Here is a 53,552-nt window from a genome sequence, read left to right on the forward strand (position 1 = left end):
CCCGGCTCGAATGGGTGCTGCGCAAATGCGGCATCGAGAAGCTCTACGTCGCCGGCATCGTCACCAATGGCGGCGTGGCCTCGACGGTACGCGATGCGCATATCCGCGATTTCGAGACGGTCGTGCTCGAAGACGGCTGCGCCGCCTTCACCGCGGAGACGCATGCCACCGCGATCGCGGCGTTGAAGCCGGTATGCCGTGTGACGTCGATCGCGGAGGCGATGACGGAGCTGGCGGCGTCATGAGTTCGGTCGAGACGATCGATCGTACGCCCGAGTTCGCGGTCGATTGCCTGATCATCGGCGCGGGTGCCGCGGGGCTCGTCGCCGCGCTCTCTGCGGTCGAGAATGGCGAGAGCGTGTTGGTATTGGAGCGCGATACCGTGCCGCAGGGTTCGACGGCGCTGTCGGCCGGTTTGATCCCAGCCGCTGGCACCCGCTGGCAGACGGCGCTCGGCATTGACGACACTCCGTCGCGCTTCGCCGACGACATCATGCACAAGGCGCACGATGAACCGGATGTTGCGCTGGTGAAGCTGGTCACGACGACGATCGGTCCAACGCTCGAATGGCTCGCCGACCGGCATCAACTGCCGTTCTCGCTGATCGACAATTTCACCTATCCCGGCCATTCGCGCTATCGCATGCACGGTTTGCCGAGCCGCGCCGGACGCGAACTGATCGACCGGCTGCGCACAGCCGCAGAGGCGGCGAGCATCGATATCCTCTGCGACGCGCATGCGACGACCTTGCTGGTTGATGATGCGCAACGGATCAGTGGCGTGCGCTTCACGAGGCCTGATGGCAGCGCCGACGAGATCGGGTGCAAGAGGCTGATCCTCGCCTGTAGCGGCTATGGCGGCAACCCAGTGCTGGTTGCGCGACATATCCCTGACATGGCCAGCGCCACCTATTTCGGCCACGTCGGCAACCAGGGCGATGCGCTTGTTTGGGGCGAGCAGCTCGGCGCGGCGACGCGCCATCTCGGCGGCCATCAGGGCCACGGCTCGGTCGCACATCCCGCGGGCATTCTCATCAGTTGGGCCACCATCACCGAGGGCGGTTTCCAGGTGAACGCCAACGGCGAGCGCTTCTCCAATGAGGCGTCGGGCTATTCCGAGCAGGCGGCCAACGTGCTGGTACAGCCGGACGGCATCGCCTGGACCATCTTCGATGCGCGCATCGCCGGCATCGCCGCGCAGTTCGAGGATTTCCGCAACGCCGTCGCGCATGGCGCAGTGCTCGAAGCTGAGGACATCGCGAGCCTGGCGGTAGGCATGCGCGTGCCGGCCGACACGCTCGCAGCCACCTTCGCGGAGGTCGCGGCCGCGAAGTCGGAGCAGCGCACCGACCGCTTCGGTCGCAGCTTCGCCGACGTGCCGCAACTCGCGTCGCCCTATCGCGCCGTGAAGGTCACCGGCGCGCTGTTCCACACCCAAGGCGGCCTCGTCATCGACGACCTCGCGCGCGTGCTGCGCGAGGACGGCACCGCGATCGACAATCTGTTCGCGGCCGGCGGCGCCGCCTGCGGCGTTTCAGGGGCCGATGCCTCCGGCTATCTCTCGGGCAACGGCCTGCTCACGGCCGTCGCGCTCGGCCGCGTGGCGGGGCTGGCGCGCTGAGCTAGCGCCGCGCGGCCTGCCAGCGCAACAGCCGGCTCTCGGCGGCGCCCATTGCGAGCGCGGTGACATAGCCGATCACGCCGAGCAGCATCACGCCGGCGAACAGATCGGCGGAGCGGAACGCGCGTGCCGACAGCAGCACCCATTGGCCGAGACCGTCGAGGCCGGCGAGCATCTCGCAGACCACGGCGAGGATCAGCGCCACCGTCAGGCTCAGCCGCATGCCGGCGAGAATGTCGGGGGCCGCCGAAGGCAGCGCGATCTTGAAGATGACCGCGAGCCGCGACATGTGCAGCACCTGCGCCACCTCGTAGAGCCGCGGCTCGACTGCGCCGAATCCGTGGATGGTGCCGAGCAGCAGCGGCCACAGCGATCCGAACGCGATGACGAACAGCGCCATCCCCTGCGACAGGCCGAGCGCCGCGATCGCGACCGGGATGATCGCCGACACCGGCAGCGGCCGCAGCAGCTCCAGCGTTGGCGCAACGTAGAGACGCATCGCCTTGGACGAGCCGATCATCGCGCCGAGCGCGATGCCGGCGATCGAGGCGAGCAGCCAGCCATAGGCCATGTGCGCCAGCGTGCCCACGAGCTTGGCCAGCAGATCTCCGCTCGTGAAGCCGCGCATCAGCGAGGCCCAGGCGCGATTCGGGCCGGGCAGGAAGACGGGCGACACCCAGCGCTGATCGGCCGCGAGTTGCCACAGCGCGATGACACAAGCCGCAACGCCGAAGCTGGCGAGGCGCCAGCCGAGGACCGACCATCTCATGCGCCGTCTCCGATCAGGGCCGCGCGGCCGAACAGCGTCCTTTGCGCCGTCATCAGCGCGGTGTTGAGCACGAAGCCGGTGACGCCGATCCACACCAGATAGGCCAGCATCAGGTCGGGCCGCAGCGCCTGCTGCGCGGTCATGATGCCGGCGCCGAGGCCGAGCGGGTTGATCGCGATCTCCACCGTGACGGCCACGATCAGCGCGATGCCGGCGGCCAGACGGAAGGCGAGGAAGATGCGGGGCAGGGCGGCGGGAATGACGATCTTCCTGATGCGGTCGAGCTGCGTCAGCCGCAGCACGCGCGCGACCTCGATCAGCCGCGGCTCGATGCCGCCGACCGCGGCGCGTGTCATGATCAGCACCGGCCAGACGCAGGCGAAGGCGACGATCGCGATCTCCATGCGGTAGCCGAAGCCGAGCGCGATCAGCGCGATCGGCAGAAGCGCCACCGACGGGATCGGCCTGATGGCCTCGATCGTCACCTCCATCAGCCGGTTGAGGATCTGCGACAGGCCGAGCGCGATGCCGAGCACCAGCCCGATGGCACCGCCGATGAAGAGGCCGGCGAACGCAGACGCGAGCGTGTCACGCGTCGCGATCAGCAGCGAGCCGTCGGTCAGCGCGCCGAGCAGAGCGAGCGCGATCGCGCTCGGCGGCGCCAGCGAGTCGCTCTGCACGGCCGCAAGCCGCATCCCCGTTTCGAAGGCGAGCAATGAAGCGAGCGGCAGCAGCAGCGGCTTGAGACGCTCCGGCATGCTCATTCGCTCGCCTTGATGAAGTCGAACAGCGCGCGGCGCAGCCGCAGGAATTCCGGCTGCTCGCGCGTCGCCAACTGGTCGCGCGGCCGCGGCAGGCCGACCGTCAGTTCCAGCCCGACACGGCCGGGATGCGGCAGCAGGCCGATCACGCGGTCGCCGAGATAGATCGCCTCCTCGAGATCATGCGTGACGAACACGACGGTGGCGCCGGTGGAGGCGACCAGCGCCAGCATCTCGTCCTGCAGGCCCTGACGCGTCATCGCGTCGAGTGCGCCGAACGGCTCGTCCATCAGCAACACCTTCGGATCCTGCGCGAGGCAGCGCGCAATCTGCAGCCGCTGCTGCATGCCGCCCGACATCTCCGTCGGATATTTGGCGGCATGGCCCGCGAGCCCGACCTTGGCCAGCAGCTCGGTGATGCGCGCCTCGCGCTGGTGCGCGGGCAAGCCGATGGTCTCCAGCGCCAGCGAGATGTTGCCGGCCGCGGTGCGCCACGGCAGCAGCGCCTTGCCATAGTCCTGGAACACGACCGCGATCTCGCGCCGGGGCGCGCGCATCGGCTCGCCCTCGAAGCGCACGCTGCCGCCGGTCGGCTGATACAGCCCGGCCGCGAGCCGCAGCGCCGTGGTCTTGCCGCAGCCGGAGGCGCCGACCACGCACAGGATCTCGCCGGCTGAGACCTCCAGGCTGATCGTGTCGATGATCGCCTTGCCGCCGAGGGTCAGCGCGACATTGTCGAACGCGATCTGCGCGCGCGCAGGCGAAGGAGACGATTGCACCAAAGCGAGGGCGGGCTCTGCCATCTCAGGCTCCCTTCGATTGCGGATAGACGATGCTGATCGTCGAGCGCAGATGCGCTTCCAGCCGCGCCTGCGCGGCGGCGGCATCGCGCGCGAGCACGAGATCGGCCAGCGCCTCGTGCTCCCGGATGAAGCCGCTGCCGTCGTCGAAGCTGCGCATCATCACGCGGCGATAGCGATAGGCCTGGTCGTAGAGATCGGAATGCGCAGCGAGCAGCCGGCGCGAACCGCAGCCAGCCAGCAGCGCGGTGTGAAACGCCTTGTGCAACTGGTCGAACTCCGGCGCGCCCTCGCGGAACTCGCTTTGCATGCGCTGAATGTAGCGGCGCATCTGATGCAGCGCGGCGATGATCCCGGCCTCCCATGAATCGCCGCCGCTCTGCATCGCCAGAAGTAGCGCCTCCTTCTCCACCACCGTGCGCATCCGCGTGATGTCGATCAGATCATCGCGGCTGACCTCGGCGACGCGAAAGCCGCGCTGGCCGATACTGACGATCAGCCCGCGCGACACCAGCCGCGACAGCCCCTCGCGCACCGGCGTCGGCCCGATCTCGTAACGCTTGGCGAGTTCGACGATCCCGAGCCGCGATCCGGGCGCGAGCACGCCCGCGACGATGTCGCGCTCGATCAGCGCTGCGGCGCGCTCGCTGAGCGTATCGCCGCTCGCCGGCTCGGTCTGCGGAAGCGGGGGCGCGGCCGTCATCAGTTGAGGATCAGCGTCTTGAGGTCGAGCTTGCTCTGCAGCATCTTCTGCGCCGACATCACGTCGATCCACCATGCGAGCTGCTCGGGCTTCAGTACCGGTTCGGCGTAGTTCGGCGCGGTCAGCCTGACGAGGTCGAGCGGCTGCTTGGTGAACTTGGAGATGGCCGCCGAGGCCTTCTCACGATCGTTGTTGACGATCGGCGCCGCCTCGGCGATGGCCGCGCGGAATTTTTTCACCGTCTCCGGATTCTTCTCCGCCCATTCGCGCGAGGCTGCATAGAAGATGATTGGCTCGGTGCGCCCGAGCTCGGCCGCGTAGCGCGCGCCGACGGTGCCCAGATTGGCATTGGTGATGCGCATCACGAACGGCTCGGCGGTCAGCACGGCGTCGACGCCGCCCGACTTGATGGTGTCGGCCATGGTCGGAAACGTGACCTCGACGAAATTGACGCTCTTCGGGTCGACGCCCTTGTCGACCAGCCATTTCACGAACAGCACTTGCAGGAAGGCGCCGATGCCGGGCGCGCCGACCTTCTTGCCCTTGAAGTCCTGCGGGCCGGTGATGGTGACGCCGTTACGGACGACGGCGGCGACGGCGTCGTTCGAGGTCTTGTTCATGATCGAGGCGCCGGCAACCGCGACGAGGTCGAGCCCGCCATCGGCCGCCTGCAGGAAGACCGTCGAAGTCGTCCCGCCGATCTGGACCGAGTTGGAGAGGAGGGCGGCGGGGATGTTCGAGTTGATCCCGATCAGCACCATCTCGGCGTCCAGACCGTGCTTCTTGAACAGGCCCTCGTCGACCGCGACCATTGCCGAGGCGCAGTCCGAGGTCGCGGTGCAGCCGATCTGGATCTTCTCGGCGCGTGCTGCCGTTGCCAGTGCGAGCGTCGCCAGCACCGAGCCGGTGACAGCGCCCATGAGCCGATGACGCATTGGTGACTCCTCCCCCTGGAGGCCCCGTTTGGACCCCTCTTGTTTATCGATATTTTGTATGTTTGTATATTTTCTGACAGAACACAAGGGGAGGCCGGCGTGAAACTTGCGACATTTCGAACCGAGGGCAGGGAGCGGATCGGCGTGGTCCACGCCGGGGATTCCAGGATTTTTGACCTGGCAGCGGCGGCCCACCGCGCTGGTCAAGCCAATCCCGCCTTCGCCTCGATGCTGTCGCTGATCGACGCCGGCGATGCCGCGCTCGACGCAGCGCGCGCGCTGGTCGAGCGCTATGGCAGCGATCTGGATCTCTCGCGTGATGTTGCGGGTACCGAGCTGCTGGCGCCGGTGCCCGAGCCGCGCCAGATGCGCGACGGCATGTCGTTTCCGCTGCACATCCTGCAGGCGCCGCGCGGCCAGCGGAAGCTCGCGGCGCGCCAGCGCGGCGACACCGAGGAGCTCGCGCGCATCGATGCCGAGCCGCTCGGCGAGTTGCCGGAGGTGTATCGCCAAGTCCCGATCTTCTACATCACCAACCGCTTCAGCGTGCGCGGCCCCAACACAACCGTGAAATGGCCGCGCTACAGCAAGGTGATGGACTACGAACTCGAATTCGGAATCATCACCAAGGGCCGGGGGAAGGACATCCCAGCCGCCAAGGCACGCGACCACATCTTCGGTTTCACCATCTTCAACGACTTCTCGGCGCGCGACACCCAGCGCATCGAGATGGACGGCCGCCTCGGCCCGTCCAAGGGCAAGAGCTTCGACGGCGGCAACGTCATGGGTCCGTGGATCGTGACGCCCGACGAGATCGGCGATCCCTATCGCCTGAAGATGGAGGCGCGCGTCAACGGCGAGGTGCGCTCGCGCAGCGTCAGCGAGGGCATGCTGTTCTCGTTCGAGGAGCTGATCGCCTATATCAGCAAGGACGAGACCCTGATGCCCGGCGAGTTCATCGGCTCCGGCACTGTCGGCAATGGCTGCGGACTCGAGCTCGGCTGGTATCTCGAGCATGGCGACGTCATCGAGCTCGAGGTCGAGAAGATCGGCGTGCTGAAGAACAAGGTCGAGCGGCAGGACGTCTGATTCTGCGGCCGACGATAACAACCAAGAAAGATGCAAGAGAGAGGACCCGCCCATGGCCCGCAAGCTGATCGACATCTCCGTGCCGCTGCAGAACGACGTGCCGGCCGATCCGCCGGGAGCGCACCCGACGATCCAATATATCGACCACCAGCAGGGGCTGCCGCGCATGCTGCAGTTCTTCGACGGGCTGAAGGCCGAGGACCTGCCGGACGGGCAGGGCTGGGCGGTCGAGCAGGTCAATCTCTCGACCCATAACGGCACGCATCTCGACGCGCCCTGGCACTTCCACCCGACGATGAACCGCGGCGAGCGCGCCTGGACCATCGACGAGGTGCCGCTGGAGTGGTGCATGCAGCCCGGTGTGAAGCTCGACTTCCGGCATTTCCCGGACGGCTATGTCGCGACTGCCGCGGATGTCGAGGCCGAATTGAAGCGCATCGGCCACACGCTGTCGCCGCTCGAAATCGTCGTGGTCAATACCGCGGCCGGCGCCCGCTATGGCCAGGCGGACTACGTCAACACGGGCTGCGGCATGGGCTACGAGGCCACCATGTATCTGCTCGAGCGCGGCGTGCGGCTGACCGGCACCGATGCCTGGAGCTGGGATGCGCCGTTCGTGTTCACGGCAAAGAAATACGCCGAGACTCATGATGCCAGCCTGATCTGGGAAGGCCACAAGGCGGGCCGCCACATCGGCTATTGCCATATCGAGAAGCTGCACAATCTGGAGCAGCTGCCGTCCACAGGCTTCACCGTGTCGTGCTTCCCGGTGAAGATCGAGCGGGCGTCCGCGGGATGGACGCGCGCGGTGGCGATCATCGAGGGGTGAGCCATCCCGGCTCAGCCCGGACGCTGCAACCTCTCCCCGCCCTGCGCGGGGAGAGGTCGGATGGCGCAGCCATCCGGGTGAGGGGCATGGCACGTGCGAGGCCCCGCTTCCAGGTCCATCGGACGGGTATGCTCGCTCCAAGACGGATGCAAGATTTCCGGACCGAAAAAGCAACACCACCCGCGCCGCTGCCCCTCACCCCAGCCCTCTCCCCGCGAAGGACGGGGAGAGGGAGCGGACTGGTGCTGGGAAGAGAGTATTCCTAACAACTACACGCCAGCATGATCTCATTCCGCCGCAGCATCGGCAGGGTCCAGGGCGGGTTGTAGAAGGCGAGCAGCGGCGCCCCTGAGACGATGATCCCCTGGCGCTGCGCGTAGTCGCGCAACTCGCGGGTCTTGTCGGCCAGAATGCCGTCGGAATACGAGCCCGAGAACGTCAGCGCGATCATGCGCTGGGCCGGCAGCGGCGTCAGCTTGATCCTCGCATCGGCCGGCGGCGGCAGGGTGTCCAGCGACCAGTTCGACGGCATCACGAAGCTGACGCTCCAGCGGTCGCTGCCGACGCCCTCCGCGGGCGCTGTGGCGGCCTGCTGTTGCACCGGCGCGGTCATCGCGATCTTGGCCTTGGCCTGGTTGGCGCCGAAGATGTAGCCGGCGATGATGCGAAACCCTTCCTCGATCGCAGGCCTGCGCGCGCCCTGCACCTCGGCCTGCGCGATGATCATCGGCGCATAGGCGCGGATCTCGACATCGCCGTCGCGCTTGACCACGTCGTATCTCGGATGTTCGACTCGGCTCATGATCGGCCCCGCTGCAATGGCTGCGCCGGCGAGAACGAGTGCGGTGGCGCCTGCGATCCAGATCAGCATGCGGCGTTTCCTCGGTGGTGTCGGCTCGGTCATGCGGGTGCGCCGTCGGTTGTTATCAACGAGGGAACGCGGCGAGAGGTCCCGCGGATCAGAAGAACCGGTCACTGTACCCTCTCCATGAACACGCCCGTCGACGTGTTTATGATCAATGTGCAGCGCCGACCTCGGTGCCAGACCCTCATGGTGAGGAGCGCCGCGCCAATCAAGCCAATTGCGAATCAAGGTCGTCGTTCGCGGCGCGTCTCGAACCATGAGGCTCGACCGAGGCCTCGCCCTTCCAGACGCCCGCCGCAGGGCGGGCTCCTCAGGGTGAGGGTTTGGGGGGGCGTGCAGGACGACAGGGATCGGACCGAAGCGAACATGTCTGCCCTGGGTACGACAAAAATTCTTGCTAAATTTCCGAAATCATGCTCTACTCCTGCCATCCCGTCCTCATGCTGAGGGGCGTACGCGTCGTCACGATACGTTGAGGCGGGGAGCGGTGGCCGCGGGCCTGTCAGGCGCTGATGCGCTGGACGATTGGCAAGTTCGCGGACGGTCAAGCCGTGTGGTCCTGGCGCCCCGATGCTGGCGCCAAGCCTGGATGACATGAACCCTGACAGGACGTGTCGTCGAGGTGACGGGGGCAAACAAGCCGGTCCCCGGGGAGAGCTCGGAGCAGCCGTGAAGCCCATCGCGCAGGGAGGGCCGGGTCTGTCCGGCTGAACCTGTGGTACCTGCCGCCTGCATTTTTTTCCGCAGGCGGGCCACGGGCCTCAGTCGAGGTCCGGTCCTCCTTGCGCCCTCGCGTTGCCGAGCGAGGGTCTCGAGCATCGCTTCGGGCGCGTGTTGCGCCGCGAGAACGATGGCGCGTGCGCGCGAGGTGGCGCTGGCATAATGGATATGCTTATCAGTTGGGGAGCGCCGCGTCGGCGCGTCAGAACCAACAATCAGCCGGTCGTAACGGCTGCTCCCTGGAGGAACCCATGGCAGACACCTCACGCCGCGATCTTCTCGTCGCCGGCAGCGCCGCCGCGGCGGCCGCGATCATCGCCGACACCCGGCCCGCGACGGCGCAAGCCGGTCCGCAGCCGATCTTCTCAGTGCCTTCCACGACCATTCCGATCGCAGGCGAGCAGGGCGTCTTCCCGGTGCGCCGCATCTACTGCATCGGCCGCAACTACGCGGCGCATGCGATCGAGCGCGGCTCCGATCCGAACCGCGAGCCGCCGTTCTTCTTCCAGAAGCCGACCGACGCCATCCAGAACGTCGCCGTCGGCGAAGTCGCCGAGCATCCCTATCCGTCGCTTACCAAGAACTATCACCACGAGGTCGAACTGGTGGCGGCGCTGAAATCGGGAGGCACTAACATCCCGGTCGATAAGGCGCTCGATCACGTCTACGGCTACGCGCTCGGCCTGGACATGACCCGGCGTGACCTGCAGAACGGCATGGCCGCCGAGAAGAAGCCGTGGGAGATCGGCAAGAGTTTCGATCATGCCGCCGTCATCGGCCCGATCCATCCGGTTTCGAAGGTCGGCCACTTCACCAAGGGCGCGATCTCGCTCGCGGTCAACGGGACGGTCCGGCAGAATTCCGATCTCACCAAGATGATCTGGAGCGTGGCGGAGCAGATCGCAAAACTCTCCGAGGCGTTCGAGCTCAAGGCCGGCGATATCATCTATTCCGGCACGCCGGAAAATGTCGGCCCGGTGGTGAAGGGCGACGTGCTGTTGTGCAAGCTCGAGGGCCTGCCGGACATGTCGATCAAGATCGTTTGAGACGAGGAGGATACGAGGTCAATCTGCCAAGCGTCTCTCCTGTCAAATCAGATGAAGCTGGTCGCCGCGACGATGGTGCGCTCCCTCTCCCCGTCCTTCACGGGGAGAGGGTTGGGGTGAGGGGCAGCCACACCCACCGACCGTGCGGAGAGCCCCCCTCACCCGGATTGCATCTGGCGATGCAATCAACCTCTCCCCGCACGCGGGGAGAGGTTGGGAGCGAGCGTCGCCGCGTGGGCTGTTATCCCAAAGGGCGACAGTCGCAATCATCCCTCCGGATGCCGCACCTGCCGCCATGGCACTCGCGGTGCCGCGCCCGTCATCACCCGCCGACGGCCCGCCATCGTTGTTCCCGCGCAAACAACCACTGCCACCCGTTCGCAAGTTTGTGGGCCGACAAAGAGCCAGCTCGCGCCGCCGCCTATCGTCGCCCGCAACAGGCAAGCGAACGAGGGCAGACGTGGCCATCATCATCGAGATCGATCACGCCAGGACGCGCCGCATGGCGCAGGGGCAGGGCCCAAGCCCATCTCCGGCTCAAGCCAAGGCGCCCGCGCGCAAGCCGGCCCGATCGCCGCGCCAACTCGGCGGGCCTGTGGTTCCCCAAGGGGTCAAGGGCCCGATCCGCCGGCTCAAATGGCTGATCCTGATGCTCACCCTGTCGGTCTACTACGTCACCCCCTTCATCCGCTGGAATCGCGGCGCCAACGCCCCGGACCAGGCGGTGCTGCTCGATTTCGCCCATGGCAAACTCTATCTCGGCCCGGCCGAGATCTGGCCGCAGGACCTCTATCTGATCACCGCGGCGATGCTGCTGGCGACGTTCATCCTCGTCCTGGTCAACGCGCTGGCCGGCCGTCTCTGGTGCGGCTTCGCCTGTCCGCAGACGGTGTGGACCGATCTGTTCCTGCTGGTCGAGCGCCTCGTCGAAGGCGACCGCCGGCAGCGGCTCAAGAACATCGGCGCGCCGTTGACGGCAAAGCGCGTCGCACAGATCGCGACCAAGCATGCGCTGTGGATGATGATCGCGCTTCTCACCGGCGGCACGCTGATCTTCTACTTCACCGATGCGCCGGAGCTGCTGCGCGATCTCGTCCATGGCGAGATGTCGGCGACCGCATTGACCTGGACGCTGGTGTTTGCCGGCACGACCTATGGCCTCGCCGGCTTCGCCCGCGAGCAGGTCTGCACCTTCATGTGCCCGTGGCCGCGCCTGCAAGGCGCGATCTGGGATCCCCAAGCCTTCACCGTGAACTACCGCGACTATCGCGGCGAGATCCGGATGTCGGCGAAGAAGGCGGCCGAGGCGCGTGCGCTGGGCGAGCCGGCCGGCGACTGCGTCGATTGCGGCGCCTGCGTTGCGGTGTGCCCGATCGGCATCGACATCCGCCAAGGGCCGAACTTCGCCTGCATCAATTGCGGCCTCTGCGTCGATGCCTGCGACGGCGTGATGGCCAAGCTCGATCGTCCGCGCGGGCTGATCGACTACGAGAGCTGGGAGAACATCGAGCGTGGCCGTGTGGGCGAGCCGCGCGTGTCGCGGCTGCTGCGGCCGAAGACGATCGGGCTCGCGCTCGCCTGCGTGGCGCTGGCCGGGGTGATCGCGGTGTCATTCGTGACCAAGACCACCGCCGTGCTGTCGGTGCAGCACGATCGCGATCCGATGTCGGTGCGGCTGTCGGACGGCTCGGTGCGCAATGCCTATACGGTGAAGCTGCTCAACAAGTCCTCGGCCGTGCAGACGTTCAAGCTCGCGATCAGCGGCGCCGATGCGGCGCTCGCGATCGTCGGCCATGCCACGGCGGATGCAATCGAGGTCGAGCCGGATGGCTCCGAGACGCTGCGCGTGACGCTGACCATGCCCGAGCCGGAGGATGCGGACATCACCTTCCAGGCGGTCGATGCCGGTAGCCAGGTGGTCCTGACCGCGCACGACCGCTTCGTCAACCGGTAGAGGAGGGACTACAGATAAGCCTTCGGCAGCAGCATGTGGATGCCCTTGTTGCCGTCCACCATCTGGGTGACGCGCAGATTGCCGGCCAGCGAGCACAGCATGTAGGCCTGGTTGCGCGACAGGTTGGTGCGGGCGCAGACATGCTTGACCATCTCGCGGGTCGCCTGCTTGGCGGCGTCGTCGAGATCCTCGTCGAGGCCGATCGACATCAGGTGCGTGGCGTTCTCGGCGAACGGCCAGGTGATGTCCATGTCCTTGCGCACGGTCAGGCGGAAGGTGCCGCTGACGCCGGTCTCCAGCGCGGTGATGCAGACCTCGCCGTCGCCCTGCACGCCATGGCCGTCCCCGGCGAAGAACAGCGCGCCCTCGTTGAACACGGGCAGATACAGCGTGGTGCCGGGCCGCAGCTCCTTGTTGTCCATGTTGCCGCCGAAACTGCGCGGCACCGGCGAGCCGCACCGTCCCCATGCCGGCGGCGGCGCGGTCGCGATGATGCCGAAGAACGGATCGAGCGCGATCTCGGTGCCCCACGGCATGATGCAGACCTGGCGCTCGTGATCGACCTTCGGGTGGATCGTCTCGTAGTCGGTGAACTCCTCGGGCAGGGTGCCGAGCAAAGGCAGGATCGAGACAAAACCCCAGTCCTGGCTGACCTTGCAACTGAGGATGTCGACCTGGAGTGTATCGCCCGGCTGCGCGCCCTTCACATAAACGGGGCCGGTGATGAAATGCGGTCCCGGACCCTGGACCATGGTGTCCAGCGCGGTGAGATAGGCGGGCGGAACGATGCTGCGGTCCTCCGGCAGGGTCTCCTTGCCGCCGGCCGGGAACGAGTGCAGCGTGACCGTGTCGCCGGAGGCGACTTCGAGTACCGGCGGTGTCGTGCTGTCGAGATAGCCCCACACCATGCTCTCATGCGTCGCGGGAATTTCGTGGCGTTTGGACATGGGCTGTCTCCGTCGGGCTCGGGTCTCGGCACTGATAACAAGGCAGGATGCGACAGGCGGCAATGCCAAAAACTGGTCAGCCTTGCTCAGGGTCCCGGCAGATCGGCGCGGCGTCCTCCGCTGATGTCAATTTTGCCAATCGGCGACGGGAGGCCGGCGAGCCCGGACGATCCAGCATCGTCGCGATCGAGCAACGCCGCAGTGCGCATCTGCGGCGCGCGGTCACGAGGGCCATGCGCAGGGGTACTACCAAGCCCATGGAATTCATGCGAGAATAGACCTGTTGGCCGCGTAGGGGTCTGTGATCATGCGACGTTCCCTGCACACCGAGCACGAGATTTTGGTTTTGCTTTGCGAGGCGGAGTCGGGTGTTCCGATTGCCGAAATTTGCAGCACGGCCGGTGTGTCGCTGCGCACGTTTTATCGCTGGCGCCAGCGCTATGGCGGCCTCACCAGTCCTGCCCTGCGTCATCTGAAGGAGCTGGAGATCGAGAACCAGCGGCTGCGCTCGCTGGTGACCAAGCTCGTCGAAGGTCAGCCGACCACCACCCCCAAAGCCGCTCCGGCGCCGCTGCGCCAGGATTGCGGCAGCACGCCCCACGGCGTGGCCGGTGCGCCGGGACAGGCACGTGGCGCCGTAATCGGCCGCTATGCCTCGGTGCGCTACGGGCGCTAGCTCATCATGACTCTGCTGAAACGATCATCGGCCGGATCGCTCCGGCCAATGACGTCGTCGGATGGCCGCGCTCAGATCGCGAGCTGATTGCCGATCGGCAACGCGCGCAGGCGCTTTCCGGTGGCGGCAAAGATCGCGTTGGCGAGCGCCGGCGCGAACGGCGGCACGCCCGGCTCGCCGACGCCGCTCGGCGGCGTGTCGGCATCGACGGGCACGATGTGCACGTTGGTCACCAGCGGCGCCTCGTCGATCCGAACCACCTGGTGGTCGTCGAAGTTGTGCTGCTGCACCCGGCCGTTCTTGAAGCTGACCTCGCCATATTTGGCGAGGCTCAGACCCATGATCGCGGCCCCTTCGAGCTGCGACTGGATGCGCTCGGGGTTGACGAACACGCCGCAGTCGATGGCGCTGTCGACCTGGTGCACCGTCAGCTTGCCCTTGTCGTCGACCGACACCTCCACGATGGTTGCGATGTAGCTGACGAAGCTGCGATGCGCGGCGATGCCGAGGCCGTGGCCCTTGGGAACGCTGCGGCCCCAATTGCCCTTCTCGGCGACGAACTCGACGACGCGGCGCAGCCGCCCGGTGTCGATCGGGTAGCTCTCATAGGGCTCGCCGTAGTTCCAGAGATCCTTCACCGAGGCGAGCTTGACGACGCGCGGACTGCCGATCAGCTCGAGCAGCATCTCCTTCTGGTCGCGGCCGGTGGCGGCGGCGATCTCGCCGACCATCGACTGCACGGCGAAGGCGCGCGGAATGTTCGAGACCGAGCGGAACCAGCCGATGCGGGTCATCGCCTTGGCGGCGGGGTTCTCGCACTGGATGTTGGCGATCTCGAACGGCATGTCGACGAGGCCCATGCCGAGCTCGAACGGCGCCGCATGATCGGCGCCGGCCGCGAAGGTGGAGAGGATGGTCGGCGCGACGCTGCGGTGACGCCAGGCGACCACCTTGCCGCTCTTGTCGAGGCCGGCCTCGATGCGCTCAACCGAGACGGTGTGCAGGAAGTCGTGCTGGATGTCGTCGTCACGCGTCCACTGCACCTTCACCGGCGCGCCCAGGTCCTTGGAGAGCAGGGCGGCTTCGAGCGCGAAGTCGCACTTCGATTTGCGGCCAAAACCGCCGCCGAGCAGCGTGACGTTGACGGTCACGTTCTCGATCGGGATCTGCAAGGTCTTGGCGACATCCTCGCGGGTGCCGCCGGGGCTCTGCACCGGCGCCCAGATCTCCGCCTTGTCGCCCTTGACGTCGGCCACCGCGACCGGCGGCTCCATGCTGGCGTGGGCGAAATGCGGCAAATAGTACTCGCCGGTGATCACCTTGTCGGCCGACTTCAGCGCCGCTTCGGCATCACCTTCCTGGCGCACGACGAGGCCGGGCTGGCGTGCGGCGGCTTCGAGCTCGGCGCGATAGGCGACGGAGTCGTAAGCCGCATTGGGGCCATCGTCCCATTCGACCTTCAGGGCATCACGGCCCTTGATCGCGGCACCCGTGTTGCGCGCGATCACGGCGACGCCGCCGAGCGGCTGGAACTTCGACGGCCACGGCCAGCCCTTGACTTCGAGCACCTTCTCGACGCCGGACACCTTCAGCGCCTCAGCGGGATCGAACGACTTCACCTTGCCGCCCGTCACGGGTGGGCGCGCGATGACGGCATACTTCATGCCGGGCAGGCGGACATCGGCGCCGTAATGCGCCTTGCCGATGGTGATGTCATGCAGGTCGACGATGCTGACCTGGCCCTTGCCGAGATAGCGGAAATCCTTCGGCGACTTCAGCTCGATGGTGTCGACCGCGGGCACCGGCTGATTGGCGGCGTCGGCCGCGAGCTCGCCGAAGCCGAGGCGCTTGCCGCTGGCGCTGTGCACGACCTCGTGGTTGACCGCTTTCACTTCGCCGGCGGGCACCCCGAGCTTTTTGGCGGCAGCAGCTTCCAGCATCGCGCGCGCCATCGCGCCGATCTGGCGCATGGGCAGCAGATAGTGCCGCGTGCTGCGCGAGCCGTCGGTGTCCTGGTTGCCGAACTTCACCTCGTCGCCGGGCGCCTGCACGACGCGGACCTTCGACCAGTCGGCTTCCATCTCTTCCGCCACGATCAGCGGGAGGCTGGTGCGGACGCCGGTGCCCATCTCGGAGCGATGCGCGAGGACGGAGACGATGCCGTCAGGCGCGATCGATACGAAGATCTTGGGATCGACCACCGTGCCATGCGGCATCTTGCCGGCACCAGTTTCATACGCGGCGAAAGCGGGACGCGACAGCAGCGGCGCTGCGAGGACGAAGCCGCCGGCGAGGCCCAGCGTCTGCAGGATGGCGCGCCGCGAGACGTTCTCGACCTTGAGATGCTGCTCGAAGCCGCGGCGCGAGGTGGTCGCCGTCTTGGGATTTGCGATGATGTTCATGATCACACCCCTGTCGAGGCTAGATGGACCGCATTCTCGATGCGCTGATAGCAGCCGCAGCGGCAGATGTTGCCGGACATCGCGTCCCGGATCTGGTCGTGCGAGGGCTTCGGATTCTGGTTGAGCAGCGCCGCCGCCTGCATGATCTGTCCGGCCTGGCAGAAGCCGCATTGCGGCACATTGACCTGCCGCCACGCCTTCTGCACCGGGTGGTCGCCGGTCGGATGCAGGCCCTCGATGGTGGTGACCTCGCGGCCTGCGACATCGGAAATGGCTGTGATGCAGGAACGCGCGGCCTCCTTGTCGACCATCACGGTGCAGGCGCCGCACAGCGCCTGGCCACAGCCATATTTCGAGCCGGTGAGCCCCAGCTCATCGCGCAGATACCACAACAGAGACAGGCTCGGATCGCCATCCCAGCTCTGCTCCTGCCCGTTGATTTTCACCTTGATCATGTTCGCCCTCGCTTTGTCGGACCAATGGTCGCTGGTTCTGATCGTTGGTGGACGCGCGCGGAACCATATGTCCCTGGTGCACGCGCCGGATCGATTGAGAGTTGTCGGAAAGCGACTCATGATAGCAGACCGCGAACAGCATCGGTCTACACAGGCGCGTGTGTTGTCAGGACGCGCGTGCGCTGCGTGCGCAGCCCGCTGCGATGCGAACGCGGAACATCGCACGATGCGCGGATGATCGTGGTCGCGAGGCGGATGCCGCGGCCAAAAAGAATGCCTCGCCAGCGTGGGGCAGGCGAGGCACCAAGTCTTCAGGAAGGAACGCTTCAGTTGTTACGCTTGGTACTGCGCGGCCGTCAGGCCGCCTTTGCTTTCGCCACGTGGGTGGCAATCGCATCCATCAGCGCCGGCGACAGGCAGTCATAAGGCTCGAGCCCCAGTTCCTTCAGCCGCGCCCTGATCTCGCCCATCTGCTCCGGCTTCACGCCCGACTCGATCACCGAGGAGACGAAGGCAGCAAATCCCGGAGCCGCCGAGCCCTGTTCCTGGAACAGCTCGGGATGGATGAAGTCGAGGCCGTAGAACGGATGGCCCGTATTCTCGATCCGACCGTACATGTGCGTTCCGCAGCCGGTGCAGGCGTAGCGCTGGATGACCGCCGAGGGATCGACGATCTTCAGCTTGTCGCCATTCTCCAGCACGGTCACGTTCTGCCGCGGCACCACCGCCACGACCGAGAAGGTTGCGCCCGACGGCTTCCAGCACTTGGTGCAGCCGCACGCGTGGTTGTGCGCGACATCGCCCTGAATGCCGACCTTCACCGGCCGGTCGTGGCACTTGCAGACCAGGGTGCCGCCCGCGAAATGGCCGCTTCCCTGTTTGACGCCGTTATCAACGGACGGGTGAATGTGGACAGTCATGGCGCAATCCTCCTCAGTTTTGCGTGGCTCGGGTCAGAACACGACGACGGAACGGATCGATTTGCCCTCATGCATCAGGTCGAAGCCCTTGTTGATCTCTTCGAGCGTCAGCGTGTGGGTGATCATCGGGTCGATTTCGATCTTCCCGTTCATGTACCAGTCGACGATCTTGGGGACGTCGGTGCGCCCGCGCGCGCCGCCGAACGCGGTGCCCTTCCAGACGCGCCCGGTGACGAGCTGGAACGGACGGGTCGCGATCTCCTTGCCGGCCTCGGCGACGCCGATGATGATCGATTCGCCCCAGCCGCGATGGCAGGCTTCGAGCGCCTGGCGCATCACCGTGGTGTTGCCGGTGCAGTCGAAGGTGTAGTCGGCGCCGCCGTCGGTGAGCGCGACGAGATGCTGGACGATGTCGCCGGTGACCTTCTTCGGGTTGACGAAATGGGTCATGCCGAAGCGGCGGCCCCATTCCTCCTTGCTGTCGTTGATGTCGACGCCGATGATCTTGTCGGCACCGGCCATCTTCGCGCCCTGGATGACGTTCAGGCCGATGCCGCCGAGGCCGAAGATGACGACATTCGCGCCGGGCTCGACCTTCGCCGTGTTGACAACGGCGCCGACGCCGGTGGTGACGCCGCAGCCGATGTAGCAGCTCTTGTCGAAGGGGGCGTCCTCGCGGATCTTGGCGACCGCGATCTCGGGCAACACGGTGTGGTTGGAGAACGTCGAGCAGCCCATATAGTGGTAGATGGTCTGGCCCTTGTAGCTGAAGCGCGAGGTGCCGTCGGGCATCAGGCCCTTGCCTTGCGTGGCTCTGATCGCGGTGCAGAGATTGGTCTTGCGGCTGAGGCAGCTCTTGCACTGGCGGCATTCCGGTGTGTACAGCGGAATGACGTGGTCGCCGGGCTTGACCGAGGTGACGCCAGGCCCGACCTCACGCACGATGCCGGCGCCCTCATGGCCGAGGATCGAAGGGAAGATGCCTTCGCTGTCGAAGCCGTCGAGCGTATAGGCATCGGTGTGGCAGATGCCGGTGGCCTTGATCTCGACCAGCACCTCGCCGGCCTTCGGCCCTTCGAGGTCGACCTCGACGATCTCCAGCGGTTTCTTGGCTTCGAAAGCGACCGCGGCGCGCGTCTTCATGTCTCAAACTCCTGTTTCATTCTCTCGAGGCCGCGGTCCTGCCCAGGGCGCGGCCTTCGTCAGTCATTTCTTGCCCATGCAGGAGTTCTCCGCTTCCGTATAGGCTGGCGGCTTACCCTCATGCTTGGCCGGGCGAACGCGCCCCACGGCATCGGTCGAGCGGGCGCGGAGATAGATATACAGATCGTCCATGTAGCAGGCCACATTCGGATTGTCGCCGAAGGCCGGCATGACGTTCTCCTGCGCCGTGCTGATGTTCTTGCGGCCGCTGGCGACGACGCCGAGGAAGTCGCCATAGCTCATGTTCTTGACCGAGTCCTTCAACGCGGGCGCATAGGTCGACCCCATGCCGTCCGGGCCATGGCAGACATGGCATTCGGAGTGATAGCGGCGGTAGCCGGAATAGGTGTACCAGTCGACCGTGCCGTCGGCGCCCACCTTGTAGGTTGGGTTGCCTTCCTTATCGAGATACTTCCCGTCTTCGGACTTGACGGCCGTCGGATCTCCAGGGCCTTCAGCCCAGGCGTTTTCGGCAACAGTCATCCCGCCGGCTGCCAGGCCTACGGCCGTGACCACCGCAAAGCAGATCTTACGCAAGGGCGTTTTCCCTTAATTTTCTGGGGCAGGCGAACCGGCGCATGGAGAGATCCATGCGCCGGAGGCAGAGGGGCTAGCTCACTGCTGCGGCAGCGAGAACACGGTGAGCGTGCCGCCGAGCGCGGTGTAGTTGCTCAGGGCCGCATAGCCGCCGACGGCGCCGAGACCGGCGGTCGGATCGGTCAGGCCGGCCGCGAGGCCGATGCCGGCCCAGCCACCGACACCCGAGAGCACTGCGACATACTGCTTGCCGCCGTTCTCGTAGGTCGTGACGTTGCCGATGATGCCGGATGGGGTCTTGAACTTGTACAGCTCCTTGCCCGTCTTGGCATCGACAGCCTTGAGGTAGCCTTCGAGCGTGCCGTAGAACACCACGCCACCAGCGGTCGCGAGCGCACCCGACCACACCGAGAACGGCTCCTTGTTCGACCAGGCGATCTTGCCGGTCTTGCCGTCCCAGGCGATGAAGTTGCCCATATGGGTCTCACCCGCCGGCGGATACATCGACAGCGTCGCGCCGACATAGGGCTGACCTGCGGTGTAGCTCACCTTGAAGGGCTCGTAGTCCATGCAGACGTGGTTGGTCGGCACGTAGAACAGCTGCGTGTCCGGCGAGTAGGCGGCCGGCTGTTCGTCCTTGGTGCCGAGCGCGGCCGGGCAGATGCCCTTGGTATTGACGTCCTCGCCCTGCTTGTCGGTCGAGTACTGGTCGACAACCTTCGGACGGCCATAGGTCGCCGAGTTCTTGTCCATGTCGACGCCGGTGGTCCAATTCACCTTCGGATCGAACTTCTCGGCGACGAGCAGCTCTCCATTGGCGCGATCGAGCGTATAGGCGAGGCCGTTACGATCGAAATGCGTCAGCAACTTGCGCGGCTGGCCGTTGATCGCCTGGTCCGACAGGATCATCTCGTTGACGCCGTCATAGTCCCACTCGTCGTGAGGCGTCATCTGATAGACCCACTTCGCGACGCCGGTGTCGGCAGCGCGCGCGAAGATCGTCATCGACCACTTGTTGTCGCCGGGACGCTGCTTCGGATTCCAGGTCGAGGGGTTGCCCGAGCCGTAATAGACCATGTCGAGCTGCGGATCGTAGGAGATCCAGCCCCAGGTGCAGCCGCCGCCGGTCTTCCACTGGTCGCCCTGCCAGGTCTTCAGGCTCGAATCCTTGCCGACCGGCTTGCCGAGCGCGGTGGTGTTGGCGTCGAACAGGATCTGATCGTCCGGCCCTTCCGAATAGGCCTTCCAGACCTGCTTGCCGCTCTTGATGTCGTAGGCGGTCATGCTGCACTGGACGCCGAACTCGCCGCCCGATGTGCCGACCAGGACCTTGTCCTTCACGACCAGCGGAGCGGAGGTGCCGGTCTGGCCCTTGCTCGGATCTCCGTTGACGGCGGTCCAGACCTGCTGGCCGGACTTGGCGTCGATCGCCACCAGCTTGTCGTCGGCCTGGTGCAGGAAGATCTTGCCGTCGCCATAGGCGACACCGCGATTGACCGTGTCGCAGCACATCACCGGAATGACGTTCGGATCCTGCTTGGGTTCGTATTTCCAGACGATCTTGTTGTCGTCGGCCAGATTGATCGCGTACACCTTGTTCGGGAACGGCGTATGCACATACATCATGTTGCCGACGATCAGCGGCCCGCCTTCGTGGCCGCGCAGCACGCCGGTGGAGAAGGTCCACGCGACCTGCAGTTTGCCGACGTTCTGGGCGTTGATCTGGTTGAGCTTGGAGTAGCGCGTGTTGGCGTAGTCGCCGGCCGGCATCACCCAGTCCTTCGGGTTGGCCGACATCTTGACCAGCTCTTCGCTGGCAAATGCGCCACCCGCGGCAAGTGCCGCGACTGACGTCAGACATGTTGCGAGCAGAACTCTTCGCATCGTCTTTCCTCCCGGGTTCAACTGAGGTTCCGCAGCACGCGGCCCAGTATTCGTTTTCGGCATCATTGATTATCCACTTCCCAAACGGGAAACTTGCCCAAAAGAGAAAAGCGCTTGCTCAAGAGTGAAGCGATGAGAAGTTTTTGGAGGAGATTTTGCTTTGCTGGTCCGCAACATGAGACGCGTTCTTGCTGCGCAGCATCAATTTGCAGCGTGCCGGTTCCACCGAAGGTTGATGTTTCCCTTGACGTGATAGGGGCGAAGGCGGAGGATCAAACGGGGAAGAATGTGGAACTCGTGCGCCGCGACGACTCTGGGCGGCCTTAAAATGGGAGCATTTTGGCTGAACTCTCGTCCGCCGTCCTGCGGCGGACCCGTTGCGCTTCGATCATGAATCGGTGGATGAAGATGTCCGATACGATCCGTTCGCTTAGTACGTCAGGGTTCTCGCCGAAGAGCCAGATCCAACGTTGGTCAGATGCACTGACTGATCTCTGCGGACGTTTCGATGTCGACCCGCTGGAGGGCGCGTCTTTCGAGGGGCGGATCAATTTCACGACCGTGTCTCGCCTGAAGCTCTGCCAGATCGAGGCGAGCCAGCATCGCATCGCCCACACCTATGCGCGGGCGCAGAAGGTGGCGCATCCCTATATCAAGATCCTGTTCCAGACCTACGGAACGTCCTATTTCGAGCAGGATGGACGGCAGATCGAGATCGGCCCGGGGGATTGCCTGGCCTATGACGTGTCATCGCCGCACACCATCATCAGCCCAGCGCTCACGCGCCATGACGTGGTGATCGTGCCGAAGGAATTGTTGCAGGAACGCGGCTTCCGCGCCGAGAAGATGCCGGCCTACAAGCTCTCGGCACGGAGTGGAACCGGGCGGATCGCGCACGATGTGACGCATGCGGCATTCGACGAGGCGACGCGGCTGTCGGCGAACTCGGCAGCAAGCGTTGCCGAGTCGCTGATCGATCTGTTGCTGTTGCCATTGCGGGAAGCCGACAGGATGCTCGATCGTGCCGGACCCGAGGCGGTCTATATCCGCGCGCAGGCTTTCATCCGGGAGCACTTGCGCGATCCCGATCTCTGCATCGATCAGATATCGGCAGCCTTAGGTTGTACGAAGCGTTACCTTCACATGGTGTTCAGCGATCGCGGCATGACCGTCAGCGACTACATCTGGCGCGCACGGTTGCAGCATTGCCGTCAGGAGTTGGAGACGCAGAGCGGCAAGACGATTACTGACGTCGCGTTCTCGTGGGGCTTTTCGAGCTCGTCGCACTTCAGCCGCGTGTTCCGGAAGTATTTCGGCGTCGTGCCGTCGTCGGTTCACAAGACGGCAGCCCGCGCTGACTAAATGGAAGCGGCGCTAGCGCGCGCCGCTCCGGATGATCTTCTGGAATGCATCGCCGAGGATGATCGGCTCGCGCGGCGGCAGATAGGTCAGGCCGGCTGTCGCGGCGAACCTGGCGAGATCGCCGGACGACTCGAGCTCCGCGAGGATCTTGTTGACCGAAGCGAGCAGCTCTGTCGCGCTGGACAAAGCGACATAGCCCCGGTTGGCGCCGATCGGATAGCTGTAGCCGGAGGCCACGAGCTTGCTGTCCGGATGGGCTGCCCGATAGGCATCGAAGCGTCTGCCGTCGAGCAGTGTCGCCTCGAACTTGCCCTGCTCGAGCGCGCCCAGGAGATCATCCCGCGTCGGGATCAAGTGCGTGATGTCGTCGATCAGGCGGCCCTTGTCGAACGTCATCAGGATCGCGTCGGCCAGCGTGCCGCTCTCGATCGCGAGCTTCAGTCCGGCGAGATCGCCGATGTCCGTGATCCGGCGCTGTTTTGCGGAAGGGCCGATAACGACCGTCAGAGTCGAGAACAGATAGGGCTTGCTCGGCGTCAGCATGCCGAGCGCAATGCGCCGCCGCCGGTCGTCGCGCGTCGCGCCGTCATAGTCGGGCAGTTTGGCGGTCTTGACGCCGGGTGCGACCAGCCCGTCCTGGGTGAAGGCGTAGCTCCCGAGCAGCGAGCAGCGGCCATCGGACAGCAGCGCGTTCGCCTCCAATGCCGGCGAGGAATCCTCGTCCAGCTTGCTCTCATACCATTGGATCTCGAGTTTCCTGCCGAGCCGGTCCGCGATCGCCTGACCCAGCAGCACGTCAAACCCGCTCCCGGGCTTGCCACGATGATGGACCGACAGCGGCGGGAGGTTCTCGTCGAGGCAGATGCGCAGCACATCGTCAGCGGCCTGAACCGCTGATGATGCCGACAACATCAGGAATGCCGCTGCGTAATGAATCAGACGGCGCATCATTGCGTTCTCCGGCTCGAGACATAGGCCCAGAGCGCCGTGATCTCGTCATCGCTGAGAATGTCGCCCCAGGGCGGCATGCGGCCATTCTTGCCCTGTTTCACCGTGGTGACGAAGCGCGGTTGATCGTCGGGAAAACGGCGCAGGTCCGGCGTGACCGTGCCGGAATTCACCATGTTCGGGCCATGGCAGTGCGAGCACTTCTGGGCGAAGGTGGTCTTGCCGAGGTCGATCGCGCTGTGGGCCGCGGTGCCGTCTTGTTGTTGCGCGAAGGCGGCCGCCGAAAGCGCGGCCGAGATCGCGACGACGGCGGCGATGGTCGCCGCCGTTTTCAGGAACATCTGCTTCACGGGCAATCCGAACTCAGTTCTTGACCGCGAAGACCCAGAGCGAGCCGCCCGCCGGAACGTTGGCCAGGCGCTCGTCGCCGGAGAACAGCGAGTAGACGCCGCCATAGCCGGAGGTGACGGCGACGTATTGCACGCCATCCTGCTGCCAAGTCACGGGCTGGCCCTCGATGCCGGAGCCGGTCTGGAACTGCCACAGCTTCTTGCCGCTGTCGGCGTCGAAGGCCTCGAACTCGCCGGTCAGCTTGCCCGAGAACACCACGCCGCCGGCGGTCGACAACACGCCCGAGAAGCGCGGAATGTCGCTCGGCTGCTCCCACTTGGTCTTGCCGGTCATCGGATCGATGGCCTTCAGCTGACCGCGCGGACCTTCCGGCCAATCCCAGAGATCCGTCAGGTCCATGCCGAGGTACCACTCGCCGGCCTTGTAGGTCGCGGGCTCGGTCTTGTAGTGGCCGCCGAACACGAGCGTGTTGGCGTAAGCAAGACCGGTCTGCGGATTGAACGACATCGGCTGCCAGTTCTTGCCGCCGAGGATCGACGGATAGACGGTGACTTTCTTGCCCTCGCGCGCGTCACGCGTGACATCAGTCTCGACCGGCTTGCCGGTCTTCAGGTCGATGCTGGAGGCCCAGTTGACCTTCACATAGGGATTGGCCGCCAGCAGCTTGCCGTTGGTGCGATCGAGCACGTAGAAGAAGCCGTTGCGGTTGGCGTTCATCAACACCTTGGTCGGCTTGCCCTCGACATTCATGTCGGCGAGCACCATCTCGGCGACCGCGTCATAGTCGAACGGGTTGTTCGGCGAGAACTGGAAGTGCCACTTCATCTTGCCGGTCTTCGGATCGAGCGCGAGCACCGAGCAGGTGTAGAGATTGTCACCCGGGCGCACCGCCGCGTTGAACGGGCCGGGATTGCCGACGCCCCAGAACACGGTGTTCTGCTCGGGGTCATACGAGCCGGTGATCCAGGTCGAGCCGCCGCCGAGCTTCCAGGTATCGCCCTTCCAGGTATCGCCGCCGGGTTCATCCGGGGTCGGCACCGTGTGGGTGCGCCACAGATGCTTGCCGGTCGCGGGATCCCAACCGTCGATGAAGCCGCGGGTGCCGAACTCCGCGCCCGAGATGCCGGTCAGCACGACGCCGTCCGCCACCAGCGGCGCGACGGTCATCGAGTAGCCTTCCTTGATGTCGGCGGCCTTCTGGCGCCACAGCTCCTTGCCGGTCTTGGCGTCGAGAGCGATCACGTTGGCGTCGAGCGTGGTGCGGAAAACCTTGCCGTCGTACAGCGCGGCGCCGCGGTTGATGATGCCGCAGCAGACGACGCGCGGGGTCTCGGCCGGATACTCGATCTTGCTCTTCCAGATCTGCTTGCCGGTCTTGGCATCGACGGCCATCGTCGCATTGTGCGTCGTGACGTAGAGCACGCCCTGATAGATCAATGGCTGCGACTCCTCGCTGCGATCATCAGCGAAGCTGTAATTCCAGACCGGAACGAGGTTCTTGGCGTTGTCCTTGTTGATCTGCGTGAGCGAGCTGAACCGCTGCAGATTGTAGCCCATGCCGTAGTTGAGGACGTTTGCCGTATCAGTTGCACCCTTGACCAACTGATCGGCGCTCTGCGCGCTCGCACCATGTGATGCAAGAATGGCGAGGCCTGCGGCCAGCGCGATCCGCTTCATTCATTTCCTCCAAGATTTTTATGCGCGCCTATCCTGACGCTGCGGGAACAACACTCCGCTCGATTCCGGGAAGCGTCAATACGAAAAGCTGGGCAGGTATCCTCGCCAAGTTGGGACGTTTTCCCGCGCGGCGGCAGGCGTCGAGCCAAGCCTTTGTCATCGCGTCATATTTGCAGGCGGCATGATCGCACCGTTTTCGTGTTGCTCTGCGGCATGAACATTGCTTCGCTGCAACATGCCGGGATCAACAGAGGAGTAGACGGGATGAGGCGAAGCATCCTTTGGCTCGGCATGCTGTGTTGCCTTTGGGTGAGTGCAAGTGCGCGTGATCTCGGCCAATGGGAGGCAGTCGATCCTGCATTGCGCCGGTGGTACGAGGCGCTGATGCAGCCGGACGTGCCGACGGCGTCATGCTGCGGTGAGGCCGATGCCTACTTCGCCGATGAAGTCCACGTCCGCGACGGCAAGACCTACGTCATCATCACCGATGATCGTCCCGACGAGCCGCGTGGCCGGCCGCATATCGATGTCGGTACGGAGATCGAAGTTCCCGATCACAAGCTGAAGTGGGACAAAGGCAATCCCACGGGGCACGGCGTGATCTTCCTGAGCCGGAATCGCTACGTGTTCTGCTACGTACAGCCGGGCGGGGCCTGAGCAGACCCAGATCCGGCGACGATTGAGGCGGAACGTTGTCGGTCGAGAGACGGCGGTGCAGGAGATCTGCAGCAAAAGCTGCCGTCGTCTGTCTTGCGTTCGCTCGGACGCAGTCCTAGCTTCGCCGGTGGCGCGAGCAACGCGTCAATCAACGAACGTTAGAACTTGGGAGCTCGAAATGGCCTGGAAGACACCGAAGATCGTCGAAGTGCCCGTGGGCATGGAAATCAACATGTACGCCTGCGCGGCCCGCAAGTAATCACCTGCGATCCGCCAAGCCGGCGAGCGTATCAAGCTTGCGATCGGCTTGGCGGATCTGGGGTCCAGCCATCCTCTTGCGATCGACATTTTGGTCAACCGCAAGAAGTTTTCGACAGCCTTCGGTCAGACGTCCTGCGTATCGAAGATGTAGAGGTCGACGCCGCCATCGGCGAAGTTGGGCAGATCTCCCGCCGCGGCTTTGCCCTCGGCCGAGCCCATGCCGGCCTGCAGGGCCTGCATTGAATCGAATACGAGAGTGGCGACCAGGTGGATGTTGCTGGGACCGGCCGGTCCGTTCACGGGACCGCGGCTGATATCGTAGCTCTTCAGGCCCGGAATTTTCTTCGCGAGCGGCACGTGGACGTTCATGTAGTGCTTGTCGAACGCTTCGGCGCTCTTCGGGGTCTTGTAGAGTACGAGAACCTTGGGCATCTGCTTCCTCCGCTGTCGTCTTTTTGAGGTCGATCGACCGGTACCCATTGCAGCCGATCTGGTGGCCCGGATCAAGCGTTGACGCCGCCCGACTCGCGCTCGGTTCCGCTCATAAAGTCGGCGCCGGGGAGAAACCGATGCAGCAGGACGCCGTAGATTGAGGTACTCTGCTTCAGGCCTCGTTGAGGATATCGAGCCATGAGCCCCATCGATCTCGTCATTACGGTTTGCGCCGTGCTGTCCCCGACCAATTGCGAGGAGCAGCACCTCGTGTTCGCCGACGGCGGCGCGTCGTTGCAGCAATGTGCGATGAAGGCGCCGCCTTACATCGCCCAATGGATCGGCGAGCACCCGAAATGGACCGCGGTGCGCTGGCGCTGCGAGTATCCGCACAGCAACGACAAGGCCTGAGGCGGCTCGGCCGCTGCAGGCCTGAGCTACTTCGTGCAGTCTTGCAGATCCTTGTCGGCCACCGAGACGACGGCATCGGCCTTGATGTCGAGACCGCGCACGATGCATTGCCGGTCGCCGGAATAACTGACCTTGGCGTCGTAGTGTCCCGGCTCGACGCCGCTGAGCTTCAGCCGCTCGTCGTGATCGAGCTCCTTGTCCTTGTCGCTCAGTGTCTGATTCGGACCCCAGTTGTTCTGGCCGGCGGGCGAGAGCTGGAAGCCGGTCATGGTCGCAGTGGTCAGATTCCACAACCGGATGCCCTTGCCCTGCGCGAGCGCCGCGGTCGACAGGCCCGCGGCGAGGACGGCCGTGGCGGCGAGTGCTGGTCTCATGGCGTTTCCTCAAGAGCTGATGTCCAGGATTTGCCACGACTATGACACGGAAAAATCCGGCCCCGCCAGCTCGGCCTTGATCGCCGCGACCGTCGCATCGGTGCGCTGTGCCCGGGGAACAGCGATGGGCATGGTGTGCAGCAGTCGCGCCGGACGCGGCGACAGCAGGAAGATGCGGTCGCCGAGCCGCACGGCATCGTCCATGCTGTGCGTGACGAGCAGCGTGATCATCGGCCTGGACGCCACCAGCGTCGCGATCTCCTCGCGCAGCCTGGCGGCTAGCGCATCGTCGAGCGAGGCGAGCGGCTCATCGAGGATCAGGAAGTCCGGCTCGACGGCAAAGGCGCGCGCCAGCGCGACGCGACGGGCGAGGCCGAGCGACAGCTCGCCCGGGAAGTGGCTGCGATGGCCTTCGAGCTCGAGCACGCCGAAGATGGCGGCGAGCCGGTCGTCGGCGACGTCGGGCGCAGCCAACCGGACATTCTCCTCGACGGAGCGCCACGGCAGCAGCCGGGGCTCCTGGAACACCATGGCGAGTCGGGCGCCGTCCGGTCGGGTGACCTGACCCTGATAGTCGCTATCTAGGCCGGCGAGGATCCGCATCATCGTGCTCTTGCCGCAACCGGAGGGGCCGACGACGACGCCGACCTCGCCGCGCTGCAGCGTGAACGCAATGCCTGAAATCACCTCCTGGCGCTTGCCATTGGCGCTGGTGTAGCTCTTCGATCGAATGTCGACCTCAAGCCGCACGGAGCCGCCACCTTGATGCGCGCTGCTCGAACGGCTGCACGAGGACGGCCTCGATCACCAGCACCACGGCGGCGAAGCTGAGCGAATAGGCGAGGAGCAGCGGGATGTCGAACAGCTGAAAGGCGACGCCGATCTCGAAGCCGATGCCGTTGGGACGCCCGAGCAGCTCGGCGACCAGCACGATCTTCCAGACCAGCGACAGGCCTGAGCGTGCGGCGGCCGCAATATAAGGCGCAAGCTGCGGCAGCAGGACGTGGCGGACGATGCGGCCGCGCGGGAAGGCGAACACTTTCGCCATCTCGTCCAGCGACGGATCGAGCGCGCGGGCGCCTTCGCGCAAGGTCACGACGGCCGTCGGCAGCTTGTTGATCGCGATCGCCGCAATCGCCGCGACCTCGGTAAGGCCGGCCCAGATATAGGCCAGCACGATCACCACCAGCGCCGGCAGATTGAGCAGCAGGATCAGCCAGGGGTCGCCGAGGCGATTGGCGAGGCGGTTGCGGCCCATCCAGTAGCCGAGTGCCGATCCGATCGCCATCGACAGGGTGAAGGCGAGGGCGACGCGGGCGAGCGTCGCGCCGAGATGCAGGAACAGCGCGCCGGATTTTGCTTCCGCAACAGCGACGGCCAGCACAGCCGACGGCGGCGGCAGCTTGGCGCTGCCAGCGACAGTCGCAGCCACCCACCAGGTGGCCAGCAGAAGCGCGAAGGACAACAGCCGCAGCACTAATCCCTCGCATCCGCCCTGTAGTAGGTGCCGGGGCTGATCTCGGCGGCGGGGCCGACCAGATCGCGGCCGCCGATCGAGGCGAGCACGCCATAGAGAATGCGGGCGTCGGTCTCCTCCTCGGACACAGAGCGGCGCGGAATGCCCTCGCGGTAGCGGTCGCGATAGGCGCGCAACGTCGCCTCGTCCGGCGCGCCGGTCAACGGCGCGATCGTCTGCCACTCGGCGTCCGACGTGCCCAGGATTTCCTTGGCCTTCGCCGTGACGGACAGGAAGCGGCTGACGAGATCACGATGCTTGCTGGCCCACTCCTCGTCGAACACGTAGCCGATCATCGCGGTGCGGCCCTTGGCGCCGAAGGCTGGCAGGATGTCCTCGATGCCGGCGAGGCGACGGAAGCCTTTGGCCTCGAGCGCGGCGCAGAAGTTCCAGTAGTTCAAGCCGGCATCCATCTCGCCGTCGGCCAGCTTGGCGGCCAGCAGCGGCGGCGCGCCATAGGTGATGGTCGCCTGCGACTTCAGCTCGACGCCGTCGCGCTTGAGCGCTGCCTGCAGCAGCAGCCAGCTCTTGTCGAGCGGGCCGCCGGCGACCGCGAGCTTGCGTCCCTTGAGATCGGCAAGCGTCCTGAGTGGCGAGTTTGCCGGCACCATCACGGCGCCGAGCGCGCTGGAGTAGGGGGAGAAGGTGAGCTTGGCGCCGAGCGCGCGCTCGCGCGATACCCACAGCCAGTCCGAGACCATGATGTCGGCGTTGCCCGCGCGCAGCGCGATCTTGCCGGCCTCCGGGCTCGCGAGCTCGACCGCATCAATCGCGATGTCGGCCTGCTTGTCGAACTGGTGCGCGCGAATGACGGCCAATTCCCAGGCGAAGGTCCCGGTCTTTTGCACCGCAACCTTGACCGTCTCGGCGGCGCTTGACGCCGGGATCGGCAGCAGCGCGCAAGCAATGACAGCAATGAACAAGCGACCGAGCTGTATCATGGGCGCGTCTGCGTTTCCTCGAGATGTGTTCTTTTCAGCCTCATTCTCTTAGCATAGCCTGGGCAGCGATACCGTGGAGGACTGTCATGCGTTGCGCTGTTCCGGTAGGACCGATTGTCGCCACCTTCCTTGCCGCGACGGCGCTGGCCGGATCGGCGCGGGCCGAGGATCTCAATGACTATCCGACCTCGGCGCGCGCCGAATATGTCTTCGGCTGCATGAAGGCCAACGGCGAGTCGCGGCAGTCGATTGCGCAATGCTCCTGCTCGATCGACGTGATCGCCTCGATCATTCCCTATGAGCGCTACGTCACGGCGGAAACCGTGCTCAGCATGTCCCAGGTGAAGAGCAATCTCGGTACCCAGTTCCGCACCTCCGAGCAGGCCGCCAATGCGCTCAACGATCTCCGCCGCGCCCAGGCCGAAGCCGAAGTGAGATGTTTCTGACGCCGCGCGTCCTGACCTTTGCATCAGGTGCCTGATCCCTCCGCCGGCCATTCGTGCTCGAACACATGGCCCTGGGTATCGTGCGCCTCGGCGCGGAAGTGCTTGGCGCCGTTCGAGACATAGGTGAAGCGGATATTGGGATCCTCCGAGATCGAGATGCCGCCGTCGACGGACAGCACGAGCTTGCCATCCTGCGACAGCGTCAGCTGGTCGACGAAGAAGGCGGGAATGTAGAGCTGGGTCAGCTGGTCCATCTGCAGCCCGGAATTGTTGGGATGCCCGACCATCACCTGAGCCTCGCGGATGCCGCTGCTCGCACCGTCACCGGCTTGCGTGAACTGCCGGTAGCGCATCTGGCCGACGCGCGCCTTGGCTTCATCCGGATTCTTCGCCGCCGGCGCGGAGCAGCCGCCGGATGCCTTCACGAATGTCTTCACCACATAGAGCTGACCGTCCGTCAGTTCGGCCACGGCATGCACATCGGTGTAGTTGTTGACACGGACACGGGTCGAGATCGCCGTGACATTGGCGTCCGCGCCGAGCGTGAATTTGGCCGCCATCGGGGCCGGGTTCTGGTCGATCACCAGCGTGATGGTCTTGATGCGGCGGTCGTCGGCGGGCGACAGCTTGCTGCGCAGCGTGACTGGAACGACCGATGCGTCCTCGGCTCGGGGCGGCATCTCGATCGCCAGCACATTGCCGCCGTCCTGCATCGGCTTGTTGTTGAAGATGTCCTGCACCAGTCCCGGCCATGGATCGTACGTCTCGGCGGCGTTCGCAGGTGCGAAGGCAAATACAACGCATGCGCCGAGAAGCAAGGTTGATGGCAGGCGGAGCCGGGTCATGGCGCAGTCCTCCAAGGCCGTTCTGGTGTGCCGGCGATCATAGCGTGTCCGCAGGCTCATTCCCATTCCATTTCCGAAAATGCTGCGGTGGCGTTGCGCGCATTGTAGTCGTCGAACAGTTGCCACTTGCCGCGCTCCGATGCGGCGGCCCCGCTCGCCTCCGCGATCGGCTTTCCCGCCTTGATCAGCCCGTTGATGTCGTGGGCCAGGGTTTCGAGGTAGCGCCGCTCATCATTGAGCGCCAGCGGCCAGGGACTGACGGGGCCATGGCCCGGCACGACCCGATCGGCCGCGATCGCTGAAAGGGCGCCGAGGTCTGCGATCCAGCCGCGCAGGCTGCCGTCCATCACGGGGATGTGACGGAGGAAGACCAGATCGCCGGCAAACAACGTCCGGCTCTGCTCATCGACGACGGTGAGGTCGCAATCGCTGTGCGCGGTGCTCCAGGCCTTGAGCGTGAGCGCGCGACCGCCGAGGTCGAGCGACATCAGGTTGTCGACGACGATCGATGGCGCGACCAGGCGGACGTCGTCGATCAGCTCCGCGCCCATCAGGCGGCGGAACGCCTCGATGTAGTGGGATCCGCGCATCGCCAGCGCACGCGGCAGAGTCTTGGCGCCGACGAAGCTCGTCCCATCATCCTGAAAGGCGGCGTTGCCGAACATATGGTCGGGATGGGCATGGGTGTTGATGACGTAGCGGACCGGCTTGGTCGTGCGAAGCCGGATGGCTGCGAGCAGCGCGCGACCCTCCCGCGCGCTGCCGCCGGTGTCGATCACGGCCACGGCGTCATCGCCGATGATGAAGCCGACATTCGCAATGGCGCCTTCGTTCGAGGCGGTCATCAGTGCCGCCTCCCCGACATGGACGAAGACGCCGGGCGCGATTTCGCTGACCGCGAGTTCCCGCGGCTCCGCATGTGCCGCGCTGCCGAGCATGAGAACGCCCCACGTTCCGATCGCGATGAGGAGGCGGCTGATCACGTGTTTGCCTTGCTCGCGTGAGACGTGTGCATCATCGCGCCGGCGTTGCGTCGCAGCATGCGGTCAACTCTTCGCGATGACAGCAGCTGTTGCGCCAGCACGGCCGGCGGCCTAGCATTTTCAAAAATAACTCGATGCGCTCGATAGGGATGGAAAGACGAATGACGAAGCGTCGCACTCTTGTCGGCTCGCTGGCCGTTGCCGCGGGCCTCACTCTGCTCGGCCCCGCCGCCTCCTACGCGCAAAGCAATGACGGTCTCGACCTGTCGATCGAGCTGGTCGATCCCAAGGTTCTCCGCGTCTGCGCCGATCCGCGCAACCTGCCGTTCTCCAACGAGAAGGGCGAGGGGTTCGAGAACAAGCTCGCCGAGTTCCTGGCCGCCAAGCTGCAGAAGAAGGTCGACTACACGTTCTTTCCGCAGGCGACGGGCTTCGTGCGGATGACGCTCGGCTCGCATCGCTGCGACGTCATCATGGGCTTTCCGCAAGGCGACGATCTCGTGCAAAGCACCAGTCCTTACTACCGGACGGCCTATGCGATCGTGACCAAGCCGGGCTCGGATCTTGCCGATGTGACGACGCTGGAAGACGCCAAGCTCAAGGGCAAGCACATCGGAATCGTCGCGGGCACGCCGCCTGCGACCAACATGGCGCTGGCCGGGCTCATGCCGCTGGCAAAACCGTATCCGTTGATGATCGACACCCGCGTCGACTCCTCGGCCGAGGCCATGATCAACGACCTGAAGTCGGGCGAAATCGACGCCGGCGTGCTGTGGGGGCCGATGGCCGGCTACTACGCCAAGCAGGCGAGCCCGCAGCTTCACGTGACGCCGCTGGTGAAGGAGACGTCCGGGCCGAAGCTGATCTATCGGATCGCGATGGGGGTGCGCGGCGCCGACCAGAACTGGCGGCGGCAGCTCAACAAGCTGATCCAGGAGAACCAGGGCGAGATCAACAAGATCCTGCTCGACTTCGGCGTGCCGCTGCTGGATGAGAGCAATCATCTGATCACCGCCGAGGCTGCGACGAAGCCATGATCGTTCGGCTCACCGCTGCGGTGTTGGCAGGCGCGCTGCTGCTCGCCGCGATGGCAGCGTGGGCCGACGAACTCGTGCCGGAGCCGGACAACTATCGCACCGAGAACTATCGTGCGCCGGTTCCGACCACATTGGCCGGTGCACGCGTGCTGTCGACGCTGCAGACCGAGGCGATATGGCGCGCAAAGTCCGCGGCCTTCGTCGACGTCCTGCCGCGACCGCCCAAGCCGAAGAACCTGCCGGCCGGCACGGTGTGGCGCGAGCAGCCGCGCCTGGACATTCCCGGCAGTATCTGGCTGCCCGACACCGGCTATGGCGTGCTCGCGGCGGCCACCGAGGATTATCTGAAGCGCGGCCTGACGCAGGCGTCGGGCGGCGACCAGGGGCGTCTGCTGGTGTTCTACTGCCTCGAAGACTGCTGGATGTCGTGGAACGCCGCGAAGCGCGCGCTGACCTACGGCTATCGCAACGTGGCCTGGTACCCCGACGGCACCGACGGCTGGGCCCGCGCCGACCTGCCGCTGCAGCAGACGGAGCCCGAGCCGCGGTCGGAGGAGTGAGCGGAGGTCGCAACAGACATCGCGGCCAATTGGTTTGCTCGTCATGCCCGGGCTTGACCCCGGCATCCACGCGGTGCCCCGCGGAAAGACGTGGATGGCCGGGTCAAGCCCGGCCATGACGATGCGGGGACATGAGTGCACTCGCTTTGCATGATCATGTTCAAGGGCGAGCGGCATCCGCGGCCTACTCCATGTCCTGCTGGATTTCGCGGGCGAGCGCGAACAGGCGCTGGTCGATGGCGGTGGGGACCTCGCAGACGAATTTCATCACGCGGCGGCGATCCTCGAAGATGCGGGTCTCCCAATTGAGCTGATTGCTCAGCTCCTCGATCTTGGCTTCGTCACGCGTAGCGCCGCTCTGCATCTCCTGCAGCTTGATGGTGTCGCCGCGCACCTTCTCGACGGCATCGCGCTGCTTGCGCATCACGCGCTCGAGTCCGTTCATGACCGAGGTGCGCTGGGCATTGAGCGTGTCGAACAGGCCGGCGAACAGCAGCTTGCCCTTGCGGGCCTTCTCCTCGGCTGTGCCGGTGATGAAATCGGCGACGTCCTTTTGCGCCTGTTCCAAGGGAATGCGTCGCGCCGCGAGCTTGGCCACGAGCTCCGAAATCTTCGGCTCGTCCTTCCAGCTCGCGCCGACATCGTCGATCGGCGGGCCGGACCAGACGGCCGCGATCGAGATCTCCGGCACCTTGGCCTGCGGGCAGGGCCAGTCGGGATAGCGCGGATCGGCCGCATACGCGGGACCGGCCGAGGCGACCAGGGCGATGGTCAGCAATCTCGCTCTCGATCTCATGCCTCGCCTCCGGGACCACGCCTGACAAATCCGCGCGACGGATCGTAGGCCAGGATTGCGCCGATCATGAACACGGCGGTGCAGCCGCCGACCACGGCGAGCGACACCAAGTTCAGCTTGCCGTACAGCGCAAAGCGGATGAGCTCCACCGCGTGGGTGAAGGGGTTGGCTTCGCAGAGATAGGCCAGCCACGGGCTGCCTTCCTCGACGCGCCAGAGCGGATAGAGCGCCGAGGAAGCGAAGAACATCGGGAAGATCACGAAGTTCATGACGCCGGCAAAATTCTCCAGCTGCTTGATGCCGGAGGAGATCAGCATGCCCAGCGCGCCGAGCATCAGGCCGGACAGGAGCAGCGCCGGCAGCACCGTGAGATAGCCCATCGGCGGCGGCGTGATGTCCCAGAACCAGGCGATGATCAGGAAGGCGTAGACCTGCAGCACCGAGACGGCGGTGCCGGCGAGCAGCTTGCAGAACAAGAGATAGCCGCGCGGCAGCGGGCTCACCAGCAGCGTGCGCATATTGCCCATCTCGCGGTCGTAGACCATCGACAGCGACGACTGCATGCCGTTGAACAGCTGGATCATCGCCATCAATCCTGGCGCGATATAGACCTCGTAAAGAATGTAGGTCTCGTAGGGCGGGATGATCGAGATGCCCAGCACCTGGCGGAAGCCTGCGGCGAAGATGAACAGCCAGACCAGCGGGCGCACCAGCGCCGAGACGAAGCGCTCGCGCTGATGCAGGAAGCGCAGGCCCTCGCGCCAGACGATGCCGATCAGGCAGGTGATGTACTCGCCCGCGGAGAAGCCGCTGCGGGTTGGGGTCGAGGTGTGAACGGTGGTGACGGTCATGCGTCCGCACTCCGTGCCGGGCTGGCGCTGCCTGGGCTGGCCTGGGTCGTCAGCCGCGCAAACGCCGCGTTGACGTCGGACGCACCGGCCTCGGCGATCACCTGCGGCACCGGCCCGCGCGCCAGCACGCGACCCTGATGCAGCACGACGAGGTCGTCGGTCGGGGCGATCTCGTCGAACAGATGCGTCGCCCAGAGCACGCCGATGCCCTGCTCGGCGACGAGCTGGCGGACATGGCCGACGATATCGGCGCGCGCCTTGACGTCGAGGCCGACGGTGGCCTCGTCGAGCAGCAGCAGCCGCGGCCGATGCAGCAAAGCGCGGGCGATCTCCAGCCGGCGCATCTGGCCGCCGGAGAGGTCACGCACCTTGTGGCCGCCGCGGTCGGAAAGACCAATGCGCGCCAGCAGCTCCTCGCTGCGCGCGCGGGCCTCGCGGCGCGCGATGCCGTGCAGCGCGGCGTGATAGAGCAGGTTCTGCCGCAGCGACAGATCGAGATCGACCGTACGCGGCTGGAACACGACGCCGAGCAGCCGCAGCGCCTCGCCGGGCGTCCGGCCGATGTCATGGCCGAAAATGTCGATCTCGCCCGATTGAACCGCGAACAGGCGGGTGATCAGCGAGAACAATGTGCTCTTGCCGGCGCCGTTGAGGCCGAGCAGGGCGGTGAAGCTCGCGGGCTTCACCACGAAAGAGACGTCGCTGAGCGCCTTGCGCGCGCCATAGGAATGGCTGACGCCGGCGATCGACAGCGCCGGGACCGGGTCAGGCGCCTGCTGCCGCGTAGGGTTCGTGGTGTCGAGAGCGGGTGCGTTCTGCGTGCTCATGGCTGTGCAATCGTGATGCCCCAGGGCAGCTCGCCGACCTGGATGGTCTTGATCACCTTCTGCGCGGCGACGTCGATCACCGAGACGTCGTTGGAAACGCCGTTGGTCACGAGCAGATATTTCTCGTCCGGCGTGAACTCCATGTGCCAGACGCGCTGGCCGACGAGCAGATATTTCTTCACCTCATGAGTGGTGGCATCGACCACAGCGACACGGTTGGCAGGGCCGAGCGCGACGAAGCCGGTCTTGCCGTCCTTGGTCAGCGCAATGCCGACCGGCTGGATCGCTTCGCTGCGCAAACCGGGCACGGCAAACTTGATCTTCCTGGTAATCTCACGCTTGGCCGGGTCGATGATCGAGACGGTGCCGCCGATCTCCGCCGACACCCACAGCTCCGAGCCGTCGGTCTTGAACTCGGCGTAGCGCGGCCGCGCATCGACCAGCACGTTCGCCACGATCTGGCGCGTCGACGTGTCGATGAAGTGCGCCATGTTGGTGGTTTCTGAGGTGCAGATCAGGGTCTTGCCATCGGGGCTCAGCATCATGCCCTCCGGCTCGACGCCGACCTGGACATCGCCGATGCGGACGCGCTTCTCCAGATCCAGGATCGTGACGGTGTTGTCGTTCTCGTTGGCGACGTAGAGCGTCTTGCCCTGGGCGTCCTGCACGAACAGTTCGGGATCGGGCCCGGAGGGCAGGGTGTCGACGACCTCCATCTTCTTGGCGTCGATCACCTGGATGGTGTCGTCGTCGCCGACCGCGACCATCACGAACTTGCCGTCCCGCGTGAACGAAATGCCCCGTGGCCGCTGGCCGACCTTGATGGTCTTGGTCACCGTCCAGGTGTCGGTGTCGATCACGGAGACGGTGTTGCCTTTTTCGTTGGAGACGAAGGCGACATAGGCGGAGGCGGGGGTGATGGAGGCCAACGCGAGCGCGGCGGTGAGCAGGCCGGCGGCTACCTTGAAGCGTGTTCGAAGTTGTGGCCGTCCTTCGAGACGCCCGCCTACGGCGGGCTCGTCGGGACGAGGACTGAGCGGGGGGCGACGTGCAAGCCTCTCTTTGTTGAGCCAAGCACGCTCAAGACCCTCATGGTGAGGAGCGCCGTCTTCGGCGCGTCTCGAACCATGAGGCCCCAGCCGGGCCTCGCCCTTCGAGACGCCCGCTTGCAGCGGGCTCCTCAGGGTGAGGGGAGACGCCGGGCCGAAAAGCATCTTCATCACCATCATCCCATCCGACGTCATTGCAGCTTGCATTTGGTTTCGGGCCGGTCGACGCCGAGCGTGTCGAGTTCGGAGACCTGGTGCAGAAAACCTTCCTGCGGGGAGACCGAGACGATCATGCGGCCGTCGGCGAGCAGGATCGGCTGGCGCAGTTGCAGGTTCCAGTCGCGCAGCGACAGACGCGTGCCCTTGAAGGCGGCGATGGTGAAGTTCGGGCTCTTCAGATAATCCGTCATCGCCTTGGCATCGCCGGAGTTGGTGCGCGACGCGGCTTCGCCGACCATGCGCACGGCCATCCACGCCTGCATGTCCAACGCGTCCATGCGGCGCAAGGCGAGCTTCATGAAGCGGTTCTGCAACTGCGTCGCGCCCCACTGGTCCTGCGCCGGATCCCAACTGGTCGGACGCAGCCCCGCGGAGCCTGCGACGGGACGCGGGTCCCAGGTGCGATAGGGCAGGTAGTTGGCGAACACTTCGCTCTCGTCGGCGGCGACCAGCACGTCATAGGCCGGCGCCTTCTGCGTGAACACCGGCATCTGGCGCTGGATCAGGGTGACGCCAGAGTCGGTGCGCCGCGCGCCACCCGCATCCTCGAAGGTGCGTTCCTCTACGATCTTGGCGCCGAAGCGGGTGGCGGCGCGGCGCAGCGCGTCGGCGAACAATTTGTCCTTGTCGTGCGAGCCGGTGACGAGCAGCCAGCGCTTCCACTGCTTCCACACCAGATATTGGGCGAGGCCATCGGCTAGCATCGAGCGCGTCGGCGCGACATGGATGACGTTGGCGCGGCAGTCCTGCTCGCGCAGCCGGTCGTCGGTGGCGCCGACATTGAGAAGCATGATGCCGCGGCCGCGCAGGCCATCGGCGACCTTCAGCAGCGTATCCGCCGGCAGGTCGGCGAGGATGAAGCCGGTCTTGTCCGCGAGTTCGTTCGCGGCCTGCGCCGCATCCTCATCATCCTTGACGCGGCGGTCGATCAGGCTGAAGCGCTGGTTGAGGAACTTGCCGGTGGTGTTGTTGTCCTCGATCGCGAGCTTCGCACCGGCGATGCCGTCGTCGGCCGCCGGCTGGTCGAGCGGCGACAAGGTCTGCGGCACGCCGGCGCGGCCGAGATAGCCGATCGCAATGTCGACCGTGTCAGCCGCGGCAGCGGCAGTTGCAGCGGCGATGAGGCCGATCGCGCCGATCAGGAATCGGGCCAGAACTCCCAGGACCACATGTCCTCCCATTGTTCCCCGTCCTGTGCCGGCGAGGTTTCGTCTTGCAAGATGACCGAATTGGCCTAGCTTTCAACCCCACTTTTGGCCGCTATGGCGTCATTCGGATCACGACCTTGAAACTGACTGTTCTCCTCGCGTCCCTGCTCCTGATGTCTGCAACATCAGCGCGCGCCGAGCCGCCCAAGGTGGCGGTGTTCGATTTCGAGCTGATCGACACCAGCCTGCAGGGCGAGGTGCAGGGGCCGCGGCAGGACGAGCAGCGGCGGCTGGCGCATGCGGCCGAGCAGCTGCGAACGGCGCTGCAGGACTCCGGCCAGTTTCGCGTGCTCGACATCGCGCCGGTCAACGATGCGGCGCACCATAGCAATCTGCAGGCCTGCGGCGGCTGCGACGTCAAGCTGGCGTCCGACATCGGCGCCGATCTCGCGATCACCGGGACGGTGCAGAAGGTCTCCAATCTCATCCTCAACATGAACATCTATCTGCGCGACGCTCACACCGGAAAGCCGGTCGCGGCCATGACCGCCGACATGCGCGGCAACACCGACGAATCCTGGACGCGAACCATGGCATGGCTGATCCGCAACCGCGTGCTGGCCCCGAACTACGGCGCGCCGCAGGCGAACTAACGATCGGGACATGAGCACGCGTTCTCGCGGCGGGTGACGCCCGAGCTTTGCAATCTCGATCGCCTCTCTCCAACAGAGAGGCGCAGGGAAGGCCGGGAGCCTGCCGCCCCCATGGCCCGCCTGCAGAAGAAAGTGCAGGCGGCAGGTACCACAGGTTCGGCTGGGGACATCCCGGCCCTCCCTGCGCGATGGTCTTAACGGTTGCTTCGCGTTCTCCCCGGTGCGCCGGGCTTTCTGGTCACCGTGCGCAACGACACGCCGTGAGCGCGCCGCCGCGGGGGCATCAGCGTCGGGATGCCAGGACCACGCGACTTGGCCGTACGCCGTGGTGCGTTCGTCGGCACATTCTTGCGAACATGCTGCGCGCCGCCGGCGTCCACCGCATCCCGCACTCCACGTTCGTGACGACCGCGATACGCCCTCTCGACGAGGCAGGACGGAGCGATACAATCATGAACTTCGGAAAAACGAAAGAGAAATCTTTTTCGCCGGAGGACTGGACAGGGGTGAACGCGTTGTGCCGCCTGGCAAAATCGCCGTCGACGCGCTGATAGACGAGAGCTCTGCAACGCGCCTCGATCACGACGCGCGGGCGTCCTGGCGCCCGCCGGGCAAATCACGTCCTGCCGTTCAGCGACCGAGACGCGCCGCGTGCCAGCGCAGGTGGTCGGCCATGAAGGTGGAGATGAAATAGTAGCTGTGGTCGTAGCCCTCCTGCTTGCGCAGCAGCAGGGGGATGTTCGCCTTCTCGCAGGCCGCCTTCAACAGCTCCGGGCGCAGCTGCTGCGTCAGGAACGGATCGGCATCGCCATAGTCGACCAGGATGTCGGAGACGCGGGCGCCGTCCTCGATCAGCGCGACCGCATCGTGCTTGCGCCAGGCCGCCTTGTCGCTGCCGAGATAGCCGCCGAGCGCCTTCTCGCCCCACGGCACCTGCGAGGGCGCGACGATCGGCGCGAAGGCGCTGGCGGCGCGGTAGCGGTCGGGGTTGCGCAGCGCCACCGTCAGCGCGCCATGGCCGCCCATCGAATGGCCCATCACCGATTGCCGCCGCGGATCGACCGGGAAGTTCGCCGCGACCACATGCGGCAGCTCCTCGGTGACGTAGCTCCACATCCGGTAGTTCTTGGCGAACGGCGCCTCGGTGGCATCGACATAGAAGCCGGCGCCGAGGCCGAAATCATAGGCGTTGTCGGCATCGCCGGGCACGCCATCGCCGCGCGGCGAGGTGTCGGGCGCGACGAAGATCAGGCCGAGCTCGGCACAGGCAGCGCGGAACTCGCCCTTCTCGGTGACATTGGCGTGGGTGCAGGTAAGACCCGAGAGATACCAGACGACGGGCAGTTTCGCGTCATCAGCATGCGGCGGCACGAACACCGAGAACGTCATCTCGGTCTTGGTTTCCTGGCTGGCGTGGCGGTACACGCCCTGGACGCCGCCGTGGGACTTGTTCTGGGACACGGTCGTGAGCGTCATGGGATCACCTGTCGGAAGCGCGATAGAAGCGGCGGACCGGAGCGCGCCACTGGCCGGATGTCAAGCGCCTGATGTCAAGCGACGCCGTTCTCGATCGCCAAACGCACCAGCTCGCCCGAGGTTCTTACGCCGAGCTTCTGGCGGATGATCGAGGAGGTGTTGGCGACCGTCTTGTAGGACGAGTGGATCAGCCAGGCGATCTCCGACAGGCTCTTGCCGGCGCTGAGCAGGCGCAGGATCTCCAGCTCGCGCGAGGTCAGCTTGGCCAGCGGGCTCTGCGCCACCGCCGCGCCCGCAAATGCGATACTGCGTGCGATCGCCGGCGGCAGATAGCTGCCGCCACGCGCGACCTCGCGGATCGCCTCGGTGAGATCGTTCGGATCGCCGCTCTTCGACACATAGCCCTTGGCGCCGATGTCGATGGCGCGCGCGGCGAACACCGGGTCGTCGTTCATGCTGAACATGATCAGCCGGGCCTGGGCGTCGCGCGCCAGGATGCGTCGCGCCAGCTCGAAGCCGGACACGGTCGGAAGATTGATGTCGATGACGCAGACATCAGGCCGTTCGGCGATGAAGCTGGTCTCGCCGCTCTCGGCGTCGGCGGCCTCCAGCAGCACCACGTCGGGATCGCCCGACAGCAGGGCACGGCAGCCGGAAGCCACGATGGGATGATCGTCGACGATCAGAACGCGCATGAACTTGGGGTCCCGGAATTCCAACTCGCGTCATTGTTGCGATGCATCATGGATGCATGCCGCGCGATGTTACATCATGTTGCAATTAGATCGCCGGCGCATTTGTCTGTCAATGTGAGTGCGCAGGAACACGGTGGCATTGAGGCGGAGAGAATGTGGCAGAATTGGTCGTTGCGCAGGCGCATCAACGTGCTGCTCGCGCTGGTGCTGATGCTGGGGCTTGCCATCAACATCGGCCGCCTGGTGCTAGAGGCCGCGCCACGGGTGCTCGCCGAGGATCAGAGCGTCATCCGCCTGACCCGCGCCTTCCTCGAGACCATCATGGACGAGGTCAATGAGGCACCGGATCCGGATGCCCGGCTGAACCGGATCGTCGGGGAGCTCGAGCAGCTGCGCCATGTCAGCGTGAGCAGGACGTCTGCGGCGGCACACCCCCGGCCGCCATCGGGTGAGGGCGCGCGGGCGGCGCCGGCCTGGTTCATCGCGCTGGTGCATCCCGACAAGACGTCCGTCATCATGCCCGTGATCGTCGCAGGCCGTGCCGAGACGCTGGTCATCACCTCGCATCCTGACGACGAGATCGCCGAGATCTGGGACGGCATCGTCACCCAGCTCATCGTCGGCTCGCTCGTCGGTCTTGCGCTGTTCGGCATCACGACGCTGGTGGTCGGTCGCGCGCTGGCGCCGCTCGGCGATCTGTCAGAGGCCATGAGCCGGATCGAGGACGGCGCGTATGACGCCCGCGTCAAGCCGGGCGGCGCGCCCGAGCTTGCCGCGCTCTGCGCCAAGCTCAATCATCTCGCCGGCGCGCTCGGCGAGGCGGTGGAGGAGAAGCGGCGGCTCGCCGAGCGCACCGTGTCGCTGCAGGATCTCGAACGCAAGGAGATCGCGCGCGAGCTGCATGACGAGTTCGGACCGCATCTGTTCGCATTGCGCGCCCATGCCAGCGCCTTGATGCGGCTGCCTGAAGCCGCGGCGCTCGACGTCGCGGCGATGCGCCGGCACGGCCAGGCGATCCTCGACCAGGTCAACGCCGTGCAGCAGTTCAATCGCCGCATCCTGGAGCGGCTGCGTCCGGTCGGCCTCGCCGAACTCGGCCTGCGCGAGGCGCTCGGCGCGCTGGTGCGGCTGTGGCGGGAGTCGCGCCCTGAGGTGGCGATCGCCACGCGCTTCGCCGAGACGGGCGTGCGCAGCAACGAGACCGCGGAGCTGACGATTTATCGCGTGGTGCAGGAGGCGCTGACCAACGTGTTCCGCCACGCCGAGGCGACCGCGGTCGATGTGGTCATCGAGCCGCTGCAGCAGACGGCCGGAGGACAGCGCCGCCTCTACACGCGGGTGTGCGTCCGCGATGATGGCCGCGGGCTGAAGGCCGAGCACAAGCTCGGCTTCGGTCTGACCGGCATGCGCGAGCGGCTGCTGGCGCTCGGCGGTACCTTGACGGTGGCCTCGACCGCTTCGGGGGTCACCATCGAGGCGCTGGTGCCGACCGATGCCATGGTGCCCGCCGACGCCGCGTGAGTTCACCGCGAGGAACATTCAACCTCGGAGCGCATTCATCGGTCGTCTCGGTGAATCCGCGCGGGCCGCAGTCTGGAGCACGCGCCGGTAGCTTGCGGTGACCAGATGATCAGAACCTTGCTTGCGCTGAGCGGCGCCGCCCTGGCGGCCGCGCTGTGCGCCGACCATGCCGCTGCGCGCGACGACGGTCGCTACGCCAACTCGCCGCTCAAAGATTGGTTCGACGGCCTGAGGAGCGGCCGCGGCCCGTGCTGTTCGGATGCGGATGGATTGGCCGTATCGGATCCGGACTGGGATCTGCAGGGCACGCACTACCGTGTGCGGCTCGACGGCGAATGGATCGTCGTGCCCGACGATGCCGTGATCACGGAGCCGAACCGCGCCGGGCGCACGATGGTGTGGCCCATCAAAGGCTCGCTCGGCACCTCGATCCGCTGCTTCATGCCCGGCAACCTGAGCTGACGCGGACCGGGTGGTCATGCGGCGGGCTGCGCTGCGGCCGATCGTCCGCGGCGGCGTCTGCCTTTGGAACATCAGTTTGTCCCGATGATTGCCCCGTCGGTCAGGCCACGACGGCCGTCTCGCGAGGAGCATCATGGAACAGAGCGGCGACATAAGTCTGCAAGACAGGATTCGCGAACGCGCCCATCGATTGTGGGAGCAGTCCGGGCGTCCGGACGGTCGCGAGCATGAGTTCTGGTATCAGGCCGAGCAGGAGGTCCGCGACATGCAGGAGCTGCACGACCAGGCCACGGCGCCCCCGCCGACCATGCTGCCGACCTGACCGGTCGAACGAGAAGGATGGACTGATGAGCAAGGAAACACCGAAGGACGATCCCCGCAAGGAAAGCGATTGGGGCTCGCTGAAGCAGACGGACAAGCCCTGGGCCGAGAAGCCCGAGAAGGAGCAGCGCTCTGAAGCGGCGAAGGATCTGGAGCAGTGGGGCGAGAGCAACACCCATTGAGGTGAGTATCGGCGGCGAGAGGCGGCCGGTGGGAATCGTTGAGACCTCCCGTGTGGCTGCCCCTCACCCCAACCCTCTCCCCGTAAGAACGGGGAGAGGGGGCGCACCGCATGCGGGGCGAGAGCTCGCTTCACATCTGCACATCTGTGAAAATTACAGAACTATCAGCCGTCAGTTCGTCTGCTTGACCGTATCTGCAGCATGGCTGCAGTAATGGTGGCAATCGATCCGCGTGTTCATTGTGAGCTCTTGTATTAGCGCCAGCGGCGCTGCGCTCCCTCTCCCTGTTCTTCACGGGGAGAGGGTCGGGGTGAGGGGCAGCGGCACGGGTGGTGAGAGTGGTAGACCTCAATCTCTTCACCCAGCTCGCATCAGCGCCGTCATGCCGTGTGCCCGGGATCAACATCATCCGGCGTCTTCTTCTCCCGTTGCGGCGTCATCTTTGCCGGATCCTCTCCGCCGGGTACGCCGCGCGGGCCGAGCTGATCGCGCTGGATGTCGTCCTCGGAGCGGCTGGGTTCGCGTCCGTTGATGGGAAGATCATTCGCCATGGCTCGCTCCTTCCTCGTCGCCTCATGAGAGAGCAATGCGGGCGAAGGTGATGACGTTCCTTACAACGAACTGACCGCCGCGGCGGTGCCCTGCGCAGGAACGCGGCTTCGGCGCTGCGATTGATGCTGGATCAAACCCAGGAGATCACCGATGTCCGACCAATACCCCAAGCCGCCGTTTCCGCCGCAGCAGCAGGCCATGCCGGGCACGACGGCCAAGATGCGGCCGAGGCCCGATCATGGCGAGACCAGCTACAAGGGGTCGGGCAGGCTGACCGGCAAGAAGGCCGTCATCACCGGCGGCGACAGCGGCATCGGGCGCGCGGTGGCGATCGCCTATGCGCGCGAGGGCGCCGATATCCTGATCGCCTATCTCGATGAGCAAGACGACGCCCGCGAGGTGCAGCAGCTGATCGAGAAGGAGGGACGAACAGCGCTGTTGATGCCCGGCGACATCCAGGACCCCTGGCATTGCCGGGCGATCATCCAGCGCGCCGTTGACGAGCTCGGCGGCATCGACATCCTCGTCAACAACGCCGCGCACCAGGCGACCTTCAGCGACATCGGCGACATCTCGGATGAGGAGTGGGAAATGACCTTCCGCACCAACATCCATGCGATGTTCTATCTCACCAAGGCCGCGGTGCCGCACATGAAGCCGGGCAGCGCCATCATCAATACGGCGTCAGTGAACTCCGACATGCCCAATCCGAGCCTGCTCGCCTACGCCACCACCAAGGGCGCGATCCAGAATTTCACCGGCGGGCTGGCGCAGATGCTGGCGGAGAAAGGTATCCGCGCCAATGCGGTGGCGCCCGGCCCGATCTGGACGCCGCTGATCCCCTCGACGATGTCGGAAGAGCGGGTGAAGAACTTTGGCCAGCAGGTGCCGATGAAGCGCGCCGGGCAGCCCGCGGAGCTCGCCACCGCTTATGTGATGCTGGCGGACCCGTTGTCGAGCTACACGTCGGGGACGACGGTGGCGGTGACGGGCGGGAAGCCGTTCATTTGAGGATCGGTATCGTCGGACTGCATCAACACACCGAACCCGGAATCTGGAGATTGTGAAGGGTCGCAAGACAACCTCGAGAGTCCGGGTTCAAGGCCTGCGGCCTTTCCCCGGAATGACGGGCGGGGTGATGCGGGTGTATATCGCCACTATCCCGAAGCTCTGCAGTCTCGGTGCCCGTGTCGGCTTTGTCCGACATCCGACAGCACGCGATCCGACATGTCGGGCGCGATGACCGCTCACGCTGCCGACATCAGCGCGCAGGGTGTGGTCTCGGTCTGCACCGGCCAGACGGCCGCGCTCGCCGTCTCTCCCGTCCGTTCGTCCAGAATCCGCTTCACCGAGCGCGAACAGAGCCCGCACTGAACCGAGCAGCCAAGACAATCATACACTTGCGCCGGTGAGCCGAAGGTGATGTCGGCCGTCGTGACGATGTCGCGAATGGCCGTGTCGCTGATGACGTTGCAGGAACAAATGATCATGGCTGTTGCTCGCTCCTGCCAACGATAAGCAACGGCAATGCCAAGGCGGACGCTCGCGACGCGGCCTAATCAGAATCGTTCGAAAGCGGGGATCAGCGTGAGCCGGCTGCGCTGGCGCGGATGCGATCGGCGGCATGCAGCCGGATCGCGGCCAGCGTCGCCTGGGCCAGCGCCTGGCCCTGCGCATCGATGCCGGTCCATTGCGCATGGCGGCCACGTGGATCGATCTCGGCCAGCGCGACACCCGCCGGCACGTCGCTGCCGTCGCGGACCACGCCGCGCAGGATGCCGTCGGTGGGCGCCGTGACCGGCTCGCCGGAGAGATGGCCGACGACAAAACCCTTGTAGATGCGCGTGCCGATCTCGACCGGCGTATGCCAGCGGCCTTCGTGCGGCGACAGCACCAGCCGCTCGGCGCCGACGCCGCCGAGCTCGCCGACGTCGTCCTTCGCCAAGGTCCAGCCGTCCACCACGATCTGGCCGAGCCGGTCCGGCCGGGTCTCGATCGCGACGTCGCAATTGGCCGACGGCGAGAAGCCGGGACCGATGCCGATCGACAGCCGCGTCATGCCGCGCAGGTTCGGCGTCACTTCATGCGCCTGCATCCGGGCGTCGATCAGCACGTCGATGGCGCGGACCGGCAGCAGATCGATGAGGCCGAGGGCGGTGACCAGGACATGGCGAGGATCGCCGAGCGCCTTGAACACGTCCATCGTGCTGTCGATGCGCTCGCCGATCACGTTTTCGACACGGACGCAGTCGCCGAACAGCGCGTCGTGAAATGCCATCTTGCGCCGCATGACCGGCGGATTGGGGTCGTGCGACAGCACCACGCAGAAGCCAGCGCGATGCAGGTGCACGGCGATCGCGGACGCGACGTCGTTGGTCCCGAGGACCACGGCGAAGCGCACTGCAGTCGTCCCCATGTCCCGGTCCATTTGGCGTTCGGCGTCACGTGGCTCTCCGTCGCGAGAGTGGAAAGCCATCTTCCAGTTCGAATGAGACGATCGGTCAGCAAGAGTTGGACCAGCGCCGGGTCTGGCGAAAAATGATCGCCGTTTGAACGTCTTGCTTCTGGCGGCGGTTCTGAAGGTCCCGGGCTTGGCGCGGCGGAAAGCTGACGCCGGCCATGTCCCGAATCCGCCAATCTGTCGCGAACCCGACAAGGAATCGCGGGCGTGCGCGTGGATTTCGCTGGCCCGGAATCTGCACAACCGCCGCATGACGATACCGCGCGGGTTTCAGGGACGCGCGGTGCAGGATCAGGACGAATGCGGTGAGCCTCGACCTCGACCAGGACGTTCGCGAGCCCGCGGTAAACGCGGCCGAGGATACCGCTGACATCGCTTCGTGCCCGTTTCACCGGGACATGGCTCATCGAGACATGGCGGCGGCCGAGCGACTGGCGCGGAGCGAGCAGAAGACGCTGGTGTTGACCGGTGGTTCGCGCGGCATCGGCCACGCGACGGCCAAGCTGTTTTCCGACGCCGGCTGGCGCATCATCACCTGCTCGCGGCACCCGTTCGATGGCGGCCGTTGCCCCTGGGATGCCGGGCCCGACAATCATGTTCAGGTCGATCTCAGCGATCGCAAGGCGATCCCGCGTGCGATTGCCGACATCAAGGCGCGGCTCGACGGCGCGCCGCTGCATGCGCTGATCAACAATGCCGCGATCTCGCCGAAAGCCGAGGACGGCGGCCGCTTGGATTCGCTGGCGACCTCGGTCGAGACCTGGATGACGGTCTTCCACGTCAACTTCCTCGGACCGATCCTGTTGGCGCGCGGCCTGTTCGAGGAACTGAAGCGCGGGCAGGGTGCGGTCGTCAACGTGACGTCGATCGTCGGCACCCGCGTGCATCCCTTTGCCGGCACGGCCTATGCGACGTCCAAGGCGGCGCTGGCGTGTCTCACCCGCGAGATGGCGCACGACTTCGCCCCGCATGGCATTCGCGTCAACGCCATCGCGCCCGGCGAGATCAAGACCGAAATGGTGTCGCCCGAGACCGAGGCGCGGTTCTCGCCGCTGATTCCGATGCGCCGGATCGGCGCGCCGGAGGAGGTGGCCAAGGTGCTGTTCTTCCTCTGCTCGGACGCGGCGAGCTACGTGACGGGCGAGGAGATTCAGATCAATGGCGGACAGCATCTCTAGGTTGACCGACCGCCCAGCGGCGTTTTGACGCCGTCTCCTGAGATGGCCGACTTTGTTGGCAATCAAGCGAAGCGAGTGCCATGCGGTGACTGGAAACTTTGTGAACAGTTCGGATGCTTGCGATGTCTTCGCAACAAGCAGGCCGTTGCGCGTTTATTAGGTGTCGGAAACACAACGGATTTGTCAGCCGGACGCAACGTCAATCCACGCGCAGCCCGTGCAATGCGCGCGTCGCGCCGGCTGCAAACTAATTTGTTAAGATCATGAAGTTCTGCAGCTTTTCTGTTCTTTTGGTTGCACACTACTTCTGCGGCAATGCAGCAAAGTTAGGCACGACAATCATCTGCAGTTAAGGGAGGATGTTAGAACGCCTACAATCGCGGGCGATCTCGTAGAGAGCGTCCGTGACCATCAGAGAAGCGACCATGGTCCAAACGGAAACACGTCAGGTCGAAGCTCAGGACGTCAGGTCCAATGCTGCCCCGATACCGCTCAGCGAGATCGCGCTGACCGGAATTTTCGAAATATCGAAAATCCTGGCCGCGCCGACGCGGCTGGAAATCACCCTCGCCAACGTCGTCAACCTGCTGCAGTCCTTCATGCAGATGCGCCATGGAGTGGTGTCGCTGCTCGCCGATGACGGCATTCCCGATCTTGCCGTCGGCGCCGGATGGAGCGAAGGCAGCGACCAGCGTTATCGCGAGCGCCTGCCGCAGAAGGCGATCGATCAGATCGTCGCCACTGCCGTGCCGCTGATCGCGGAGAACGTGTCGGATCATCCCGCGTTCAGCGCCGCAGATGCGGCGACGCTCGGGGCCGACGCCGGCACACGGGTGTCGTTTCTCGGCGTTCCCATCCGCATCGATCAGCGCGTCGTCGGAACGTTGACGATCGACCGCGTCTGGGATGGCCGCGCCATTTTCCGGCTCGACTCCGATGTCCGCTTCCTGACCATGGTGGCGAACCTGATCGGCCAGACCATCAAGCTGCACCGCGTCGTCGCGCGCGACCGCGAGCGGCTGATGGCGGAAAGCCACCGGTTGCAGAAGGAGCTGCTGGAGCTGAAGCCTGCGCCGGCCAAGGGCAAGAAGGTGCTGGTCGACGGCATCGTCGGCGACAGCCCGGCGCTGCGCGCTCTGCTCGACAAGATCAACGTCGTCGCCAAATCGAATGCGCCGGTGCTGCTGCGCGGCGAATCCGGCACCGGCAAGGAGCTTGTGGCGAAGGCCATTCACGAACTGTCGAACCGCGCCAAGCGGCCGTTCATCAAGATCAACTGCGCGGCGCTGCCGGAGACGGTGCTGGAGTCCGAGCTGTTCGGCCACGAGAAGGGCGCCTTCACCGGCGCGATTAATGCGCGCAAAGGCCGCTTCGAACTCGCCGACAAGGGCACCTTGTTCCTCGACGAGATCGGCGAGATTTCGCCGGCGTTCCAGGCCAAGCTCCTGCGCGTGCTGCAGGAGCAGGAGTTCGAGCGGGTCGGCGGCAACCAGACCATCAAGGTCGATGTGCGCATCGTCACCGCGACCAACCGCAATCTGGAAGAGGCGGTGGCGCGCAACGAGTTTCGCGCCGACCTGTACTATCGGATCAGCGTCGTGCCGATCAAACTGCCGCCGCTGCGCGACCGGCGTACCGATATCCCGCAGCTGGCGCGCGAATTCCTGCGTCGCTTCAATTGCGAGAACGAGCGCGATCTCACCTTCGACGTCAGCGCCATCGAGGTGCTGATGCATTGCGGCTTCCCCGGCAATGTGCGCGAGCTGGAGAACTGCGTGCAGCGGACCGCGACCTTGGCCGCGGGATCGGCGATCGGCCAGCACGACTTCGCCTGCAGCCGCAACGAATGCATGTCGGCGATCCTGTGGAAGGGCAACACCGTGACCCCGCCGCCGCCGCGCGGCCAGCCGATGGTGCCGCTGCCGATCCTGCCGCGCACCTCGGCGCCGATCGAGACGCCCGTCGATCTGCCGGCGGCTGAGGCGGACGATGGTGAATACTCAGAGGCCATGGACGGCGGCGCCGTCCCCGAGCGCGACCGCATCGTCCAGGCGATGGAGCGCTCCGGCTGGGTCCAGGCCAAGGCCGCGCGGCTGTTGGGGCTCACGCCGCGGCAGATCGGCTACGCGCTGAAGAAGTACAACATCGAGGTCAAGCGGTTCTGAGTGGATTGATTCTGGACGGATGAAAGGGCGCGCGGATGCGCGCCCTTTTTTGCTTGAGGCCATGCTCAAGTCGTCAGGCTTTCTCGGTTCGATCACTGCTGTCGTCATGAGAGCCCCAACTATTCCCCGGGCGACGGTAGACTCCCCTCCCCCTTGCGGGCAGGGGTCGGGGGTGGGGGTCCACGGGCACACTGCGCGTGATGCGCGCTGACCTCTTTGTCGGAAAAACCGCTCGTCTTTGACGGAATCCAACGCCGATTGATCGCACAGTCATCGTCGAACGTCCGCACAGCGGCCCATCCGACTCACGAACATCTGCGCCCGGAGACCCCCACCCCCGACCCCTCCCCGCAAGGGGGAGGGGAGCTCACCGGTCGTGCGGCGAATAGCTCGACTCCAACCGAGCGCACGTCCATCAGCCGCTCCTGTCGCACTTGCGACATGCTGTCGGGAGAGCGACAGCTGGCCGACGCGGCGATGTTTAGAATCCTCCTTAGAAATCAACCAAATGCGCTCTGGCACGGGGCTTGAAAGATGATGCCCGAATGACATCGCCCGATGTCGCCGAAGCGCGGGGAGCGGCACATGACCTACAAGATCATCGCCTCACAATGCACGGTCTGCGGAGCCTGTGAGTTCGAATGTCCGAATGCGGCCATCCGGCTCAAGAACGACATGTACATCATCGATCCGAAGAAGTGCACGGAGTGCGAAGGCCACTTCGACGCGCCGCAATGCGCTGCCGTCTGTCCGGTGCCGGACACCTGCGTGCCCGCCTGACGCGGGCGCCTTGTTGAGCCTTGGAAGCGGAGTGAGAGATGGCAGCGGTTCAGGAGACCATTGATCGCGTCAAGGGCATTGACGTTGATCAATATCGTTACGGGTTCGAGACGCAGATCGAATCCGAGAAGGCTCCGAAGGGGCTGTCGGAAGACACCATCCGCTTCATCTCGGCCAAGAAGAACGAGCCGGTCTGGATGCTGGAATGGCGGCTGGAGGCGTATCGCCGCTGGCTGACCATGACGGAGCCGACCTGGGCGCGCGTCGGCTACCCCAAGATCGACTATCAGGATCTCTATTACTATTCGGCGCCGAAGCCGAAGAAGAAGGTTGCCTCGCTCGACGAGATCGATCCCGAGATTCTCAAGACCTATGAGAAGCTCGGCATTCCCCTGCGCGAGGTCGAGATCCTCGAAGGCGTCGAGCGTCCCACCGCGGCCGCGGAATCCGAGGATGGCGAGGCGGCCGCGCCGCGCACCAAGATCGCGGTGGACGCCGTGTTCGACTCGGTCTCGGTGGCAACCACCTTCAAGGAGGAGCTGAAGAAGGCCGGCGTGATCTTCATGCCGATCTCTGAGGCGCTGCGCGAGCATCCGGACCTGGTGCAGAAATATCTCGGCACGGTCGTGCCGACCACCGACAATTATTTCGCCACGCTCAATTCGGCGGTGTTCTCCGACGGCTCGTTCGTCTACATCCCGCCGGGTGTACGCTGCCCGATGGAGCTGTCGACTTATTTCCGCATCAACGAGCGCAACACCGGCCAGTTCGAGCGCACGCTGATCATCGCCGACAAGGGCGCCTACGTCTCCTACCTGGAAGGTTGCACGGCGCCGCAGCGCGACGAGAACCAGCTGCATGCCGCCGTCGTCGAGCTGGTCGCGCTGGATGACGCAGAGATCAAGTATTCGACGGTGCAGAACTGGTATCCCGGAAATTCGGAAGGCGTCGGCGGCATCTACAATTTCGTCACCAAGCGCGGCGACTGCCGTGGCGCGAATTCGAAGATCTCCTGGACGCAGGTCGAGACGGGATCGGCGATCACCTGGAAATATCCGAGCTGCATCCTGCGCGGCGACAATTCCAGCGGCGAGTTCTACTCGATCGCGATCTCCAACGGCTTCCAGCAGGTCGATAGCGGCACCAAGATGATCCATCTCGGCAAGAACACGTCGAGCCGGATCATCTCCAAGGGCATCGCCGCCGGCAAGTCGCAGAACACCTATCGCGGCCTGGTCAGTGCCCACCGCAAGGCGTCCGGCGCGCGCAACTTCACCGCCTGCGACTCGCTCTTGATCGGCGACAAATGCGGCGCGCACACCGTGCCCTACATCGAGGCGAAGAACTCGTCGGCGGTGTTCGAGCACGAGGCCACGACCTCGAAGATCTCCGAGGACGTGCTGTTCTACTGCATCCAGCGCGGCCTCTCGCAGGAAGAGGCGGTCGGGCTCGTCGTCAACGGCTTCGTCAAGGACGTGCTGCAGCAGCTGCCGATGGAGTTCGCGGTCGAGGCGCAGAAGCTGATCTCGATCAGCCTCGAAGGTTCAGTCGGATAAGGACGTCGCGCGCGGCGACAACAGATGAGGAGTGTTCGATGACGGCCTTGCTCGAAATCAAGGGGCTCCATGCCGAGATCTGCGGTGGTCGCAAGATCATCCAGGGCCTGGACCTCACCGTGAACAAGGGCGAGATCCACGCCATCATGGGCCCGAACGGCGCCGGCAAGTCGACCTTGTCCTACGTGCTCGCCGGCAAGCCCGGCTATGAGATCACCGCCGGCGAGGTCTATCTGAACGGCGAGGACCTGCTGGCGATGTCGGCCGACGAGCGCGCCGCCAAGGGCGTGTTCCTGGCGTTCCAATATCCGCTGGAGATCCCGGGCGTCGCGACCTTGACCTTCCTGCGTGCTGCCTTCAACGCCCAGCGCAAGGCGCGCGGCGAGGAGGAGCTGTCCTCGCCCGACCTGATCAAGCGCGTGCGCGAGATCGCCAAGACCCTGAACATCGACTCCGAGATGCTGAAGCGGCCGCTCAATGTCGGCTTCTCCGGCGGCGAGAAGAAGCGCAACGAGACCCTGCAGATGGCGCTGCTGCAGCCCTCGCTCTGCGTGCTCGACGAGACGGACTCGGGCCTCGACATCGACGCGCTCAAGGTCGTCGCCAACGGCGTCAACGCGCTGCGCTCGGCCGAGCGCGGCATGATCGTGATCACGCATTATCAGCGACTGCTCGACTACATCGTGCCGGACATCGTCCATGTGTTCGCGGCCGGCCGCATCGTCCGCACCGGTGGTGCGGAT

At 65.3% G+C, this 53,552-nt stretch carries 58 protein-coding genes (2 of these 58 only partly in view); 25 read left to right on the top strand and 33 right to left on the bottom strand.

Translation table 11 applies throughout. The features are described from left to right. Positions 1 to 245 carry the 3' portion of a cysteine hydrolase gene (locus tag ACQR0Z_RS08325; protein ID WP_434918311.1) on the top strand. Its footprint begins 370 nt before the window's first position, so the window shows 245 of its 615 coding nt (coding positions 371–615); its start codon lies off the left edge, out of view; it ends in the stop codon at positions 243 to 245. Next, a complete protein-coding gene (locus ACQR0Z_RS08330) occupies positions 242 to 1,621 on the top strand; it encodes an FAD-dependent oxidoreductase (protein WP_434918312.1) in 1,380 nt (459 codons plus the stop codon). The genes ACQR0Z_RS08325 and ACQR0Z_RS08330 overlap by 4 nt, the downstream gene beginning before the upstream one ends. A 1-nt stretch (position 1,622) precedes the next feature. Here the strand turns inward: ACQR0Z_RS08330 and ACQR0Z_RS08335 are convergent, their stop codons facing one another. Genes ACQR0Z_RS08335 through ACQR0Z_RS08355 form a run of 5 tightly spaced genes read right to left on the bottom strand, consistent with a single transcriptional unit; the run spans position 1,623 to position 5,589 of the window. Next, positions 1,623 to 2,390 (bottom strand): ABC transporter permease, encoded by a 768-nt coding sequence (locus ACQR0Z_RS08335; RefSeq protein WP_434918313.1) that lies wholly within the window; start codon positions 2,388 to 2,390, stop codon positions 1,623 to 1,625. Beyond that, positions 2,387 to 3,154 (bottom strand): ABC transporter permease, encoded by a 768-nt coding sequence (locus ACQR0Z_RS08340; RefSeq protein ID WP_434876518.1) that lies wholly within the window; start codon positions 3,152 to 3,154, stop codon positions 2,387 to 2,389. The genes ACQR0Z_RS08335 and ACQR0Z_RS08340 overlap by 4 nt, the downstream gene beginning before the upstream one ends. Then, positions 3,151 to 3,954 (bottom strand): ABC transporter ATP-binding protein, encoded by an 804-nt coding sequence (locus tag ACQR0Z_RS08345; protein ID WP_434918314.1) that lies wholly within the window; start codon positions 3,952 to 3,954, stop codon positions 3,151 to 3,153. Before ACQR0Z_RS08345 ends, ACQR0Z_RS08340 begins: the two co-directional genes overlap by 4 nt. A 1-nt stretch (position 3,955) precedes the next feature. Further along, positions 3,956 to 4,654 carry a GntR family transcriptional regulator gene (locus ACQR0Z_RS08350; RefSeq protein ID WP_434861439.1) on the bottom strand — a complete coding sequence of 233 codons (699 nt, stop codon included), beginning with the start codon at positions 4,652 to 4,654 and terminating at the stop codon, positions 3,956 to 3,958. Then, entirely contained in the window at positions 4,654 to 5,589 is a 936-nt protein-coding gene (locus ACQR0Z_RS08355; protein WP_434876516.1) for an ABC transporter substrate-binding protein, read from the bottom strand. The genes ACQR0Z_RS08350 and ACQR0Z_RS08355 overlap by 1 nt, the downstream gene beginning before the upstream one ends. Before the next feature lie 99 nt (positions 5,590 to 5,688). Between ACQR0Z_RS08355 and ACQR0Z_RS08360 the strand changes: the two genes are divergently transcribed. Continuing rightward, positions 5,689 to 6,678 (top strand): fumarylacetoacetate hydrolase family protein, encoded by a 990-nt coding sequence (locus ACQR0Z_RS08360; protein ID WP_434918315.1) that lies wholly within the window; start codon positions 5,689 to 5,691, stop codon positions 6,676 to 6,678. 52 nt (positions 6,679 to 6,730) lie between these two features. Further along, positions 6,731 to 7,507, top strand: coding sequence for a cyclase family protein (locus tag ACQR0Z_RS08365; RefSeq protein ID WP_434876514.1), 777 nt, complete (start codon positions 6,731 to 6,733; stop codon positions 7,505 to 7,507). 262 nt (positions 7,508 to 7,769) lie between these two features. Here ACQR0Z_RS08365 and ACQR0Z_RS08370 read toward each other — a convergent pair whose 3' ends face one another. Then, the gene (locus ACQR0Z_RS08370) at positions 7,770 to 8,378 is read right to left on the bottom strand and encodes an SOUL family heme-binding protein (protein ID WP_434861443.1); all 609 of its coding nucleotides are present in this window, start codon (positions 8,376 to 8,378) and stop codon (positions 7,770 to 7,772) included. Between the two features lie 965 nt (positions 8,379 to 9,343). On the opposite strand from ACQR0Z_RS08370, the gene ACQR0Z_RS08375 reads away from it, so the two are divergent. After that, a complete protein-coding gene (locus tag ACQR0Z_RS08375; protein ID WP_434918316.1) occupies positions 9,344 to 10,138 on the top strand; it encodes a fumarylacetoacetate hydrolase family protein in 795 nt (264 codons plus the stop codon). Positions 10,139 to 10,598: 460 nt separating this feature from the next. Next, a complete protein-coding gene (gene ccoG, locus ACQR0Z_RS08380; protein ID WP_434918317.1) occupies positions 10,599 to 12,092 on the top strand; it encodes a cytochrome c oxidase accessory protein CcoG in 1,494 nt (497 codons plus the stop codon). 8 nt (positions 12,093 to 12,100) lie between these two features. On the opposite strand, the gene ACQR0Z_RS08385 is transcribed toward ccoG, so the two are convergent. After that, positions 12,101 to 13,039 (bottom strand): acetamidase/formamidase family protein, encoded by a 939-nt coding sequence (locus tag ACQR0Z_RS08385; RefSeq protein ID WP_434918318.1) that lies wholly within the window; start codon positions 13,037 to 13,039, stop codon positions 12,101 to 12,103. Between the two features lie 307 nt (positions 13,040 to 13,346). Between ACQR0Z_RS08385 and ACQR0Z_RS08390 the strand changes: the two genes are divergently transcribed. After that, positions 13,347 to 13,715, top strand: a complete 369-nt coding sequence (locus ACQR0Z_RS08390) for a transposase (protein WP_434918319.1) — start codon at positions 13,347 to 13,349, stop codon at positions 13,713 to 13,715. 71 nt (positions 13,716 to 13,786) lie between these two features. On the opposite strand, the gene ACQR0Z_RS08395 is transcribed toward ACQR0Z_RS08390, so the two are convergent. From ACQR0Z_RS08395 to xoxF5, 6 genes are all read right to left on the bottom strand, one after another. Then, positions 13,787 to 16,117, bottom strand: a complete 2,331-nt coding sequence (locus tag ACQR0Z_RS08395; protein ID WP_434918320.1) for a molybdopterin cofactor-binding domain-containing protein — start codon at positions 16,115 to 16,117, stop codon at positions 13,787 to 13,789. 2 nt (positions 16,118 to 16,119) lie between these two features. Continuing rightward, a complete protein-coding gene (locus tag ACQR0Z_RS08400; protein ID WP_434918321.1) occupies positions 16,120 to 16,572 on the bottom strand; it encodes a (2Fe-2S)-binding protein in 453 nt (150 codons plus the stop codon). Positions 16,573 to 16,928: 356 nt separating this feature from the next. Then, positions 16,929 to 17,492 carry an S-(hydroxymethyl)glutathione synthase gene (gene gfa, locus ACQR0Z_RS08405; RefSeq protein ID WP_434861449.1) on the bottom strand — a complete coding sequence of 188 codons (564 nt, stop codon included), beginning with the start codon at positions 17,490 to 17,492 and terminating at the stop codon, positions 16,929 to 16,931. A 33-nt stretch (positions 17,493 to 17,525) separates the two neighbouring features. Next, positions 17,526 to 18,635, bottom strand: coding sequence for an S-(hydroxymethyl)glutathione dehydrogenase/class III alcohol dehydrogenase (locus ACQR0Z_RS08410; protein WP_434861450.1), 1,110 nt, complete (start codon positions 18,633 to 18,635; stop codon positions 17,526 to 17,528). Positions 18,636 to 18,698: 63 nt separating this feature from the next. Beyond that, positions 18,699 to 19,178: a c-type cytochrome, methanol metabolism-related gene (locus ACQR0Z_RS08415; RefSeq protein ID WP_434861451.1), complete on the bottom strand. Its 480-nt coding sequence runs from the start codon at positions 19,176 to 19,178 to the stop codon at positions 18,699 to 18,701. 132 nt (positions 19,179 to 19,310) lie between these two features. Then, complete coding sequence (gene xoxF5 / locus ACQR0Z_RS08420) at positions 19,311 to 21,116, bottom strand: lanthanide-dependent methanol dehydrogenase XoxF5 (protein WP_434918322.1); 1,806 nt, start codon at positions 21,114 to 21,116, stop codon at positions 19,311 to 19,313. 408 nt (positions 21,117 to 21,524) lie between these two features. Between xoxF5 and ACQR0Z_RS08425 the strand changes: the two genes are divergently transcribed. Beyond that, a complete protein-coding gene (locus ACQR0Z_RS08425) occupies positions 21,525 to 22,478 on the top strand; it encodes a helix-turn-helix domain-containing protein (RefSeq protein WP_434861487.1) in 954 nt (317 codons plus the stop codon). A 12-nt stretch (positions 22,479 to 22,490) separates the two neighbouring features. Here ACQR0Z_RS08425 and ACQR0Z_RS08430 read toward each other — a convergent pair whose 3' ends face one another. Genes ACQR0Z_RS08430 through ACQR0Z_RS08440 form a run of 3 tightly spaced genes read right to left on the bottom strand, consistent with a single transcriptional unit; the run spans position 22,491 to position 25,454 of the window. Beyond that, positions 22,491 to 23,426 (bottom strand): substrate-binding periplasmic protein, encoded by a 936-nt coding sequence (locus ACQR0Z_RS08430; protein WP_434918716.1) that lies wholly within the window; start codon positions 23,424 to 23,426, stop codon positions 22,491 to 22,493. Next, on the bottom strand, positions 23,426 to 23,767 hold the full coding sequence (locus ACQR0Z_RS08435) for a c-type cytochrome (protein WP_434861489.1): 342 nt from the start codon (positions 23,765 to 23,767) through the stop codon (positions 23,426 to 23,428). The genes ACQR0Z_RS08430 and ACQR0Z_RS08435 overlap by 1 nt, the downstream gene beginning before the upstream one ends. 22 nt (positions 23,768 to 23,789) lie before the next feature. Continuing rightward, the gene (locus ACQR0Z_RS08440; protein WP_434861453.1) at positions 23,790 to 25,454 is read right to left on the bottom strand and encodes a methanol/ethanol family PQQ-dependent dehydrogenase; all 1,665 of its coding nucleotides are present in this window, start codon (positions 25,452 to 25,454) and stop codon (positions 23,790 to 23,792) included. A 264-nt stretch (positions 25,455 to 25,718) separates the two neighbouring features. Here ACQR0Z_RS08440 and ACQR0Z_RS08445 point away from each other — a divergent pair, with 264 nt between their 5' ends. Further along, positions 25,719 to 26,111 (top strand): hypothetical protein, encoded by a 393-nt coding sequence (locus tag ACQR0Z_RS08445; protein WP_434918323.1) that lies wholly within the window; start codon positions 25,719 to 25,721, stop codon positions 26,109 to 26,111. A gap of 178 nt (positions 26,112 to 26,289) precedes the next feature. Next, entirely contained in the window at positions 26,290 to 26,370 is an 81-nt protein-coding gene (gene pqqA / locus ACQR0Z_RS08450) for a pyrroloquinoline quinone precursor peptide PqqA (protein WP_009031067.1), read from the top strand. A gap of 125 nt (positions 26,371 to 26,495) precedes the next feature. Here pqqA and ACQR0Z_RS08455 read toward each other — a convergent pair whose 3' ends face one another. Continuing rightward, positions 26,496 to 26,804 (bottom strand): EthD family reductase, encoded by a 309-nt coding sequence (locus tag ACQR0Z_RS08455; protein WP_434918324.1) that lies wholly within the window; start codon positions 26,802 to 26,804, stop codon positions 26,496 to 26,498. 198 nt (positions 26,805 to 27,002) lie between these two features. Here ACQR0Z_RS08455 and ACQR0Z_RS08460 point away from each other — a divergent pair, with 198 nt between their 5' ends. Then, positions 27,003 to 27,215 (top strand): hypothetical protein, encoded by a 213-nt coding sequence (locus ACQR0Z_RS08460; protein WP_434861455.1) that lies wholly within the window; start codon positions 27,003 to 27,005, stop codon positions 27,213 to 27,215. A gap of 26 nt (positions 27,216 to 27,241) precedes the next feature. Here ACQR0Z_RS08460 and ACQR0Z_RS08465 read toward each other — a convergent pair whose 3' ends face one another. From ACQR0Z_RS08465 to ACQR0Z_RS08480, 4 genes are read right to left on the bottom strand one after another with little or no spacing between them, the layout of a single operon-like run. Next, a complete protein-coding gene (locus tag ACQR0Z_RS08465) occupies positions 27,242 to 27,589 on the bottom strand; it encodes a hypothetical protein (RefSeq protein ID WP_434918325.1) in 348 nt (115 codons plus the stop codon). A 39-nt stretch (positions 27,590 to 27,628) separates the two neighbouring features. After that, positions 27,629 to 28,339 carry an ABC transporter ATP-binding protein gene (locus ACQR0Z_RS08470; RefSeq protein WP_434918326.1) on the bottom strand — a complete coding sequence of 237 codons (711 nt, stop codon included), beginning with the start codon at positions 28,337 to 28,339 and terminating at the stop codon, positions 27,629 to 27,631. After that, the gene (locus tag ACQR0Z_RS08475; protein WP_434861458.1) at positions 28,329 to 29,066 is read right to left on the bottom strand and encodes an ABC transporter permease; all 738 of its coding nucleotides are present in this window, start codon (positions 29,064 to 29,066) and stop codon (positions 28,329 to 28,331) included. The genes ACQR0Z_RS08470 and ACQR0Z_RS08475 overlap by 11 nt, the downstream gene beginning before the upstream one ends. After that, a complete protein-coding gene (locus ACQR0Z_RS08480; protein WP_434918327.1) occupies positions 29,066 to 30,046 on the bottom strand; it encodes an ABC transporter substrate-binding protein in 981 nt (326 codons plus the stop codon). Before ACQR0Z_RS08480 ends, ACQR0Z_RS08475 begins: the two co-directional genes overlap by 1 nt. An 86-nt stretch (positions 30,047 to 30,132) precedes the next feature. Between ACQR0Z_RS08480 and ACQR0Z_RS08485 the strand changes: the two genes are divergently transcribed. Further along, positions 30,133 to 30,492 (top strand): hypothetical protein, encoded by a 360-nt coding sequence (locus ACQR0Z_RS08485; protein WP_434861460.1) that lies wholly within the window; start codon positions 30,133 to 30,135, stop codon positions 30,490 to 30,492. A gap of 23 nt (positions 30,493 to 30,515) precedes the next feature. Here ACQR0Z_RS08485 and ACQR0Z_RS08490 read toward each other — a convergent pair whose 3' ends face one another. Both ACQR0Z_RS08490 and ACQR0Z_RS08495 read right to left on the bottom strand, forming a co-directional pair. Further along, positions 30,516 to 31,337 (bottom strand): quinoprotein dehydrogenase-associated SoxYZ-like carrier, encoded by an 822-nt coding sequence (locus tag ACQR0Z_RS08490; protein WP_434918328.1) that lies wholly within the window; start codon positions 31,335 to 31,337, stop codon positions 30,516 to 30,518. A 56-nt stretch (positions 31,338 to 31,393) separates the two neighbouring features. After that, positions 31,394 to 32,275 carry a quinoprotein relay system zinc metallohydrolase 2 gene (locus ACQR0Z_RS08495; RefSeq protein ID WP_434918717.1) on the bottom strand — a complete coding sequence of 294 codons (882 nt, stop codon included), beginning with the start codon at positions 32,273 to 32,275 and terminating at the stop codon, positions 31,394 to 31,396. Positions 32,276 to 32,481: 206 nt separating this feature from the next. Between ACQR0Z_RS08495 and ACQR0Z_RS08500 the strand changes: the two genes are divergently transcribed. Both ACQR0Z_RS08500 and ACQR0Z_RS08505 read left to right on the top strand, forming a co-directional pair. Further along, positions 32,482 to 33,357, top strand: coding sequence for a substrate-binding domain-containing protein (locus tag ACQR0Z_RS08500; RefSeq protein ID WP_434861462.1), 876 nt, complete (start codon positions 32,482 to 32,484; stop codon positions 33,355 to 33,357). Continuing rightward, positions 33,354 to 33,917, top strand: a complete 564-nt coding sequence (locus ACQR0Z_RS08505; protein ID WP_434918329.1) for a PQQ-dependent catabolism-associated CXXCW motif protein — start codon at positions 33,354 to 33,356, stop codon at positions 33,915 to 33,917. The genes ACQR0Z_RS08500 and ACQR0Z_RS08505 overlap by 4 nt, the downstream gene beginning before the upstream one ends. Before the next feature lie 184 nt (positions 33,918 to 34,101). Here the strand turns inward: ACQR0Z_RS08505 and ACQR0Z_RS08510 are convergent, their stop codons facing one another. The 5 genes from ACQR0Z_RS08510 to ACQR0Z_RS08530 all read right to left on the bottom strand — a co-directional run bounded on the left by ACQR0Z_RS08510 (position 34,102) and on the right by ACQR0Z_RS08530 (position 38,840). Then, a complete protein-coding gene (locus ACQR0Z_RS08510; protein WP_434918330.1) occupies positions 34,102 to 34,713 on the bottom strand; it encodes a hypothetical protein in 612 nt (203 codons plus the stop codon). Continuing rightward, complete coding sequence (locus ACQR0Z_RS08515; protein ID WP_434918331.1) at positions 34,710 to 35,564, bottom strand: ABC transporter permease; 855 nt, start codon at positions 35,562 to 35,564, stop codon at positions 34,710 to 34,712. The genes ACQR0Z_RS08510 and ACQR0Z_RS08515 overlap by 4 nt, the downstream gene beginning before the upstream one ends. Further along, complete coding sequence (locus ACQR0Z_RS08520) at positions 35,561 to 36,391, bottom strand: ABC transporter ATP-binding protein (RefSeq protein ID WP_434861466.1); 831 nt, start codon at positions 36,389 to 36,391, stop codon at positions 35,561 to 35,563. The genes ACQR0Z_RS08515 and ACQR0Z_RS08520 overlap by 4 nt, the downstream gene beginning before the upstream one ends. After that, complete coding sequence (locus ACQR0Z_RS08525) at positions 36,388 to 37,341, bottom strand: YVTN family beta-propeller repeat protein (protein WP_434876673.1); 954 nt, start codon at positions 37,339 to 37,341, stop codon at positions 36,388 to 36,390. The genes ACQR0Z_RS08520 and ACQR0Z_RS08525 overlap by 4 nt, the downstream gene beginning before the upstream one ends. A gap of 290 nt (positions 37,342 to 37,631) precedes the next feature. After that, the gene (locus ACQR0Z_RS08530) at positions 37,632 to 38,840 is read right to left on the bottom strand and encodes an ABC transporter substrate-binding protein (protein ID WP_434918332.1); all 1,209 of its coding nucleotides are present in this window, start codon (positions 38,838 to 38,840) and stop codon (positions 37,632 to 37,634) included. A gap of 140 nt (positions 38,841 to 38,980) precedes the next feature. On the opposite strand from ACQR0Z_RS08530, the gene ACQR0Z_RS08535 reads away from it, so the two are divergent. Further along, a complete protein-coding gene (locus ACQR0Z_RS08535; protein ID WP_434918718.1) occupies positions 38,981 to 39,460 on the top strand; it encodes a DUF3280 domain-containing protein in 480 nt (159 codons plus the stop codon). A gap of 630 nt (positions 39,461 to 40,090) precedes the next feature. On the opposite strand, the gene fghA is transcribed toward ACQR0Z_RS08535, so the two are convergent. After that, positions 40,091 to 40,936 carry an S-formylglutathione hydrolase gene (gene fghA, locus ACQR0Z_RS08540; protein WP_434918333.1) on the bottom strand — a complete coding sequence of 282 codons (846 nt, stop codon included), beginning with the start codon at positions 40,934 to 40,936 and terminating at the stop codon, positions 40,091 to 40,093. Positions 40,937 to 41,010: 74 nt separating this feature from the next. Next, the gene (locus ACQR0Z_RS08545) at positions 41,011 to 41,631 is read right to left on the bottom strand and encodes a response regulator transcription factor (protein WP_434876494.1); all 621 of its coding nucleotides are present in this window, start codon (positions 41,629 to 41,631) and stop codon (positions 41,011 to 41,013) included. Positions 41,632 to 41,784: 153 nt separating this feature from the next. On the opposite strand from ACQR0Z_RS08545, the gene ACQR0Z_RS08550 reads away from it, so the two are divergent. From ACQR0Z_RS08550 to ACQR0Z_RS08565, 4 genes are all read left to right on the top strand, one after another. After that, positions 41,785 to 43,152 carry a histidine kinase gene (locus tag ACQR0Z_RS08550; RefSeq protein WP_434918334.1) on the top strand — a complete coding sequence of 456 codons (1,368 nt, stop codon included), beginning with the start codon at positions 41,785 to 41,787 and terminating at the stop codon, positions 43,150 to 43,152. Between the two features lie 105 nt (positions 43,153 to 43,257). Next, positions 43,258 to 43,614: a hypothetical protein gene (locus tag ACQR0Z_RS08555; protein WP_434918335.1), complete on the top strand. Its 357-nt coding sequence runs from the start codon at positions 43,258 to 43,260 to the stop codon at positions 43,612 to 43,614. A 133-nt stretch (positions 43,615 to 43,747) separates the two neighbouring features. Further along, positions 43,748 to 43,936 carry a DUF2934 domain-containing protein gene (locus ACQR0Z_RS08560; RefSeq protein ID WP_434918336.1) on the top strand — a complete coding sequence of 63 codons (189 nt, stop codon included), beginning with the start codon at positions 43,748 to 43,750 and terminating at the stop codon, positions 43,934 to 43,936. A 25-nt stretch (positions 43,937 to 43,961) separates the two neighbouring features. Beyond that, on the top strand, positions 43,962 to 44,117 hold the full coding sequence (locus ACQR0Z_RS08565) for a hypothetical protein (RefSeq protein ID WP_434876490.1): 156 nt from the start codon (positions 43,962 to 43,964) through the stop codon (positions 44,115 to 44,117). Positions 44,118 to 44,497: 380 nt separating this feature from the next. Here ACQR0Z_RS08565 and ACQR0Z_RS08570 read toward each other — a convergent pair whose 3' ends face one another. Then, a complete protein-coding gene (locus ACQR0Z_RS08570; protein ID WP_434861475.1) occupies positions 44,498 to 44,668 on the bottom strand; it encodes a hypothetical protein in 171 nt (56 codons plus the stop codon). 151 nt (positions 44,669 to 44,819) lie between these two features. Here ACQR0Z_RS08570 and ACQR0Z_RS08575 point away from each other — a divergent pair, with 151 nt between their 5' ends. Continuing rightward, positions 44,820 to 45,680, top strand: coding sequence for an SDR family oxidoreductase (locus ACQR0Z_RS08575; RefSeq protein WP_434918337.1), 861 nt, complete (start codon positions 44,820 to 44,822; stop codon positions 45,678 to 45,680). A gap of 236 nt (positions 45,681 to 45,916) precedes the next feature. On the opposite strand, the gene ACQR0Z_RS08580 is transcribed toward ACQR0Z_RS08575, so the two are convergent. Then, positions 45,917 to 46,159, bottom strand: coding sequence for a (2Fe-2S)-binding protein (locus ACQR0Z_RS08580; protein WP_434918338.1), 243 nt, complete (start codon positions 46,157 to 46,159; stop codon positions 45,917 to 45,919). Between the two features lie 92 nt (positions 46,160 to 46,251). After that, positions 46,252 to 47,085 (bottom strand): xanthine dehydrogenase, encoded by an 834-nt coding sequence (locus ACQR0Z_RS08585; RefSeq protein WP_434861478.1) that lies wholly within the window; start codon positions 47,083 to 47,085, stop codon positions 46,252 to 46,254. Positions 47,086 to 47,435: 350 nt separating this feature from the next. Here ACQR0Z_RS08585 and ACQR0Z_RS08590 point away from each other — a divergent pair, with 350 nt between their 5' ends. From ACQR0Z_RS08590 to sufC, 5 genes are all read left to right on the top strand, one after another. Next, positions 47,436 to 48,308 (top strand): SDR family NAD(P)-dependent oxidoreductase, encoded by an 873-nt coding sequence (locus tag ACQR0Z_RS08590; RefSeq protein WP_434918339.1) that lies wholly within the window; start codon positions 47,436 to 47,438, stop codon positions 48,306 to 48,308. 425 nt (positions 48,309 to 48,733) lie between these two features. Continuing rightward, positions 48,734 to 50,473, top strand: coding sequence for a nif-specific transcriptional activator NifA (gene nifA, locus ACQR0Z_RS08595; protein WP_434918340.1), 1,740 nt, complete (start codon positions 48,734 to 48,736; stop codon positions 50,471 to 50,473). A 585-nt stretch (positions 50,474 to 51,058) separates the two neighbouring features. Continuing rightward, the gene (locus ACQR0Z_RS08600; RefSeq protein ID WP_006609648.1) at positions 51,059 to 51,253 is read left to right on the top strand and encodes a 4Fe-4S dicluster domain-containing protein; all 195 of its coding nucleotides are present in this window, start codon (positions 51,059 to 51,061) and stop codon (positions 51,251 to 51,253) included. Between the two features lie 38 nt (positions 51,254 to 51,291). After that, complete coding sequence (gene sufB / locus ACQR0Z_RS08605) at positions 51,292 to 52,809, top strand: Fe-S cluster assembly protein SufB (RefSeq protein ID WP_434918341.1); 1,518 nt, start codon at positions 51,292 to 51,294, stop codon at positions 52,807 to 52,809. Between the two features lie 38 nt (positions 52,810 to 52,847). Then, a protein-coding gene (sufC, locus tag ACQR0Z_RS08610; RefSeq protein ID WP_434918342.1) for a Fe-S cluster assembly ATPase SufC crosses the window boundary here: on the top strand, positions 52,848 to 53,552 show its 5' portion. It continues 57 nt past the right edge of the window; only the first 705 of its 762 coding nucleotides appear in the window; it begins with the start codon at positions 52,848 to 52,850; the stop codon falls past the right edge of the window.

Source organism: Bradyrhizobium sp. HKCCYLS3077 (assembly GCF_051167555.1).
Taxonomy (GTDB): domain Bacteria; phylum Pseudomonadota; class Alphaproteobacteria; order Rhizobiales; family Xanthobacteraceae; genus Bradyrhizobium.

Bases quoted from the DNA above. Each gene is read 5' to 3' on its own strand.
- ACQR0Z_RS08560 (WP_434918336.1), top strand. From the start codon at position 43,748: ATGGAACAGAGCGGCGACATAAGTCTGCAAGACAGGATTCGCGAACGC.
- ACQR0Z_RS08490 (WP_434918328.1), bottom strand. From the start codon at position 31,337: ATGACCCGGCTCCGCCTGCCATCAACCTTGCTTCTCGGCGCATGCGTT.
- ACQR0Z_RS08340 (WP_434876518.1), bottom strand. From the start codon at position 3,154: ATGAGCATGCCGGAGCGTCTCAAGCCGCTGCTGCTGCCGCTCGCTTCA.
- ACQR0Z_RS08425 (WP_434861487.1), top strand. From the start codon at position 21,525: ATGTCCGATACGATCCGTTCGCTTAGTACGTCAGGGTTCTCGCCGAAG.
- nifA (WP_434918340.1), top strand. From the start codon at position 48,734: ATGGTCCAAACGGAAACACGTCAGGTCGAAGCTCAGGACGTCAGGTCC.
- ACQR0Z_RS08575 (WP_434918337.1), top strand. From the start codon at position 44,820: ATGTCCGACCAATACCCCAAGCCGCCGTTTCCGCCGCAGCAGCAGGCC.
- ACQR0Z_RS08555 (WP_434918335.1), top strand. From the start codon at position 43,258: ATGATCAGAACCTTGCTTGCGCTGAGCGGCGCCGCCCTGGCGGCCGCG.
- ACQR0Z_RS08510 (WP_434918330.1), bottom strand. From the start codon at position 34,713: ATGAGATCGAGAGCGAGATTGCTGACCATCGCCCTGGTCGCCTCGGCC.
- ACQR0Z_RS08435 (WP_434861489.1), bottom strand. From the start codon at position 23,767: ATGTTCCTGAAAACGGCGGCGACCATCGCCGCCGTCGTCGCGATCTCG.
- ACQR0Z_RS08550 (WP_434918334.1), top strand. From the start codon at position 41,785: ATGTGGCAGAATTGGTCGTTGCGCAGGCGCATCAACGTGCTGCTCGCG.
- ACQR0Z_RS08570 (WP_434861475.1), bottom strand. From the start codon at position 44,668: ATGGCGAATGATCTTCCCATCAACGGACGCGAACCCAGCCGCTCCGAG.
- ACQR0Z_RS08505 (WP_434918329.1), top strand. From the start codon at position 33,354: ATGATCGTTCGGCTCACCGCTGCGGTGTTGGCAGGCGCGCTGCTGCTC.
- ACQR0Z_RS08535 (WP_434918718.1), top strand. From the start codon at position 38,981: ATGTCTGCAACATCAGCGCGCGCCGAGCCGCCCAAGGTGGCGGTGTTC.
- ACQR0Z_RS08335 (WP_434918313.1), bottom strand. From the start codon at position 2,390: ATGAGATGGTCGGTCCTCGGCTGGCGCCTCGCCAGCTTCGGCGTTGCG.
- pqqA (WP_009031067.1), top strand. From the start codon at position 26,290: ATGGCCTGGAAGACACCGAAGATCGTCGAAGTGCCCGTGGGCATGGAA.
- ACQR0Z_RS08345 (WP_434918314.1), bottom strand. From the start codon at position 3,954: ATGGCAGAGCCCGCCCTCGCTTTGGTGCAATCGTCTCCTTCGCCTGCG.
- ACQR0Z_RS08410 (WP_434861450.1), bottom strand. From the start codon at position 18,635: ATGAAGACGCGCGCCGCGGTCGCTTTCGAAGCCAAGAAACCGCTGGAG.
- ACQR0Z_RS08365 (WP_434876514.1), top strand. From the start codon at position 6,731: ATGGCCCGCAAGCTGATCGACATCTCCGTGCCGCTGCAGAACGACGTG.
- ACQR0Z_RS08400 (WP_434918321.1), bottom strand. From the start codon at position 16,572: ATGATCAAGGTGAAAATCAACGGGCAGGAGCAGAGCTGGGATGGCGAT.
- ACQR0Z_RS08350 (WP_434861439.1), bottom strand. From the start codon at position 4,654: ATGACGGCCGCGCCCCCGCTTCCGCAGACCGAGCCGGCGAGCGGCGAT.
- ACQR0Z_RS08390 (WP_434918319.1), top strand. From the start codon at position 13,347: ATGCGACGTTCCCTGCACACCGAGCACGAGATTTTGGTTTTGCTTTGC.
- ACQR0Z_RS08330 (WP_434918312.1), top strand. From the start codon at position 242: ATGAGTTCGGTCGAGACGATCGATCGTACGCCCGAGTTCGCGGTCGAT.
- ACQR0Z_RS08465 (WP_434918325.1), bottom strand. From the start codon at position 27,589: ATGAGACCAGCACTCGCCGCCACGGCCGTCCTCGCCGCGGGCCTGTCG.
- sufB (WP_434918341.1), top strand. From the start codon at position 51,292: ATGGCAGCGGTTCAGGAGACCATTGATCGCGTCAAGGGCATTGACGTT.
- ACQR0Z_RS08495 (WP_434918717.1), bottom strand. From the start codon at position 32,275: ATGCTCGGCAGCGCGGCACATGCGGAGCCGCGGGAACTCGCGGTCAGC.
- ACQR0Z_RS08520 (WP_434861466.1), bottom strand. From the start codon at position 36,391: ATGAGCACGCAGAACGCACCCGCTCTCGACACCACGAACCCTACGCGG.
- ACQR0Z_RS08415 (WP_434861451.1), bottom strand. From the start codon at position 19,178: ATGACTGTTGCCGAAAACGCCTGGGCTGAAGGCCCTGGAGATCCGACG.
- ACQR0Z_RS08455 (WP_434918324.1), bottom strand. From the start codon at position 26,804: ATGCCCAAGGTTCTCGTACTCTACAAGACCCCGAAGAGCGCCGAAGCG.
- ACQR0Z_RS08375 (WP_434918316.1), top strand. From the start codon at position 9,344: ATGGCAGACACCTCACGCCGCGATCTTCTCGTCGCCGGCAGCGCCGCC.
- ACQR0Z_RS08460 (WP_434861455.1), top strand. From the start codon at position 27,003: ATGAGCCCCATCGATCTCGTCATTACGGTTTGCGCCGTGCTGTCCCCG.
- gfa (WP_434861449.1), bottom strand. From the start codon at position 17,492: ATGACTGTCCACATTCACCCGTCCGTTGATAACGGCGTCAAACAGGGA.
- ACQR0Z_RS08480 (WP_434918327.1), bottom strand. From the start codon at position 30,046: ATGATACAGCTCGGTCGCTTGTTCATTGCTGTCATTGCTTGCGCGCTG.
- ACQR0Z_RS08355 (WP_434876516.1), bottom strand. From the start codon at position 5,589: ATGCGTCATCGGCTCATGGGCGCTGTCACCGGCTCGGTGCTGGCGACG.
- ACQR0Z_RS08545 (WP_434876494.1), bottom strand. From the start codon at position 41,631: ATGCGCGTTCTGATCGTCGACGATCATCCCATCGTGGCTTCCGGCTGC.
- ACQR0Z_RS08385 (WP_434918318.1), bottom strand. From the start codon at position 13,039: ATGTCCAAACGCCACGAAATTCCCGCGACGCATGAGAGCATGGTGTGG.
- ACQR0Z_RS08585 (WP_434861478.1), bottom strand. From the start codon at position 47,085: ATGGGGACGACTGCAGTGCGCTTCGCCGTGGTCCTCGGGACCAACGAC.
- ACQR0Z_RS08430 (WP_434918716.1), bottom strand. From the start codon at position 23,426: ATGCGCCGTCTGATTCATTACGCAGCGGCATTCCTGATGTTGTCGGCA.
- ACQR0Z_RS08580 (WP_434918338.1), bottom strand. From the start codon at position 46,159: ATGATCATTTGTTCCTGCAACGTCATCAGCGACACGGCCATTCGCGAC.
- ACQR0Z_RS08485 (WP_434861460.1), top strand. From the start codon at position 30,133: ATGCGTTGCGCTGTTCCGGTAGGACCGATTGTCGCCACCTTCCTTGCC.
- ACQR0Z_RS08445 (WP_434918323.1), top strand. From the start codon at position 25,719: ATGAGGCGAAGCATCCTTTGGCTCGGCATGCTGTGTTGCCTTTGGGTG.
- fghA (WP_434918333.1), bottom strand. From the start codon at position 40,936: ATGACGCTCACGACCGTGTCCCAGAACAAGTCCCACGGCGGCGTCCAG.
- ACQR0Z_RS08440 (WP_434861453.1), bottom strand. From the start codon at position 25,454: ATGAAGCGGATCGCGCTGGCCGCAGGCCTCGCCATTCTTGCATCACAT.
- ACQR0Z_RS08565 (WP_434876490.1), top strand. From the start codon at position 43,962: ATGAGCAAGGAAACACCGAAGGACGATCCCCGCAAGGAAAGCGATTGG.
- xoxF5 (WP_434918322.1), bottom strand. From the start codon at position 21,116: ATGCGAAGAGTTCTGCTCGCAACATGTCTGACGTCAGTCGCGGCACTT.
- ACQR0Z_RS08530 (WP_434918332.1), bottom strand. From the start codon at position 38,840: ATGGGAGGACATGTGGTCCTGGGAGTTCTGGCCCGATTCCTGATCGGC.
- ACQR0Z_RS08515 (WP_434918331.1), bottom strand. From the start codon at position 35,564: ATGACCGTCACCACCGTTCACACCTCGACCCCAACCCGCAGCGGCTTC.
- ACQR0Z_RS08500 (WP_434861462.1), top strand. From the start codon at position 32,482: ATGACGAAGCGTCGCACTCTTGTCGGCTCGCTGGCCGTTGCCGCGGGC.
- ACQR0Z_RS08370 (WP_434861443.1), bottom strand. From the start codon at position 8,378: ATGCTGATCTGGATCGCAGGCGCCACCGCACTCGTTCTCGCCGGCGCA.
- ACQR0Z_RS08600 (WP_006609648.1), top strand. From the start codon at position 51,059: ATGACCTACAAGATCATCGCCTCACAATGCACGGTCTGCGGAGCCTGT.
- ACQR0Z_RS08395 (WP_434918320.1), bottom strand. From the start codon at position 16,117: ATGAACATCATCGCAAATCCCAAGACGGCGACCACCTCGCGCCGCGGC.